This is a genomic window from Streptomyces sp. NPDC059897, from assembly GCF_042730865.1.
Taxonomy (GTDB): Bacteria; Actinomycetota; Actinomycetes; order Streptomycetales; family Streptomycetaceae; genus Streptomyces.
The window spans coordinates 1-55,933 of record NZ_JBHWKQ010000021.1 but is presented as its reverse complement, the minus strand read 5'-3'; the positions used below and the strand labels follow the sequence as shown (position 1 = coordinate 55,933).

The 55,933-nt window shown below is 71.9% G+C and carries 52 protein-coding genes; 29 read left to right on the top strand and 23 right to left on the bottom strand.

Annotation, left to right across the window (positions count from 1 at the left end; all coding sequences use genetic code 11):
- Positions 1-60 precede the first annotated feature (60 nt).
- Positions 61-423, top strand: coding sequence for a DUF6479 family protein (locus ACFV9W_RS23070; RefSeq protein ID WP_385763809.1), 363 nt, complete (start codon positions 61-63; stop codon positions 421-423).
- Positions 424-443: 20 nt separating this feature from the next.
- On the opposite strand, the gene ACFV9W_RS23065 is transcribed toward ACFV9W_RS23070, so the two are convergent.
- Positions 444-695, bottom strand: a complete 252-nt coding sequence (locus ACFV9W_RS23065) for a WhiB family transcriptional regulator (RefSeq protein WP_385763807.1) — start codon at positions 693-695, stop codon at positions 444-446.
- 221 nt (positions 696-916) lie between these two features.
- Here ACFV9W_RS23065 and ACFV9W_RS23060 point away from each other — a divergent pair, with 221 nt between their 5' ends.
- Both ACFV9W_RS23060 and ACFV9W_RS23055 read left to right on the top strand, forming a co-directional pair.
- Positions 917-1,240 carry a plasmid stabilization protein gene (locus ACFV9W_RS23060; RefSeq protein WP_385763805.1) on the top strand — a complete coding sequence of 108 codons (324 nt, stop codon included), beginning with the start codon at positions 917-919 and terminating at the stop codon, positions 1,238-1,240.
- A gap of 7 nt (positions 1,241-1,247) precedes the next feature.
- The gene (locus tag ACFV9W_RS23055) at positions 1,248-1,487 is read left to right on the top strand and encodes a hypothetical protein (protein ID WP_385763803.1); all 240 of its coding nucleotides are present in this window, start codon (positions 1,248-1,250) and stop codon (positions 1,485-1,487) included.
- A 15-nt stretch (positions 1,488-1,502) separates the two neighbouring features.
- Here the strand turns inward: ACFV9W_RS23055 and ACFV9W_RS23050 are convergent, their stop codons facing one another.
- From ACFV9W_RS23050 to zapE, 3 genes are all read right to left on the bottom strand, one after another.
- Complete coding sequence (locus tag ACFV9W_RS23050; RefSeq protein ID WP_385763801.1) at positions 1,503-2,381, bottom strand: ABC transporter substrate-binding protein; 879 nt, start codon at positions 2,379-2,381, stop codon at positions 1,503-1,505.
- A 124-nt stretch (positions 2,382-2,505) separates the two neighbouring features.
- Entirely contained in the window at positions 2,506-3,888 is a 1,383-nt protein-coding gene (locus tag ACFV9W_RS23045) for an alkaline phosphatase PhoX (protein ID WP_385763799.1), read from the bottom strand.
- Positions 3,889-4,017: 129 nt separating this feature from the next.
- Positions 4,018-5,088, bottom strand: coding sequence for a cell division protein ZapE (gene zapE / locus ACFV9W_RS23040; protein ID WP_385763936.1), 1,071 nt, complete (start codon positions 5,086-5,088; stop codon positions 4,018-4,020).
- 82 nt (positions 5,089-5,170) lie between these two features.
- Here zapE and ACFV9W_RS23035 point away from each other — a divergent pair, with 82 nt between their 5' ends.
- From ACFV9W_RS23035 to msrB, 4 genes are all read left to right on the top strand, one after another.
- Positions 5,171-5,983, top strand: a complete 813-nt coding sequence (locus tag ACFV9W_RS23035; protein WP_385763797.1) for a pyrimidine reductase family protein — start codon at positions 5,171-5,173, stop codon at positions 5,981-5,983.
- A gap of 183 nt (positions 5,984-6,166) precedes the next feature.
- Positions 6,167-6,640, top strand: a complete 474-nt coding sequence (locus tag ACFV9W_RS23030) for an indole-3-glycerol phosphate synthase (protein ID WP_385763795.1) — start codon at positions 6,167-6,169, stop codon at positions 6,638-6,640.
- 108 nt (positions 6,641-6,748) lie between these two features.
- Positions 6,749-8,152 carry a UDP-N-acetylmuramate--L-alanine ligase gene (murC, locus tag ACFV9W_RS23025; RefSeq protein WP_385763793.1) on the top strand — a complete coding sequence of 468 codons (1,404 nt, stop codon included), beginning with the start codon at positions 6,749-6,751 and terminating at the stop codon, positions 8,150-8,152.
- Positions 8,153-8,157: 5 nt separating this feature from the next.
- Positions 8,158-8,565 (top strand): peptide-methionine (R)-S-oxide reductase MsrB, encoded by a 408-nt coding sequence (msrB, locus tag ACFV9W_RS23020; protein WP_385763791.1) that lies wholly within the window; start codon positions 8,158-8,160, stop codon positions 8,563-8,565.
- 21 nt (positions 8,566-8,586) lie between these two features.
- Here msrB and ACFV9W_RS23015 read toward each other — a convergent pair whose 3' ends face one another.
- From ACFV9W_RS23015 to ACFV9W_RS23005, 3 genes are read right to left on the bottom strand one after another with little or no spacing between them, the layout of a single operon-like run.
- Positions 8,587-9,252, bottom strand: coding sequence for an ADP-ribosyltransferase (locus tag ACFV9W_RS23015; RefSeq protein WP_385763934.1), 666 nt, complete (start codon positions 9,250-9,252; stop codon positions 8,587-8,589).
- A gap of 43 nt (positions 9,253-9,295) precedes the next feature.
- Positions 9,296-10,591, bottom strand: coding sequence for a cytochrome P450 (locus tag ACFV9W_RS23010; RefSeq protein WP_385763789.1), 1,296 nt, complete (start codon positions 10,589-10,591; stop codon positions 9,296-9,298).
- Positions 10,588-11,364, bottom strand: a complete 777-nt coding sequence (locus tag ACFV9W_RS23005; RefSeq protein WP_385763787.1) for an alpha/beta fold hydrolase — start codon at positions 11,362-11,364, stop codon at positions 10,588-10,590. The genes ACFV9W_RS23010 and ACFV9W_RS23005 overlap by 4 nt, the downstream gene beginning before the upstream one ends.
- Before the next feature lie 131 nt (positions 11,365-11,495).
- Between ACFV9W_RS23005 and ACFV9W_RS23000 the strand changes: the two genes are divergently transcribed.
- Positions 11,496-12,329 carry a pentapeptide repeat-containing protein gene (locus ACFV9W_RS23000; RefSeq protein ID WP_385763785.1) on the top strand — a complete coding sequence of 278 codons (834 nt, stop codon included), beginning with the start codon at positions 11,496-11,498 and terminating at the stop codon, positions 12,327-12,329.
- A 15-nt stretch (positions 12,330-12,344) separates the two neighbouring features.
- Here ACFV9W_RS23000 and ACFV9W_RS22995 read toward each other — a convergent pair whose 3' ends face one another.
- Entirely contained in the window at positions 12,345-12,971 is a 627-nt protein-coding gene (locus ACFV9W_RS22995) for a chorismate mutase (protein WP_385763783.1), read from the bottom strand.
- Between the two features lie 137 nt (positions 12,972-13,108).
- Between ACFV9W_RS22995 and cyc2 the strand changes: the two genes are divergently transcribed.
- The 5 genes from cyc2 to ACFV9W_RS22970 all read left to right on the top strand — a co-directional run bounded on the left by cyc2 (position 13,109) and on the right by ACFV9W_RS22970 (position 20,344).
- On the top strand, positions 13,109-15,349 hold the full coding sequence (cyc2, locus tag ACFV9W_RS22990; protein ID WP_385763781.1) for a germacradienol/geosmin synthase Cyc2: 2,241 nt from the start codon (positions 13,109-13,111) through the stop codon (positions 15,347-15,349).
- Positions 15,350-15,438: 89 nt separating this feature from the next.
- A complete protein-coding gene (gene phsA / locus ACFV9W_RS22985) occupies positions 15,439-17,370 on the top strand; it encodes an O-aminophenol oxidase PhsA (RefSeq protein ID WP_385763779.1) in 1,932 nt (643 codons plus the stop codon).
- Between the two features lie 152 nt (positions 17,371-17,522).
- Complete coding sequence (locus ACFV9W_RS22980) at positions 17,523-18,170, top strand: PDZ domain-containing protein (RefSeq protein WP_385763777.1); 648 nt, start codon at positions 17,523-17,525, stop codon at positions 18,168-18,170.
- 134 nt (positions 18,171-18,304) lie between these two features.
- A complete protein-coding gene (locus tag ACFV9W_RS22975; RefSeq protein ID WP_385763775.1) occupies positions 18,305-19,432 on the top strand; it encodes an aminopeptidase P family protein in 1,128 nt (375 codons plus the stop codon).
- 6 nt (positions 19,433-19,438) lie between these two features.
- Positions 19,439-20,344: an aminoglycoside phosphotransferase family protein gene (locus tag ACFV9W_RS22970; protein ID WP_385763773.1), complete on the top strand. Its 906-nt coding sequence runs from the start codon at positions 19,439-19,441 to the stop codon at positions 20,342-20,344.
- 24 nt (positions 20,345-20,368) lie between these two features.
- Here ACFV9W_RS22970 and treZ read toward each other — a convergent pair whose 3' ends face one another.
- The gene (treZ, locus tag ACFV9W_RS22965; RefSeq protein ID WP_385763771.1) at positions 20,369-22,135 is read right to left on the bottom strand and encodes a malto-oligosyltrehalose trehalohydrolase; all 1,767 of its coding nucleotides are present in this window, start codon (positions 22,133-22,135) and stop codon (positions 20,369-20,371) included.
- 186 nt (positions 22,136-22,321) lie between these two features.
- Between treZ and ACFV9W_RS22960 the strand changes: the two genes are divergently transcribed.
- Positions 22,322-22,873: an FHA domain-containing protein gene (locus tag ACFV9W_RS22960; protein ID WP_385763769.1), complete on the top strand. Its 552-nt coding sequence runs from the start codon at positions 22,322-22,324 to the stop codon at positions 22,871-22,873.
- 63 nt (positions 22,874-22,936) lie between these two features.
- On the opposite strand, the gene ACFV9W_RS22955 is transcribed toward ACFV9W_RS22960, so the two are convergent.
- A complete protein-coding gene (locus ACFV9W_RS22955; RefSeq protein WP_385763767.1) occupies positions 22,937-24,178 on the bottom strand; it encodes a M14 family zinc carboxypeptidase in 1,242 nt (413 codons plus the stop codon).
- 189 nt (positions 24,179-24,367) lie between these two features.
- Between ACFV9W_RS22955 and ACFV9W_RS22950 the strand changes: the two genes are divergently transcribed.
- Positions 24,368-25,618, top strand: a complete 1,251-nt coding sequence (locus tag ACFV9W_RS22950; protein WP_385763765.1) for a cytochrome P450 — start codon at positions 24,368-24,370, stop codon at positions 25,616-25,618.
- On the opposite strand, the gene treY is transcribed toward ACFV9W_RS22950, so the two are convergent.
- The gene (gene treY, locus ACFV9W_RS22945; protein WP_385763763.1) at positions 25,578-28,052 is read right to left on the bottom strand and encodes a malto-oligosyltrehalose synthase; all 2,475 of its coding nucleotides are present in this window, start codon (positions 28,050-28,052) and stop codon (positions 25,578-25,580) included. The two genes, ACFV9W_RS22950 and treY, sit on opposite strands and share 41 nt — an antisense overlap.
- A gap of 81 nt (positions 28,053-28,133) precedes the next feature.
- On the opposite strand from treY, the gene ACFV9W_RS22940 reads away from it, so the two are divergent.
- On the top strand, positions 28,134-29,396 hold the full coding sequence (locus ACFV9W_RS22940; RefSeq protein WP_385763761.1) for an MFS transporter: 1,263 nt from the start codon (positions 28,134-28,136) through the stop codon (positions 29,394-29,396).
- Here the strand turns inward: ACFV9W_RS22940 and glgX are convergent.
- A complete protein-coding gene (gene glgX, locus ACFV9W_RS22935; protein ID WP_385763759.1) occupies positions 29,371-31,488 on the bottom strand; it encodes a glycogen debranching protein GlgX in 2,118 nt (705 codons plus the stop codon). The genes ACFV9W_RS22940 and glgX overlap by 26 nt on opposite strands.
- Positions 31,489-31,648: 160 nt before the next feature.
- Between glgX and ACFV9W_RS22930 the strand changes: the two genes are divergently transcribed.
- From ACFV9W_RS22930 to ACFV9W_RS22915, 4 genes are all read left to right on the top strand, one after another.
- The gene (locus tag ACFV9W_RS22930) at positions 31,649-32,434 is read left to right on the top strand and encodes a Tat pathway signal sequence domain protein (RefSeq protein WP_385763757.1); all 786 of its coding nucleotides are present in this window, start codon (positions 31,649-31,651) and stop codon (positions 32,432-32,434) included.
- A 40-nt stretch (positions 32,435-32,474) separates the two neighbouring features.
- A complete protein-coding gene (locus tag ACFV9W_RS22925) occupies positions 32,475-33,794 on the top strand; it encodes a copper amine oxidase (protein WP_385763755.1) in 1,320 nt (439 codons plus the stop codon).
- A 129-nt stretch (positions 33,795-33,923) separates the two neighbouring features.
- Entirely contained in the window at positions 33,924-35,192 is a 1,269-nt protein-coding gene (locus ACFV9W_RS22920) for an SAV2148 family HEPN domain-containing protein (protein ID WP_385763753.1), read from the top strand.
- A 99-nt stretch (positions 35,193-35,291) separates the two neighbouring features.
- Positions 35,292-36,017, top strand: coding sequence for a 3'-5' exonuclease (locus tag ACFV9W_RS22915; protein WP_385763752.1), 726 nt, complete (start codon positions 35,292-35,294; stop codon positions 36,015-36,017).
- Positions 36,018-36,040: 23 nt separating this feature from the next.
- On the opposite strand, the gene ACFV9W_RS22910 is transcribed toward ACFV9W_RS22915, so the two are convergent.
- Positions 36,041-36,931, bottom strand: coding sequence for a phosphotransferase enzyme family protein (locus ACFV9W_RS22910; protein WP_385763750.1), 891 nt, complete (start codon positions 36,929-36,931; stop codon positions 36,041-36,043).
- A 333-nt stretch (positions 36,932-37,264) separates the two neighbouring features.
- Here ACFV9W_RS22910 and erm point away from each other — a divergent pair, with 333 nt between their 5' ends.
- The 3 genes from erm (at position 37,265) to ACFV9W_RS22895 (ending at position 40,612) form a co-directional block, all read left to right on the top strand.
- Entirely contained in the window at positions 37,265-38,047 is a 783-nt protein-coding gene (gene erm, locus ACFV9W_RS22905) for an ErmE/ErmH/ErmO/ErmR family 23S rRNA (adenine(2058)-N(6))-methyltransferase (RefSeq protein WP_385763748.1), read from the top strand.
- A gap of 101 nt (positions 38,048-38,148) precedes the next feature.
- Positions 38,149-39,363, top strand: a complete 1,215-nt coding sequence (gene mgt / locus ACFV9W_RS22900) for a macrolide-inactivating glycosyltransferase (protein ID WP_385763746.1) — start codon at positions 38,149-38,151, stop codon at positions 39,361-39,363.
- Positions 39,364-39,556: 193 nt separating this feature from the next.
- The gene (locus ACFV9W_RS22895) at positions 39,557-40,612 is read left to right on the top strand and encodes a CDP-alcohol phosphatidyltransferase family protein (RefSeq protein ID WP_385763744.1); all 1,056 of its coding nucleotides are present in this window, start codon (positions 39,557-39,559) and stop codon (positions 40,610-40,612) included.
- A 43-nt stretch (positions 40,613-40,655) separates the two neighbouring features.
- Here the strand turns inward: ACFV9W_RS22895 and ACFV9W_RS22890 are convergent, their stop codons facing one another.
- Entirely contained in the window at positions 40,656-42,923 is a 2,268-nt protein-coding gene (locus tag ACFV9W_RS22890) for an MMPL family transporter (protein WP_385763742.1), read from the bottom strand.
- A 350-nt stretch (positions 42,924-43,273) separates the two neighbouring features.
- Here ACFV9W_RS22890 and ACFV9W_RS22885 point away from each other — a divergent pair, with 350 nt between their 5' ends.
- From ACFV9W_RS22885 to ACFV9W_RS22870, 4 genes are all read left to right on the top strand, one after another.
- Complete coding sequence (locus ACFV9W_RS22885; protein WP_385763740.1) at positions 43,274-44,479, top strand: S8 family serine peptidase; 1,206 nt, start codon at positions 43,274-43,276, stop codon at positions 44,477-44,479.
- Between the two features lie 73 nt (positions 44,480-44,552).
- Positions 44,553-45,122, top strand: coding sequence for a DUF1697 domain-containing protein (locus tag ACFV9W_RS22880; RefSeq protein WP_385763738.1), 570 nt, complete (start codon positions 44,553-44,555; stop codon positions 45,120-45,122).
- Between the two features lie 24 nt (positions 45,123-45,146).
- Positions 45,147-46,160: a ketopantoate reductase family protein gene (locus ACFV9W_RS22875; RefSeq protein WP_385763736.1), complete on the top strand. Its 1,014-nt coding sequence runs from the start codon at positions 45,147-45,149 to the stop codon at positions 46,158-46,160.
- Between the two features lie 64 nt (positions 46,161-46,224).
- Positions 46,225-46,809: a TIGR03086 family metal-binding protein gene (locus ACFV9W_RS22870; protein ID WP_385763734.1), complete on the top strand. Its 585-nt coding sequence runs from the start codon at positions 46,225-46,227 to the stop codon at positions 46,807-46,809.
- Positions 46,810-46,812: 3 nt separating this feature from the next.
- Here the strand turns inward: ACFV9W_RS22870 and ACFV9W_RS22865 are convergent, their stop codons facing one another.
- The 9 genes from ACFV9W_RS22865 to ACFV9W_RS22825 form a co-directional block, all read right to left on the bottom strand.
- Positions 46,813-47,553, bottom strand: a complete 741-nt coding sequence (locus tag ACFV9W_RS22865; protein WP_385763732.1) for a sirohydrochlorin chelatase — start codon at positions 47,551-47,553, stop codon at positions 46,813-46,815.
- A 37-nt stretch (positions 47,554-47,590) separates the two neighbouring features.
- Complete coding sequence (locus tag ACFV9W_RS22860) at positions 47,591-48,112, bottom strand: hypothetical protein (RefSeq protein ID WP_385763730.1); 522 nt, start codon at positions 48,110-48,112, stop codon at positions 47,591-47,593.
- A 25-nt stretch (positions 48,113-48,137) separates the two neighbouring features.
- The gene (locus tag ACFV9W_RS22855) at positions 48,138-49,487 is read right to left on the bottom strand and encodes a sulfate adenylyltransferase subunit 1 (protein WP_385763728.1); all 1,350 of its coding nucleotides are present in this window, start codon (positions 49,485-49,487) and stop codon (positions 48,138-48,140) included.
- Between the two features lie 2 nt (positions 49,488-49,489).
- A complete protein-coding gene (cysD, locus tag ACFV9W_RS22850) occupies positions 49,490-50,425 on the bottom strand; it encodes a sulfate adenylyltransferase subunit CysD (RefSeq protein ID WP_385763726.1) in 936 nt (311 codons plus the stop codon).
- Positions 50,422-50,988 (bottom strand): adenylyl-sulfate kinase, encoded by a 567-nt coding sequence (gene cysC, locus ACFV9W_RS22845; RefSeq protein WP_385763724.1) that lies wholly within the window; start codon positions 50,986-50,988, stop codon positions 50,422-50,424. Before cysC ends, cysD begins: the two co-directional genes overlap by 4 nt.
- Before the next feature lie 14 nt (positions 50,989-51,002).
- The gene (locus ACFV9W_RS22840; protein WP_385763722.1) at positions 51,003-51,713 is read right to left on the bottom strand and encodes a phosphoadenylyl-sulfate reductase; all 711 of its coding nucleotides are present in this window, start codon (positions 51,711-51,713) and stop codon (positions 51,003-51,005) included.
- On the bottom strand, positions 51,710-51,889 hold the full coding sequence (locus ACFV9W_RS22835; RefSeq protein WP_326017139.1) for a hypothetical protein: 180 nt from the start codon (positions 51,887-51,889) through the stop codon (positions 51,710-51,712). Before ACFV9W_RS22835 ends, ACFV9W_RS22840 begins: the two co-directional genes overlap by 4 nt.
- A complete protein-coding gene (locus tag ACFV9W_RS22830; protein ID WP_385763720.1) occupies positions 51,886-53,583 on the bottom strand; it encodes a nitrite/sulfite reductase in 1,698 nt (565 codons plus the stop codon). The genes ACFV9W_RS22835 and ACFV9W_RS22830 overlap by 4 nt, the downstream gene beginning before the upstream one ends.
- Before the next feature lie 290 nt (positions 53,584-53,873).
- Positions 53,874-54,461, bottom strand: coding sequence for a GNAT family N-acetyltransferase (locus ACFV9W_RS22825; RefSeq protein WP_385763718.1), 588 nt, complete (start codon positions 54,459-54,461; stop codon positions 53,874-53,876).
- 124 nt (positions 54,462-54,585) lie between these two features.
- Between ACFV9W_RS22825 and ACFV9W_RS22820 the strand changes: the two genes are divergently transcribed.
- Together ACFV9W_RS22820 and ACFV9W_RS22815 are read left to right on the top strand one after the other, a co-directional pair.
- On the top strand, positions 54,586-55,044 hold the full coding sequence (locus tag ACFV9W_RS22820; RefSeq protein ID WP_385763716.1) for a hypothetical protein: 459 nt from the start codon (positions 54,586-54,588) through the stop codon (positions 55,042-55,044).
- A 103-nt stretch (positions 55,045-55,147) separates the two neighbouring features.
- The gene (locus ACFV9W_RS22815; protein ID WP_385763714.1) at positions 55,148-55,618 is read left to right on the top strand and encodes a M4 family metallopeptidase; all 471 of its coding nucleotides are present in this window, start codon (positions 55,148-55,150) and stop codon (positions 55,616-55,618) included.
- The last annotated feature ends 315 nt before the right edge of the window (positions 55,619-55,933 follow it).

The window sequence follows — 55,933 nt, the reverse complement described above, 5'->3', positions numbered from 1 at the left end:
TAAATCGTGCAAATCGGACCGATGGGGGCGTGATCCCGTTCTGCGGGGTACCCGGCACGCATGACGACACCAATGGCTTTCCCCGACCTCGCGACCTCGGTCGTTCCGTTCGTCGCGGGCCTTGTGATCGCGCTCGCGCTGATCTGGGCGGTCTGGATGGGCATCAGGTTCCGCCGCCGGGAGCCGGGCCCGCCCGACCCGGCCGACCAGCCGAAACTCCCCCGTACGGGCGCGGTCCACGAGGTCCGCGAGATGCGTGAGCCCGACGAGGTTCCGCACACGGAGGACGGCTCCCGGCTGACCCCGCACGAGCTGAACGGCCACGGCAGCGCGACCAGCAGGCGCAGCAAGGACCAGCGGCCGCGCCGCTGGGGCCGGGGCGGCAGCGGCGCGTTCGGCAGCGGCGGCCCGGGCAGCACCTGACCGGGCGGGGCGTCACGTCCTCAGCGCGTGGCCCGGGCGCGTCGGCGCTCGGCCCGGAGCAGGCCGGCCCGCTCGGTCTCCGACGTGCCGCCCCACACCCCCGTCGTCTGCCCGGTGGCGACGGCCCACCGCAGGCAGTCCATGATCACCGGACAGCGCCGGCAGACCTCCTTGGCCGCTTCTACGTCGTCGACCGCGGGCCCGGTGGTGCCGACGGGGAAGAAGAGGTCGGGGTCCTCCTCCACGCACGCCGCCCTGTCCAGCCACTCCATCTCCGTGTTCCTCACTGGCAACGGCATGCGGCGGCGGGTGCCCACAACACCCGTGCGGAAACGCGGAGTTTGGGCGCCGCGGGCCGGGGGACCCGGGGCGCGGCCGAGAGGCCAGGGGAGCGAAGGGAAGCCGGGGCCGGGGGGCGAATCCCCCCGGCCCCGGCGTCGCACTGCGACATGGAGCGGGAGGGGCTACAACGGAAGGGAAGGGAGTGAGCCGCATGCCGAGCGGATCGAACGCCAAGCGTGAGCGCCAGTACGAGAAGATCAAGAAGAGTGCCGAGGACCGGGGCGAGAGCACGTCGCGGGCCAAGGAGATCGCCGCACGCACGGTGAACAAGGAGCGCGCGAGGAGCGGCGAGTCGAAGAAGGCGAGCCGCACGTCGACGCAGGACATCTCCTCCGGCAGGCGCGGCGGCCTGCGTTCCCACAAGGGCTCCGGCGGTCCGACGAAGGATCAGCTCTACGAGGAGGCCAAGGACCGGGGCGTCGAGGGCCGCTCGAAGATGAACAAGTCCCAGCTCGCCAAGGCACTGGGGCGCTGATCACCTCATGGACAGGGAACCGGACGCCGTCCCGAGGGACCTCCCCGACCAGCAGGCGGACACCGACGAAGAGCCCGGAACCGACGGGCCCGGCACGAACCCGGAGCCGGAGGACGGGGCCGAGGAGGCCCCGGAGCCCGACGTCACCGTCCCCGACTCCGACGTGGCGGGCACCGGCCGCGCCGGGGCCCCGCACGCCCCGGGAGTCCGCCCCGACCAGCCCGTCCCCGACGAGCCCGCCGACTGACCCGCCGGCGCCCCGCTAGCGCCCCCGCAGCGCCCCCGCCACCTGGTCGAAGAGTGCCGCGTGGGCGCGGGCGCTGGCGGGGACCTCCGGGTTCCACGGCAGCACCGACGCCCGTTCGGCGACGGCCGCCCAGTGCGGGTCGGCCGCGTACTGCTCGCGCGGCGCCGCGTTGGCGCGCGCGTCCGACAGGATGACGTCAGGGGCGAGTTCCGCGACGTCCCGCCACGTCCCGGTGTACCAGTTGGCGCCGGGCCCCTCGGGCGGCGCCACCATGCGTACCCCGAGACCGCCGAGCGCGCTCAGGTCCGGCCATTTGGTGGGCCGGGCCAGATGCACCGCGTCCGCCCCGGCGGCCGAGAGCGCCAGCACGCCGACGCCCCGCGCCGCACGGGCCGCGACCCCCAACTGCCGCTCGGCGCGCGCGAGGTCCTCCCGCGCCTCCGCGGGCTCGGAACTGCCGAGCGAGCGGCCGAGCTCCGCGAAGCGCTCCCGCACCCCGCCGAGCGTCCGGCCCTGCCCCACGTCGATCACGGCGACGGGGACGTGCTCCTCCAGATGCTTCGCCGTGTCGGGCTCGATGCCGTACACCTGCCCGCCGCCGTACGTGAGCGCCACGACCAGGTCGGGGCGCGCCGCGAGCACGTCGTCGAGGCCGAGCCCCGCCCCGGCGCCCAGATACGCGACGTCCTCCAGGGGCAGCGCGCCGGACTTGGCGCGGTCCGGCTCGGCGCCGTCGTGGAACGAGCCGAAGATCCCCACCGGGCGTATGCCCAGATCCCACAGGCCCGCCCCGGCCTGTATATAGGCGACGACGCGCTGTGGCGTCTCGCGCGCGGACGTGAGGTGTCCGCGGTCGTCGGTGAACTCCCAGGCTGTGGTTGACCGTTCTTCCATGGGGGGACCTTGCCCAGGGGCCCCGCCCGGCACGCGGTGCGCCACCCGCGAAAACCGGCCAGGCGAACAACCGTCCCCTCGAACGAGGGAACGGCCGCCGGTCTCACGCAGTGGTGCTCAGCGCCTAGTGCCAGGGCCCCGTCACGGCGAACGTCGTCCCAGGCGTATAGCAGTTCACGAACATCGTCTCGCCGTCCGGCGAGAACGTGACGCCGGCGAACTCGCCCCATTCGGGCTCGTCGGGCGTCCCGATGTTCTGGCGGCCGCGCGCCATGGCGTACACCTCGCCCTTGCGCGTCACGCCGTACACGTGCTGCGCGCCCTCGCCGTCCTCGCACACCATCAGGCCCCCGCTGGGCGCGAGACAGATGTTGTCGGGCTCCTCGCCGGGCAGTTGGACGTCGGTGTCGGGGCCGAACACGATGACGAGCGTCAGGCGGCGCGACGACGGGTCGTAGCGCCAGATCTGCCCGAAGTGGTCGGCGGCCGAGCCCTCGCGGCTGCGGGCGTACGACGACACGAAGTAGACGCTGGAGCCGCCCCAGTAGCAGCCCTCCAGCTTCTGGGCGTGGGTGATGCCCTTCGGGCCGAAGTCCTGGTTGCGGATGGGTGTCTGCGCGGCCAGCGGGTCCGGCACGTCGACCCATTCGATGCCGCTGAACGTCGCCCCGGTCTCCTGGATCGCCGACAGGTCCGGCACGCCGGGCACCCGCATCGCCTGGAGCCTGCCGCCCGCGCGCAGCGAACCGAGGCCGCCCTTCGTGTTCTTGGGCAGGAAGCGGTAGAAGAGGCCGAAGGGCTTGTCGAAGGCGTCCTCCGTCTCGTACACGATCCCGTTCCTGGGATCGACGGCGATCGCCTCGTGCTGGAAGCGGCCCATCGCGGTCAGCGGGACGGCGCCCGAGCGGTGCGGGTCGACGGGGTCGACCTCGAAGATGAAGCCGTGGTCCTTCGTGTAGCCGTTCGTACCGGCCTTGTCCTCGGTCTCCTCGCAGGTCAGCCAGGTGCCCCACGGGGTGGGCCCGCCCGCGCAGTTGACCGCCGTGCCGGCGATGCCGACCCGCTCGGACACGACGTCGTTCTTCCGGCCGACGGAGAGCACGGTGCAGCCGCCCTTGCCCATCGGGTCGTACGTCAGACCCTCGACGGTCGGCACCCCGATCTTCCCGGTGACCCGGTTCTCGTGGTTGCGCACGAGGTGTACGCGGCCCTGTCTGCCGGCGAAGGCGGCCATCCCGTCGTGGTTCGAGGGCACCTTGCCCTCGCCGGAGCGCAGTGGCTCGCCCTCCCGGGACAGGACCTTGTAGCGGAAGCCCTTCGGGAGATCGAGCAGCCCGGCCGGGTCGGGCACCAACGGGCCGTATCCGGCGCGTCCTTGGGCGGCGGCGGAGCCGGCGAACAGCTCGGAGAGGTTCCCCGCGAAGGCGATGCCCACTCCCAGGGCGCCGGAGCGGGCGAGGACCTGACGGCGGGTCGTGGACTGTCGTGCGTCAGCGGTGCGTGACATGGGTGCGACCTCCTGCTGGCGGACAGGAACTGTGACCCGGCTGTGTTTATCACGTGCCCTTCGCCTCGGGAACCACGCGCGTAGCGCCCGCGTTTCGCGCACCCACCCACGTAGCGCCCGACCTGGGGGTTACTCGTGCACGAGACCCTTCGCGTCGCGCGCGAGCGCGGTCAGCCGGGAGATCGCCCGGAAGTACTTCTTCTTGTACCCGCCGTTCAGCATCTCCTCGCTGAACAGCTTGTCGAACGGCTGACCGGACGTCAGTACCGGGATCTCCCGGTCGTAGAGCCGGTCCGCGAGGACGACGAGCCGCAGCGCGGTCGACTGGTCGGGCACGGCCGCCACATCGGTGAGGCAGACCGCCTTCAGGTCGTCCGTCAGCGCCCCGTACCGGCTGGGGTGCACGCGCGCGAGGTGCTCCAGAAGGTGCGGGAAGTCGTCGAGCGAGGCGCCCTCGGTGGCGTACGCCGCCTTGGTGACCTGCTCGTCGGTGAACGGCGAGGGGGCCTCGGGGAGGCCGCGGTGCCGGTAGTCCTCGCCGTCGATGCGCAGCGGCCTGAAGTGGGCCGACAGGCCCTGGATCTCGCGCAGGAAGTCGGCGGAGGCGAACCGGCCCTCACCGAGCTTGCCCGGCAGCGTGTTCGAGGTCGCGGCGAGCGCGACACCCGCCTCGACCAGCTTTCCGAGGAGGGACGACACGAGCACCGTGTCACCCGGGTCGTCCAGCTCGAACTCGTCGATGCACAGCAGCCGGTGCCCGCTGAGCGTCTTCACGGTCTGCTGGAAGCCGAGCGCGCCCACCAGGTTCGTCAGCTCGACGAACGTGCCGAAGGCCTTGAGCTGGGGCTCGGCCGGCGTCGCGTGCCACAGGGAGGCGAGGAGGTGCGTCTTGCCGACGCCGTACCCGCCGTCGAGGTAGACGCCGCGCGGCCCGGTCGGGGCGGCGGGCTTCCTGGCGAACCAGCGGCGCTTGCCGGTGCCGGACGCGTGCGCCCCGCCGAGGCCCGCCGCGAAGCCGCTCAGGACCTGGACGGCCTCGATCTGGCTGGGCTGCTTCGGGTCCGGAATGTACGTGTCGAAGCGCGCGGAGCTGAACCGGGGCGGCGGCACCATCTCGGCGACCAGGCGCTCCGCGGGGACATGCGGCTCACGGGCGCACAGGGACAGCGGCGCGGCGTCGGGTATGGGGCTGATGCCCATCTGGCTGGACTCCCGGGAGTCGGCGGCTTCGAGGGATGGCGACACGGTCACTCAGCTTAGTCGCCGTGCCACACTGCACGTCATGCGACGCCTGTTCCCTGTGACGTACGAAACAGCAGATGGCAAGGGGTACGAGGGGAGGGAGGCGAGCCCGGAGGGGCGCGAGTGGAGCCTCGACGAACTCGCCGACGCCTATGCCTACCCGCCCGAGGCCGGGCACGCGCCGTGGCTGCGGGCCAACATGGTCTCCACGCTCGACGGGGCCGCCCAGCACGACGGCCGCTCCCAGCCCATCTCCTGCGACACCGACATGCGGATCTTCGGCACGCTGCGCGCGCTCGCCGACGTCGTCGTGGTCGGCGCGGAGACGGTCCGCCTGGAGGGCTACCGGCCCGCCCGCGCGCGCGAGGCGTTCGCGGAGCGCAGGAAGGCCGCCGGGCAGGGGCCCGCCCCGCGGATCGCCGTGATCAGCGCGAGCCTCGACCTCGACTTCGGCCTGCCGCTGTTCTCCGACCCGCTGGTGCCGACGCTGCTGCTGACCGGCGCGGGGGCCTCGGCGGACCGCGTCGCGGCGGCGCGCGCGGCGGGCGTGGAGGTGCTGATCGCGGGCGACGGCGCCGCGGTCGAACCGGACCGCGCGGTGGCGGCGCTCGGCGAGCGGGGCCTGCGGCGGCTGCTCACCGAGGGCGGGCCGAGGATGCTCGGTCAGTTCGTGGCGGGCGGGGTACTCGACGAGCTGTGCCTGACCGTGTCCCCGATGCTGACCGCGGGGGACGCCCAGCGGATCGCGGGCGGCTCGACCCTGGCCGTGCCGGAGCGGTTCGAACTGGCGTCCCTACTGGAGGAGGAAGGGTTCCTCTTCAGCCGTTATGCCCGGCAGCGGGGCGGACGGTAGCCGCTACCGCGGGTAGCGCGGCGACATTCGGCGGAATGAGTCGTTCCGTTTAGCGTTGGCTGGGCACACTACATCTCGTCAGACCCCGTGCGAATGCGGGGCAGGATGGTTTCCGCAGGTCCGCTGGTCCACCCGGAGGGTCGTCGTCAGTCGGCCCACGGTAGGAGAAGAAGGGCGCCCGTCGTGTTCACGAGCGTATTGATGATCGAGAAGGCTCTGACCTCCGCCGACGTGGAGTTCGTCACCACGTTGCACGGAGAGGAGGAAGTCTCCTTCCACGTGCTGCTCCAGCCCCGCGGGGACCAGGCCGACCGCCTGCTGCGGGCCATCGACGACGTCGCGATGGGGGAGTTCGACGAGGCGGGCAAGGAGAGCGAGGTGCCCGAGGGCGACGAGGCCAAGGGCCCCGCGGAGAAGGCCCTCGCCGTCTCCCTCGCCGCGCTCCACCAGGCGGGCAGCGAGGCGGTGGGCCGCCTCATCGAGGACCACCCGCTGGACGCCCTCAAGGCGCTCGTCGACGAGGTGAAGGCGGACGAGGTCATCGTGCTGACCGATCCGCACTACGTCGAGGAGTTCTTCCACCGGGACTGGGCCTCGCGCGCCCGCCACCAGGTCGGCGTACCGGTCCTGAAGCTGTTCTCGCACAGCAAGGCGTAACGGGGAGAGGTGCGGGGCGGCGCGGGTCGAGGCAATAGGCTGGGGCCCGTGCCGTGGTCGGCGTGACCACGGATCAAGGACATCCGAGAACCCCAGGGGAGACCACGCATGGCACCCGGCCTGCCGCATTCCGCCGCCGACATGGACCGACCGCACTTCATCGGCATCGGCGGCGCCGGCATGTCGGGCATCGCCAAGATCCTCGCCCAGCGCGGCGCGCGGGTGGCGGGCAGCGACGCCCGCGAGTCCGCGACGGCGCAGGCGCTGCGCGAGCTCGGCGCCACGGTGCACATCGGCCACGACGCCGCGCACCTCGCCTCCGACGCCACCTGCGTGGTCGTCTCCTCGGCCATCCGCGAGGACAACCCGGAGCTGGCCCGCGCCACGGAGCTGGGCATTCCGGTCGTGCACCGCTCGGACGCCCTCGCCTCCCTGATGGACGGCCTGCGCCCGATCGCGGTGGCGGGCACGCACGGCAAGACGACCACGACGTCGATGCTCGCCGTGTCCCTGAAGTCCCTCGGCCTGAACCCGTCCTACGCCATCGGCGGCGACCTGGACGTCCCCGGCTCCAACGCCGACCACGGCGAGGGCGAGATCTTCGTCGCCGAGGCCGACGAATCGGACCGCAGCTTCCACAAGTACGCGCCGGAAGTCGCGATCATCCTCAACGTCGAGCTCGACCACCACGCGAACTACGCGTCGATGGACGAGATCTACGAGTCCTTCGAGACCTTCACCGGGAAGATCACCCCCGGCGGCACCCTCGTCATCGCCGCCGACCAGGCGGGCGCGGCCGAGCTGACCCGCCGGGTCCGGGACACCACGTCCCTCAAGGTCGTCACGTACGGCGAGTCCGAGGGCGCGGACATCCGCATCCACAAGATCACCCCGCGCGGCCTGACCAGCGAGGTGACCGTCCTCCTGGACGGCAAGCTGCTGACCTTCACGGTCTCGGTCCCCGGCCGCCACTACGCGCAGAACGCGGTGGCGGCGCTCGCCGCGGGCGTCGCCATGGGCATCCCGGCCCGGAACCTCGCCTCGGCGCTCAAGTCGTACACCGGCGTCAAGCGCCGCCTCCAGCTCAAGGGCGAGGAGAGCGGCGTCCAGGTCATCGACTCCTACGCCCATCACCCCACGGAGATGACGGCGGACCTGGAGGCCATGCGCTCGGCGGCCGGCGACGCCCGCATCCTCGTCCTCTTCCAGCCGCACCTCTTCTCCCGCACCCAGGAGCTGGGCAAGGAGATGGGCCAGGCCCTCGCGCTCGCGGACTCCTCGGTCGTCCTCGACATCTACCCGGCCCGTGAGGACCCGATCCCCGGCATTACCAGCGCCCTGATCATCGACGCCGCGCGGGACGCGGGCGCCGACGTGCAGGCGGCCGACGACAAGGACGCGGCGGTCGCCACGATCGCGGGAATGGCCAAGCCCGGAGATCTTGTTCTCACCATGGGCGCGGGCGACGTCACGGACCTCGGCCCGCGGATCCTTGACCAGCTGAAGGGATGAGGCACATGTCGTACGACGTCGAGAAGCCGGACGAGCAGTGGCGCACGGAGCTGACCCCGGCGGAGTACGCGGTGCTGCGCCAGGCCGGCACGGAGCCCGCGTTCCGCGGCGAGTACACCGACACGAAGACGAAGGGCGTCTACGGCTGCCGGGCCTGCGGCGCCGAGCTCTTCACGTCCACGGAGAAGTTCGAGTCGCACTGCGGCTGGCCGTCCTTCTACGACCCGAAGAACACCGACGCCGTGGAGCTCATCGAGGACCGCTCCCACGGGATGGTCCGCACCGAGGTGCGCTGCGCGCGCTGCGGCTCGCACCTCGGCCACGTGTTCGAGGGCGAGGGATACCCGACGCCCACGGATCAGCGGTACTGCATCAACTCGATCTCGCTCACGCTGAGCCCCGAAGGGGAGTGAGGTCCGGCGGCCCGGCGGCGCTCACTGCGCCGCCGGCGCCGCCGTCGCGGGGCGGAAGCCCGGGTTGCTCACGCACTCCGACATGCGTTCGGTGTTGGTCTCCTTGTTGATGGGGCAGGCGCCGATGACGAAGCGCGAGGAGACCCCTCCGGGGAAGGCGACCTCCACCTGATCGGCGTACTTGTGCGTGTCGCCGATGGTCTCGTTCACGTCGATGCCGTTCGGGGCGTCGATGTAGTAGTTGTACGCGCCGCCCTTCATCCACTTGGTCCACTTCTTGAAGAGGTCGTGGTCACGGGTGGTGGAGACGAACGGCGACGGCTGGTTCTTGAGGACGTACTGCTCCAGGTCGTACTGGCCGTTCACGGTGTCCTTCGGCGCGAAGCCCTCCTTGAAGATCACCGCCGGGGCGCGGCCGTCCGCCCGGTACAGCGTCTGGCAGTCGTCGCGGTACTCCGGTTCCGGCGAGATCCGCTCCAGCGGGACGCGGTTCACGGCCGCGTAGAGGCGGTCCGGGACGACGGGGCAGGAGGGCGCCGCCTTCGCCATGGAGGCCGCGGGCTTCGCGGTGGCGGAGTCCGGGGCACTGGCCGTGGCGGACGGCGCGGAGGCGAGGGCCAGCACGGAGACCGCGGCGGCGGGCAGAGCGGCGAGGCGGCGAGCGGTACGGGGAAGCTTGTTGATCATCATGAGCAGAACCTTCGGGTGCCACGACCAAGATCCCCGCCAATCACCGGATCGTGGGCGTGTGCGGGTGCGTCTCCACCCGGAGTTCCTTGATCCCGTTGATGAAGTTCGAGACGAGGCGCTTCGGCGGTGCCGCGAGCGTCAGGGCCGGGAGAGCCCGGCCCACCTCCTCGTACAGCGCCTGGAGTTGGAGGCGCGCGAAGTGGGCGCCCAGGCAGACGTGCGGGCCGTTCCCGAACGAGACGTGCGGGTTGGGGGTGCGGGCCAGGTCCAGGGCGAAGGGGCCGCGGAAGACGCGTGCGTCGTGGTTGGCGGAGGCGTGCAGGACGACCACCTTGTCGCCGCGCCCGATGCGGGTTCCCGCAAGGGTGGTGTCCTCGGTCGCCGTGCGGCGGAAGGTCAGGACCGGCGGGTGGCGGCGCAGCAGCTCGTCGAGCACGAGCGCCAAGTCGGCCTTTCCGGAGCGGAGTTGTTCGTACGCGGCCGGGGCCTCGGCGAGCAGGGCCAGGCCGCCCGGGGCGGCGCTGCGGACCGTGTCGTTGCCCGCGATCGTCAGCAGGAAGAAGAACATCTGGCGTTCGGGCGGCGTGAGATCGGGGTCGGTGGCGAGCGTCGTCATGATGTCGTCGGCGGGGTGGGCGCGCTTGTGGGCCGTCAGTTCGTCGGCGTACGCGAACATGTCGGCGAGTGCGGAGGGGGAGCGCGGGTTCACCGGCGGGCCCGTGGCGGCCTCCGGTGCCTCGTCCGGGTCCTGGTAGCCGATGACGCGGCGCGTCCAGTGCAGGAGGAGCGCGCGGTCGGACTCCGGGACGCCGAGGAGGTCGGCGAGGTTCAGGAGGGCGTAGTCGTCGGTGACCGTGGAGACCAGGTCCACCGTGTCGGTGTCTTTGTCTTGGTCTTTGTCTTTGTCTTTGTCCGCGGTCTCGGTCTCGTCGAGTGCCTTGCGCAGCAGGGTTCTCGCCCGGTCGCGCACCGATTCCCGGAACGCCTCCACGCGGCGCGGCGTGAACGCCCGGCTCACCAGGCGGCGCAGCCTGCCGTGGGCCGGCGGGTCCTGGTTGAGCATCATGCCGCGGATGAACGGGAGGTCCGCCGGGTCCGGATCGCGGATCTGGGTGGCGCCCAGGTGTGAGGAGTACGCCGACGCGTCCTTGAGGACCCGGACCACGTCCGCGTGCCGGCTCACCGCCCAGAAGCCGGGCCCCTCCGGCCAGCCGAGGACCGCGGGCTCCGGCTGCCAGGACACCGGGTGGTGCTCGCGCAGCGTCCGGTAGCGCTCGTGCGGGACGCCTTCGGCGTACAGGCGGGGGTCGAAGACGCCGGGGACGGCAGGCGTCACGAGCGGTCCGCCCGCAGGAAGTCCTCCATGACGCGGATCAGCGAGAGCGGCGCCTCGTCCATCGCGTAGTGGCCGCACACGGGCAGGTCGACGAGCTCGCCGCGGGTGAACCAGGTCAGCCACGTCGAGCGCATCAGGGGCGCGGCCAGGGCCGGGTCGAGCTGCCCGGTGACCGCGAGCGCGGGGACCGTACAGGGCTCCAGGTCCGTGTGGAAGTCGTCGCCGGTCCACGAGTCGAGCCAGGCCCGGAACGCCTTGGCGTCGCTGCACGCGAGCGAGCGCTCCACCATGCGGTCGAGCCACGCGGCGGGGCGTACGCCGCCCGTGGTGACATCGATGATCGCGCGGCGGTTGGCGGGCGAGGAGTCGGCCGTCACGAACAGCTCCCACTGCTCGGGCGGCATCCGAAGACCGGACGCCGGAACCGGGGAGATGCCCACGATGCGGCGCACCCGGTGCCGCGCGTTCGCCACCACGCGCTGCGCCACGCTGCCGCCCATCGAGTGCCCGATCAGCGAGAACCGCTCCCAGCCGAGCCGGTCCGCGAGGTCGAGCACATCCGCCGCGGCCTCGGCCGTCGTGCACGCGCCCGGTGTCTGTTTCGCCTCCCCGTAGCCGCGCAGATCCACGAGCGCGTACTGGAAGGAGGTGCGGTCGAGGTCGGGCACGATCGGCGCGTAGGCGGCGCGGTCGGCGAACCAGCCGTGCACCGCGATCACCTTGTGCGGGCCCTCACCGTGCAGTTCGTACGGCAGGACGAAGGACGAGGCCACGTCGACTCCCCAGGGTGTGGAACTTCAGCGGTGCCGGACGCATCCACGGTGGCGCGGGGCCGGGCCCGGCCACAAGAGGGCGCACGCGCGCGTGGCCGTGTGCGCCCTGCCCCATCGGCGACAATGGACGGGTGACCTCCCCGCAAGCTCCCCCCGACCGTTCCGACCTGCGCGCCGACTGCGCGAACTGCTTCGGCCTGTGCTGTGTCGCCCTTCCCTTCGCCAAGTCGAACGACTTCGCGCACAACAAGAACGCGGGCACGCCCTGCCGCAACCTTCAGGACGACTTCAGCTGCGGCATCCACGCGCGGCTGCGCGACGAGGGCTACCCGGGCTGCACAGTCTTCGACTGCTTCGGCGCGGGCCAGCAGGTCTCCCAGGTCACCTTCGAGGGGGTCAGCTGGCGCGAGCGGCCCGACAGCTCCAGGGCCATGTACGAGGTGTTCCCCGTCATGCGGCAACTGCACGAGCTGCTCTGGTACTTGAGCGATGTCACGGAGCTGGACGCCGCCTCCGCCGTGCACGGCGACGCGCGGCGGGCCCGCGAGGACATCGAGCGGCTGACACGCGCGCGCAGCGACGAACTCGTCGCCGCGGACGTGCCGGCCGTGCGCGGCGAGGTGAACACCCTTCTACTGAAGGCGAGCGAACTGGTGCGCGCCGGTGTGCCCGGCGCCCTGGGCCGCAAGAAGAACCACCGGGGCGCCGACCTGGTGGGCGCCCGCTTCAAGAAGGCCGACCTGCGGGGCGCCAATCTCCGGGGCGCCCTGCTCCTGGCCGCCGACCTCACGGGCGCCGACCTCCGCTCGGCCGACCTGATCGGCGCGGACCTGCGGGACGCCCGGATCGAGGGCGCCGACCTCACAGGGGCGCTGTTCCTCACCCAGGCACAGCTGAACGCGGCGCGCGGCGACGACGCCACCCGCATCCCGGCGGGCCTTGCGCGCCCCGCGCACTGGGCGTAGCGCCCCGCCGACGGATCAGCCGCAGACCGAGGGCAGCGCCCGCGCCAGGCCCTTGAGGTGCAGCGCGTCGAAGCCGCGCGCGTGGGCGTCGCGCAGCGCCGCGGCCGTGAGCAGCGGCGTGCAGGCGGGGGACGTGCGGGTGGCGGCCACCTCCCGCAGCGCGTCCAGGAGCCGCGTCGTGATCCGGTCGAGCTGCGGCCTGACCTCCTTCGCGAGGTCGGGGCGCTCGGTCGGGCGCTGCTCGGGGTGGGCGTCCCAGCGGGCGTAGAGGCCGCGCTGCACCACCTTGTTGGCCTCGATCTGGTCCCGGAAGACGGACCGCGCGAACGCCGGGTCGACGCCGAGGCCCGCCGAACGCTCCGCCACGTCGTCGAGGATCTGCCGCTCGCGCGCCGGGTCGTCGATCGGCGCGTCCGTGCCGTACTTGGCCGCCGCGACCTTGTCCGCGAGCGCCAGCCGCTCCGTGGCGAGCGAGGCGATCGCGGCGAGGGCGTGCGGGTCCGCGTGCCCGGCCTGCGAGGCGGCGGCGGGTGCGACCGGGGCCGCGGCCGCCGGGAGGACCGCCCCACCAAGGGCGAGCGCGGTGGCGGCGCCCAGGGTGACCAGGCGGCGGGCGGCGGTCGACGTGGTCCGGATGCGCAAGGTGGGTCCTTCGTCTCGTACGGGCAACATGCGTGCGTTTCCCCGAACGTACGTCGAACAACCCTCGGTTCACGCGATGGTGCGATCATCTTCCGCCCCGTGGATGCCGGTTGACGGCCACGGGTAGGGCCGCGCCCATGACACACGAGTCCACACAGCCCTTCCGACTGCCGCGCTTCTACATGCCGTACCAGGCCCGGCTCAATCCGCACCTGGACGAGGCACGGGCCCACTCCACGGTGTGGGCCCGCGAGATGGGGATGCTGGAGGGCAGCGGTGTCTGGGACCAGGACGACCTCGACGCGCACGACTACGGCCTGCTGTGCGCGTATACGCACCCCGACTGCGACGGCCCGGCGCTCTCCCTGATCACCGACTGGTACGTGTGGGTCTTCTTCTTCGACGACCACTTCCTGGACATGTACAAGCGCACGAACGACCGCGCGGCCGGCAAGGCGCACCTGGACCGGCTGCCGCTGTTCATGCCGATGGACCTCCACGCCCCCGTGCCCGAGCCCGAGAACCCCGTCGAGGCGGGCCTCATCGACCTGTGGCGGCGCACCGTGCCCGCGATGTCCATGGACTGGCGGCGGCGCTTCGCGGAGTCGACCGAGCACCTGCTGAACGAGTCGATGTGGGAGCTGTCCAACATCAACGAAGGGCGGATCGCCAACCCCGTCGAGTACATCGAGATGCGCCGCAAGGTGGGCGGCGCCCCCTGGTCGGCGGGGCTCGTCGAATACGCGACCGCCGAAGTCCCGTCCTGCGTCGCCGAGTCGAGGCCGCTGCGCGTCCTCATGGAGACGTTCGCCGACGCGGTGCACCTGCGCAACGACCTCTTCTCCTACGAACGGGAGGTCATGGACGAGGGCGAGCTGAGCAACGGCGTCCTGGTCCTCGAGACCTTCTTCGGCTGCACGACGCAGGAGGCCGCGGAGGCCGTCAACGACGTACTGACCTCCCGGCTGCACCAGTTCGAGCACACCGCGCTGACCGAGGTGCCCGCCCTCTCCGTGGAGAAGGGGCTCACCCCGGACGGGATCGCCGCGGTCGCCGCGTACGCGCGCGGGCTGCAGGACTGGCAGTCCGGCGGCCATGAGTGGCACATGCGCTCGAGCCGCTACATGAACAAGGAGGCCGCCGTGCGCTCCGAGTCGCCCCTGGGCGGCCCGAGCGGGCTCGGGACCGGCGCCACGGACGTACGGGCGCTGCTCGCCGACGTCGGCGCCGAGCGCCTGCGCGCGTACACGCACGTGCCGTTCCAGAAGGTCGGACCCTCCCTGGTACCCGACATCCACATGCCGTTCGCCCTGAGCCTCAACCCGGAGCTCGACGGGGCCCGCGCGCGGCTGCTGCCGTGGACGCACCGCATGGGCATCCTCGGCGAGGGCGTCTGGGACGAGGACAAACTCCGCGCCTACGACCTGCCGTTGTGCGCGGCGGGCCTCGACCCGGACGGCTCCGCGGAGGCACTCGACCTCAGCTCCCAGTGGCTCGCCTGGGGCACCTACGGGGACGACTACTACCCGCTGATCTTCGGGCACCGCCGCGACCCGGCCGCCGCCAGGGCGTGCACCGCGCGGCTCTCCGACTGCATGCCCGTGAACGGCGAGGTGATCCCGCCGCCCGCCAACGCCATGGAGCGCGGCCTCGCCGACCTGTGGCGGCGCACCACGGCGCAGATGACCCCGCAGCAGCGGCGCACCTTGAAGGACTCCGTCGAGGTGATGACGGAGAGCTGGGTGTGGGAGGTCGCCAATCAGCTCCAGAACCGCGTCCCCGACCCCGTCGACTACCTGGAGATGCGCCGCGCCACCTTCGGCTCCGACCTCACCCTGAGCCTGTGCCGGATGGGCCACGGGCCCGCCGTGCCGCCCGAGATCTACCGCACGGGCCCGGTGCGCGCCCTGGAGAACTCGGCCATCGACTACGCGTGCCTGCTCAACGACGTGTTCTCGTACCAGAAGGAGATCGAGTACGAGGGCGAGATCCACAACGCGGTCCTGGTCGTGCAGAACTTCTTCGGTGCGGACTACCCGACGGCCGTCGGCATCGTGAACGACCTGATGACGCAGCGCATGCGGCAGTTCGAGCACATCGTCGAACACGAACTCCCCGCACTCTACGAGGACTTCGGCCTCGGCCGGGACGCGCGCGCCGCCCTCGACGGCTATGTGGAGGACCTGCGGAACTGGACGGCGGGCATCCTCAACTGGCACGCGAACGTCGACCGCTATCGCGCCGACTGGCTCGCGAGCCGCGCCCACGGCTTCGTCCCCGGCCGCGTTCCGGCGCCTCCGGTTCCGATTGGTTTCAACAACTGCACGTCCGGATTGGGCGATTCGGGGAACTTCGCTGGGGCGGCAGCCGTCTTGTGAGGTGAGACGGCCGTTCACGGCCGCGACAGGACCGCTGTTGGCGGCCGTGCAACGGGGACTTTGCAAGAACACACGGGGGTGTTCTTTTCATGACCGAAATCTTCGAGCGCATCACGGACAAAATCACCGGAGTCGAGGAGGCCGCGAGCGAGATCGCCGCGGCCGCCGTGGGGGAACTGGCGCCGTACGTGGCGCCGTTGACGGTGCCGCCGGTGCTGCGGCCCGAGACCGGTGACGTCCGGCAGGAAACGGAGATCGCGCTGCGGCCCACGTGGCAGCGGCTGCACCCGCAGCTCCCGCCGACACTGATGTGGGGCTACGAGGGGTCGGTGCCGGGCCCGACGATCGAGGTGCGGCGCGGCGAGCGTGTCCGCATCGCCTGGACGAACCGCATTCCGAAGGGCAGCGAGTACCCGGTGACGTCGGTGGAGGTGCCCACTCCGCAGACCGAGCCGGGGCAGGACCCGCCGCCCCCGCCGACCACGCTGCCCGGCCGCGGCGGCGTCGCGGCGAACCCGGACGTGGCGGCGCTGCCCGCCTGGACCGTGACACATCTGCACGGCGCGCAGACGGGCGGCGGGAACGACGGCTGGGCGGACAACGCGGTGGGCTTCGGCGACGCCCAGCTCTCCGAGTATCCGAACGACCACCAGGCGGTGCAGTGGTGGTACCACGACCACGCCATGAACATCACCAGGTGGAACGTGTACGCGGGCCTCTACGGCACGTACCTGGTCAGGGACGACGAGGAGGACGCCCTCGGGCTCCCCTCCGGGGAGCGGGAGATCCCGCTGCTCCTCGCCGACCGGAACCTGGACACGGACGAGGACGGCAGGCTGAACGGCAGGCTGCTGCACAAGACCGTGATCGTCGACCCGGCGAACGAGGAGACCGGAAAGCCCGTCAGCATCCCGTTCAGCGGCCCGTACACGACGGTGAACGGGCGGATCTGGCCCTTCGCGCAGGTGGACGCGGGCTGGTACCGCTTCCGCCTGGTGAACGCGTCGAACGCGCGGATCTACAACCTGGTGCTGATCGACGAGGACGGCGACCCGGTGCCCGGCGTCGTGCACCAGATCGGCAGCGACGGCGGACTGCTGCCGCGGCCCGTCCCGCTCGACTTCGACGCCGCGCTGCCGACGCTGCCCGTCGCGCCCGCCGAGCGCATGGACCTGCTCATCGACTTCGCCTCCCTCGCGGGCAAGCGGGTGCGCCTGGTCGACAAGGGACGTAATGCGGCGCCGGGTGAGCCCGACGTGGCCGGTGACGTGCGCTACCCGCACGTCATGGAGTTCCGGGTGGGGGAGTGCGGCGACCCGGAGCCGTTCGTGCTGCCCGAGGTGCTGTCGGGGTCCTTCCGCAGGCTCACGCACGACATCGAGCACGGGCACCGGCTGATCGTCCTGACACCGCCCGCGACCAAGGGCGGCGGCGGACACCCGGAGATGTGGGAGATGGTGGAGGTCACGGACGACTCCGAGGACATCCAGGTGCCGAGCGACGGCGTCATCCAGCTCGTCGACGACAAGGGCGCGCTGAAGACGTACCGGCGCACCGCCCGGACCTTCAACGACGGGCTCGGCTTCACCATCGGCGAGGGCACCCACGAGCAGTGGAGCTTCCTCAACCTCGCGGTGAACCCGCCGGTCGTGCACCCGATGCACATTCACCTCGCCGACTTCCAGATCCTCGGCCGGGACGTGTACGACGCGTCCGGGTTCGACGCCGAGGTGGGCGGCACGGTCAAGCCGGTCGCCTTCGACCCGACGCGGGTGGTGCCGCTGCCGCCCAACGAGCAGGGGCACAAGGACGTGTTCCGCGCCCTGCCCGGCCAGATGCTGCGGGTCATCGGCAAGTTCGACGGGGCGTACGGCCGGTTCATGTACCACTGCCACCTCCTGGAGCACGAGGACATGGGCATGATGCGGCCCTTCGTGGTGCTGCCGAAGGAAGCCCTGAAGTTCGACCACGGGGCGGGGCACGGCGGCGGCCATGGCGACCATGGTGGCCACACCGGCTGACCTGCCGACGGCGGGGAGTCGCACGGGGTGCCGGGCGCCGGCGTTCGAGCCGGCCCGGCACTCTCACTCGTTCGTGGATCGTCGTGGGCGTACGCGGAGGGTAGGGCTCTGGCCGTGGCCGAGTGGGCCAGGGACCGGAGGCGGACGACCCCATGGAACAGACTGCGTTGCGGCCCAAGTCGATGCCGGGCTCCGGGGGCCGGGCCGCGACGTCGCGGCCGGAGCCGTCCACCGACCCGCAGGGAGGCCCCGCGCCCGCGCCGGGACCCGGCGGGCCGCCTGCCGCCCGGCGGCGCGGCAGGCGCCTGTGCAGCGTGCTGTGCGGGCTGCTGTGCGCGGTGGTGCTGGTCCTCGCGGGCATCGGCCTCGGCACCGTGGGAGCCACCGTCATCGGCATGAGCAAGCTCGCCGAACTGAAGCGGCAGGCCCCGCCCGAGGCGCGGCCCGCCGCCCCGCCGCCGAGCAGCCCGGCCCCGACGCCGGGCCCCACCAAGGCGCCCGCGCCGCCCCAGGCACCCCTGGCGCGCGGCGGGCTCGGCGTGGAGGTCGTCGACGCTCCCAGGGCGTCCGGGGCGCTCGTCGTCGCCGTGCACATCCCGGGCCCCGGCTACACGGGCGGCCTCGTCCGCGGCGACGTACTGGTGGGCCTTGGCGCGCGGCGCGTCGGCTCCGCGCTCGACCTGGCGGCGCACGTGGCCGACGTGGCGGACGCCCGGCCCGGCCGGCAGGTCGTGGTCACCGTCCGGCACGCGAACGGGGAGCTGCAGAAGCTGGCGGTCACACCGGGCGTGGTCACATGACGTCCGCGTTCGGCGCGCGCCCGGCCCCGGCCGCCTGAAATCATGGGCAGAGGTCGGTCTCGCGCCGCCCCGCGCCGCCGGGCAGGATGGCTGCCCGTACGACGCCCGCGCCCACCCGTACGAAAGGTCAGGACATGACGACCGGTACACCCGCGCCCTTCACCGCCGCCGACTACAAGGCCCGCATGGACCGTGCCGCGCAGTCCGCCGCCGACGCGGGGCTCGCCGGGGTACTGGTCGCGCCGGGCCCCGACCTCGTATGGCTCACCGGCTACCACGTGCCGGCCGACACCGAGCGGCTCACCCTCCTCGTCCTCGCGGCCGGCCAGCAGCCCACGCTCGTCGTGCCGACCCTCGAGGCGCCCGACGCCGCGAAGGCCGCGGGAGCCGACGCGATGACGCTGCGCGACTGGACCGACGGAAAGGACCCGTACGACGTCACGGCCCCGCTGCTCGACGTCGCGGGCCGCTTCGGGGTCAGCGACAACGCGTGGGCGATGCACCTGCTCGGCCTGCAGAAGACGCTCCCGGAGACGTCATACGTATCACTCACCGAGGCCCTGCCGATGCTGCGCGGCGTGAAGGACGCCGCCGAGCTGGAGCGCCTCGCCGCCGCGGGCGCCGCCGCGGACGCCACGTACGAGGAGATCAAGAAGGTCGCCTTCGCGGGCCGCGAGGAGAACGACATCGCCCGCGAACTGTCCGACCTGCTGAAGCGGTTCGGGCACTCGCAGGTCGACTTCACCGTCGTCGGCTCCGGCCCGAACGGCGCCAATCCGCACCACGAGGCGAGCGACCGCGTCATCCAGGACGGCGACATGGTGGTGCTCGACTTCGGAGGCCTCAAGCACGGCTACGGCTCCGACACCACCCGCACCGTGCACGTCGGCGAGCCGACCACCGAGGAGCGCGAGGTGCACGACATCGTCCGGGAGGCGCAGACCGCGGCCTGCGACGCGGTGCGGCCCGGGATCGCCTGCCAGGACGTCGACCGGGTCGCCCGCAAGGTCATCACGGACGCCGGGTACGGCGAGTACTTCATCCACCGCACCGGGCACGGCATCGGCGTCACCACCCACGAACCGCCCTACATGATCGAGGGCGAGGAGCAGGAGCTGGTGCCGGGCATGTGCTTCTCCGTCGAACCCGGCATCTACCTGCCCGGCCGGTTCGGCGTCCGCGTCGAGGACATCGTGACCGTCACCGAGGACGGCGGCCGGCGCCTCAACGCGACGGCGCGCGAGCTGGCGATCGTGGGCTGAGCGGCCATGCCGTCGACGCCGCGGCAGCCCACTGCCGACGCCGTGCGCCGCGTTCTGGAGGCGATGCTTCCGGACGGCGGCGCACCCGAGGCACGCCCCGTCACCGAGGGCGGCGAGCACTCCACGTGGTGGGTGGGCAAGACACATGTGCTGCGCCTGGCCACCGACGGGGCGATGTCCGCGCGGCTGCGGCGCGAGGTGCGCCTGCGCGATCTCGTACGCCCCCACGTCCCGGTCGCGGTGCCCGCCTCCGTCGCGGTGGGGGAGTGGGCGCCCGGCCTCGCCTGCACGCTCGACAAGCGGCTGCCCGGGGAGTCCGCCGAGGTCAGGGACGTCACCGCGGCGGGCGAGGAGGATCTTGCCGGGCTGCTCGCGGGGCTGCGGGCGGTGCCGGTCGCGCGGACCGGGCCGCTGGGTGTGCCGAAGGTGGCGCCGCGCTCCCTGGAGAGCCTGCGCCGCGAGGCGGGCGCCGCAGCGCTGAAGCTCGACGCGGACGGCGAGTTCGAGGCCGAGCGGCTTGAACAGCTCGCCGCGCGGGCCGTCGCGCAGCTCGTTCCGCAGCCCGACACCGTGCTCGTCCATCACGACCTCAAGGGCGAGCATCTGACGGTGTCGGCGGACGGCCGGGTGCGCGGCGTCCTCGACTGGGCCGACGCGGCCATCGGCGACGCGGCCGAGGACATCGCCGGGCTCACGATCGCCGTGGGCGCGCGGGCCGCGGTCCGCTCCGCGACCCTCGCGGGGTACGGGCCGCGCTCGTGCCTGCGGGGGCTGTGGCTGGCCCGCTGCGATGTCCTCGTACGGCTCGGGGACCGGCTGTACGGGTCCGACGACAGCCCCGTGGGCCTGCTGCGGGTGCAGCTGGAGCGGGCGTGGGAGGCGATCCTGCTGGAGCTGGTGTCGGAGAGCTGAACCGCCTCCTGCCCCCGCCTGCCGCTACGGTGCCACGGCGATCACGCAGGACTCCGCCGGGACCGTCAGCACCCCGTCCCTGCCCGGCAGTTCCACCGGCTCCCACGCGGCGAGCAGCCGCGCCACCGGCCGCCCCAGCGGAATCGACACCGGCACGTCCGACAGGTTCACCGCCACCCGGAGGTCACCGCGGCGGTAGGCGATCCAGCGGGCCCGCTCGTCGTAGGCGACCTTGACCGCGGCCAGGTCGGGGTCCTGGAGGTCGGGGCGGGCGCGGCGCAGGGCGATGAGCTCGCGGTACCAGGCGAGCACGCGCGCGTGGTGGCCCGTTTCGCGCTCGACCCAGTTCAGGCAGGAGCGCTCACGGGTGGCGGCGTCCTGCGGGTCAGGGACGTCCTCCTCGGCCCAGCCGTGCGCCGCGAACTCCCGCCGCCTGCCCTTGCGCACGGCGTCGGCGAGCGCGGGGTCCGTGTGGTCGGTGAAGTACTGCCAGGGCGTGCTCGCGGCCCACTCCTCGCCCATGAACAGCATCGGAGTGAACGGGCCGGTGAGCACGAGTGTCGCCGCGCACGCCAGCAGCCCGGGCCCGGCGAGCGCGCTGAGGCGCTCGCCCTGCGCCCGGTTGCCGACCTGGTCGTGGGTCTGCGTGTAGGCGAGCAGCCGGTGCGCGGGGACGGCGGCACGGTCCAGCGGGCGGCCGTGGTGGCGGCCGCGGAACGTCGAGTACGTGCCGTCGTGGAAGAAGCCGTGGGTGAGCGTCTTGGCGAGCGCGGCCATCGGCTGCCGGGCGAAGTCCCCGTAGTAGCCCCGCCGTTCGCCGGTGACGGCCGCGTGCACGGCGTGGTGCACGTCGTCGTTCCACTGCGCGTGCAGCCCGAGCCCGCCCTCCGCGCGCGGGGTGATGACGCGCGGGTCGCCCAGGTCGGACTCGCCGACCAGGAACAGCGGCCTGCCGAGGTCCTCTGCGAGCGCGTCCACGGCCGCCGAGAGCTCCTCCAGGAACGTCAGGGCGCGCCGGTCGTGGAGCTCATGGATCGCGTCGAGCCGCAGCCCGTCGATCCGGTAGTCGCGCAGCCAGGCGAGCGCGCTGCCGATCAGGTACGCGCGGACCTCGTCGGAGCCGGGCGCGTCCAGGTTCATCGCGCTGCCCCACGGCGTGTGGTGGGTGTCGGTGAAGTACGGGCCGAACGCGGGCAGATGATTGCCGGAAGGGCCCAGGTGGTTGTGCACCACGTCGAGCACGACACCGAGGCCGTGCTCGTGCGCGCTGTCGACGAAGCGCTTCAGCGCCTCGGGCCCGCCGTACGGCTCGTGCACGGCCCACGGGCCGACGCCGTCGTAGCCCCAGCCGTGCCGCCCCGGCATCGGGCTCAGCGGCATCAACTCCACGTGCGTGACGCCCAGATCGGCGAGATGCCCGAGCCGCCCCGCGGCGGCGTCCAGCGTGCCCTCCCGCGTGTACGTGCCCACATGGAGCTCGTACAGGACCGCCCCGGTCAGCCCGCGCCCGGACCAGTCGCCGTGCCACGTGTGGCGCCGGTGGTCGACGACGGCGCTCAGGCCGTCAGGACCCCCGGGCTGCCGCCGCGAGCGCGGGTCCGGCAGCACGGGCCCGTCGTCGACCGCGAAGCCGTACCGCGTGCCGTCCACGGCGTCGGCCTCGCCGGACCACCACCCGTCCCCGCGGTACGGGTCGCGCGACAACGCGCGCGTGGTGCCCTGTTCGTCCTCGGCGCCCCGTATGTGGAGCGTTACCCGCTCGGCCTGTGGTGCCCACACCTCGAACTGCACGGACCGTTCCCCCTCGTGACCGGATGCCTGCCGACAGTGACGGCTGGTTCCCATGGTGCGTCAGTTGTGATCCACGCGGGGCGGTTTTGCCTCGCTGGGGCCCGCGTCACACGAAGTTTCGCCCGCGCGGGCCCACGCTCGCGGTTTTCTGGACACTTCGGCCTCCGCTGCCCGACAATTCCCTGTGTGACGTCCTCTTTTGAACACCACACGTTCCCGGCTCGGCTCTCCGACGCCGAGCGGGACCGTGCCCTGAAGGTGCTCAGGGACGGCGTCGCCCTCGGCCGGCTCTCGCACGACACGTTCGTGCGCCGCATGGAGCTGGTGTTCGCCGCCCGCAGGACCGAGGACCTCGACCGGCTCACCGCCGACCTGCATCAGGAGAACCGCTGGTCGCGGGCGGTGTTCGGCACCGTGGGAGCGGTCTCCGGGTTCACGGTGCGGCTGCGCAGGGCGTGGACCGTGGAGCGGCTCCCGAAGCTGCTCCTGCCGCCGGCCGATTCCCCGTACCCGCTGCGCATCGGCCGCGACCCGGTCAACGGGCTGCGGCTGAGCCACGACACGGTCTCGCGGGTGCACGCCGAGCTGAGCCGGCAGGCCGGCATGTGGGTGCTGCGCGACCTCGGCTCCACCAACGGCACGTCGGTGAACGGGCGCAGGGTGATCGGCGCGGCGGTCGTCAGGGACGGCGATCAGGTCGCCTTCGGGCGCATGTCGTTCCGGTTGTCCGACGACTGAGCCGGCCGCCGCCCCGACTGCCGATCCGGCCGCCGACGCGACCGCCGATCCGGCCGTGCGTGCTCACCCGCGCGCGTGCCGCACCGCCGCCACCGTCGTCCGCGCCTGATGCTCGATCTGGTGGGCCACCGGCACCCACCGCGCACCGAACCGCTCGGCGTACGCCTCGCACCACCGCGTGACGAGGGAGTCGAGCCGGGGCGCCGCCAGATCCCCGGCCTCCTCCAGGACCCGCAGCAGCATCGCCGCGGCCCGCAGCGGAAGCCGCCGCGCGAACGCGTCGATGCTGCCGACGTACGCCATCGTGGCGCCGGGCGGCGGCGGTTGGACCCAGTCGTCCGCGAGCCCCGGCACCAGGCCCAGGGCCCAGCAGGCCGCGCCGAGCAGCGGACCTTCGGTGTCCGGGAGCCGGGGCATCGCCTCCGTGAGGATCTCCTCCACGAGCCGGGTGTCTCGGCTGAGCCGGGCCGACAGGCGCCGCAGCGCCCGCTCGGGCGCGGGATGCGGGGCCGGGTCGTCCACCAGGTCGCTGGCCCACATCGGGACCTCCACGATCGCCGTGGAGCCGCCGTAGCGGTGCGCGTGGTGCCACGTCGACAGCCGGGCGTCGTCGGGCAGGCTCGGGAACGCGGCCTGCGCGTCCATGTCCGGCATCACATGGACGCCGCGCCCCGACGTCGGCCAGCCCGCCGCGTCCGAAGCCCCGGTCTCCACCGGTATGTGCAGCTCGGCGGCCGACTTGGCGAACGGCTCGGCGAGCCCCGGTATGTCGCGTGTCAACTGCACCCAGCTGCCGCCCAGTTCGGTGCCGTGCAGGGACACCTGGAGGTAGGGCCGCACCTCGTCGATCACGCCGACCAGCGTCCGCGTCTCCGGAGGGAGCCGGTCCGGGGGCAGTACGGACGGCGACCACTCGGGCTGCTCCGCGCCCGTGGGCCGGAAGAAGCCCCGGTGGTAGTCGAGCAGCGAGTGCGGCTCGGGAGCGTTGTGCAGGGCCGCGCCGTCCGGGTCCGCGCACAGCAGGAAGTGCCACGACCGGTCGGTCCGCAACTCCCGGTCGAAGAGCGCCTTTTCGGCCAGGTGCAGAGCCGTGGGGCCGCCCGTTGGTTCGTTGGCGTGCGCCCCCGCGACGATCAGGACGGCGCGCCGGTCGTGCCCGACGGAGAGCAGATGCAGGGGGCGTCCCCCGCGCGACGTTCCGACCTGGCGCAGGCGACACAGGTCAGGTCGGTGAGACGCCAGCTCCCGCGCTGACTGGACCAACTCGGCCGAGGTGGGGTACCGCTGCTCCGTCAGGTGACTCACCCCCGTTGGTGCTCCCGGCGTCAGCAATCCGCAGTACCCCATGCTCCGCTCCGTGTGTCAAGGAGGCCTGTCCAGCGGCCCCGGGCCGCTCGGCAGGGGAGAGTTCACGCCACCGGGGACCCCGCGCAGGTCAGACCCGCACGTCACCCTGGGTCACCACTGTCACTCGTACGGTGGAACGGAGGCTGCGTGACGAAGGCCTCGGTGGTGCGCTGGGAGGAGTCGCGCGCAGCGACCGGTGCGCGCCCCGGTGCAGAGTGGAGTCCCGCGGTGCTGTGCCCTTCCGGACCGGTCTCGTATCCCGACGCATCGGGCTATTACCCGCGCGCGGGCGCCGCGACGCCGCTGCCGAGCCTCGCGGCGCCGGGGACCGTCCAGGATCCGTTCCCGCTGTACAGGACCCTGCGGTCCGCCCACCCGCTGCACCTCGACGAACCGTTCGGCGCGTGGCTCCTCAGCCGGTACGCGGACGTGCGCGCGGCGCTCGCCGACCCCCGGCTCGTCGCACCGCCGCCCGGCCGCACCTTCGCCCACCTGGAAGCGGACACGCACGCCGCCCAGCGCGCGCTGCTCGCCCCCGCCCTCCAGGGACGCGCGCTGGCCACCTTGAAGGCGAGCGTCGAGCGCACGGCCTACGTGCTCGCGCGCCGCCTCGCCGGGCGCCACGAGGCGGACCTGGTCGAGGAGTTCTGCCACTGGCTGCCCGCCGTGGCCGCCGTCCGCGCGCTGGGCCTGCCCTACCAGGGCACCGCCCACGTCGCCGCGCTGTGCCGGGAGGGGCTCACCCACCTGGGCGGCGCCCCGGCGGCCCTGGACGCCTTCCTGCGGCCGCAGATCGCCCGCCGCCGCGCGCACCCGACGGACGACCTCCTGGGCGCCCTGTGCGCCGCGCGGGACGGCGGGCGGCCGCTGTCCGACGACACGGTCTGCGGGCTCGCGGCGACACTCCTCGGCGCGGGCGGGGACGCCACCGACCGGGCCCTCGCCGCGCTCCTCGCCAACCTCCTCGACCACCCCGAGCAGTTGGCGCTGGTGCGGGCCCGCCCCGAACTCGCCGGCGCCGCCTGGGCCGAGTCGCTGCGCCGCGACCCCGCCGCGCACGTCGTCCTGCGCCGGGCCCTCGTGCCGGTCCCGGTGAGCGGCGGCACGATACCGGCGGGCGCCACCGTCGCGTGCCTGGTGGGAGCGGCGGGCAGGGACGCGTCACGGTTCCCCGACCCCGACCGCTACGACCTGTTCCGAGAGGCCCCCGGACAGCTGGCCCACGGCACCGGGCGGCACCGCTGCCCGGGTGTCCAGCTCGCCCGGCTCACCGCCGAGGCGGGCCTGCGCGCCCTGCTGACGGCGCTGCCGTCGATGACCTGGGCACCGGGCTTCAGGCCCGCCTACGAGGGTCTGCTCACTCGCTCTCCCACGGCTCTGCACGTACGTCTGCGATGAGCGCTCGGAGAGCCTCGCCGTTGTCCGCGCCCTCTTCGCCGTCGGCCTGGTCGGTGCGGACGAGGAGCGCCATGGGCAGCCGTTCGAAGAGTGTCGCCACGCGTGCGTGGCCGCTGTACCGCGCTTCAGGGGCGAGCAGGTCGACCCACTCGCCCTCGGGGAGCGCGAGCCGTGTCGAGCGCCACCCGCCGGCGTCGGCGAGCCGCAAGGAGAGCCGGGTCGCCGCCACCACCACGCGCGCGGAGCGGGCGAAAGCGACACAGTGCGCTTCGGCGGGGCCCTCGGCGGTGAGCGGTTCGTACGTGGCCGTGTCGCCGAACCACTCGGGGCGCGCGCGGCGCAGGCGCAGCGCACACCTGGTGAGTTCGGCCTTGGCGCCGTGCTCCTTCGCGCCGAGCCGGGCGGGCGCCCGGTTGTCCGGGTCCACCAGAGCGCGGTACTCGTGCTCCGTGCCCTGGTAGAGGTCGGGGACGCCCGGCATCGTCAGGTGGACAAGGGCCGCACCCAGGACGTTCGCCCGGACATGGGGTGCGAGGCCGTCCATGAAGCGCAGCACTTCGTTGCCGGGCGGACCGCCCGGTCCTGAGGCCACGAAGTCCTCCACCGCGCGCTCGTAGTCCGGGTCCTGTTCGGTCCAGGTGGTGAACAGGCCCGCCTCGCGCGCGTGCTTGAGCATCGCGGTCCGCAGCCTGGTCGGGTCGGCGGGGCCGAGCCCGGCCGCGGTCTGCCAGGCGGCCCACGCCAGCTGCGGATCGGGCGCGCTCGCACCGCCGCCGCGAGCGGTCCGTCCGGTGACGTCCGAGAGGAGCGCCTCCCAGCGGTCCGGGCACTGCGAGAGGACCGAGATCCCGGCCCGCACGTCGGCGCTGCGTTTGGTGTCGTGCGTCGACAGGGCCGTCGAGGTGTCCGGCCAGTCGCGCTGCACGCGCGCGCAGTACGCGTGGAAGCCCGCCACGGACACCGCGGGGTCGCCGGGCGCGCCGCCGACCTCCAGGGCCGAGAGGAGCGGCGTGAAGCGGTAGAACGCGGTGTCCTCCACCGACTTGGCGCGCAGCGCGGACGAGGTCTGCGCGAACCGGTCGCGAAACGCCGCATGGGCGGGGCTCGCGCCGAGCTGACCCAGCGCCAACTCCCGTACGACATCGACCGCGCGGGCCTCCTCGGGCACCGCGAACACGGCCTTCGCCTCGCGGGCCGCGGAAGCCGTCAGGATCGTCTCCGGGGGCGCGCCGCCGGTCGCGTAGGGCCGGTAGACCGGAACCCGCACGAGAAGCTCGCACAGCGCCGTACGCAGCGCCCACGGGGCGATGTCGCGCAGCTCCACATCCTCGGCGCACAGCGCGGCGGCCTCCCGCGTCAGCCGGTCCACCTCGGCGGCCAGTTCGTGCGTCACCACATGGTGTGCGGCGCGCCGCACCGTCGCACCCCACTGGCCGCCCCGGTCCGCCGCCGCCCCCGTGAACCGCCGGAAGACTCCGAGGAGTTGATCGGCCCCCGCCGGATCGGTGAACAGCCCATCGATGTGCCGCAGCGCGTCGTACCCGGTGGTGCCGGCCACCGGCCACCCGGCGGGCAGCCGCTCCCCGTCCTCAAGGATCTTCTCCACGACGGTCCACCGGCCGCCCGTCGCCGCGCTCAGCCGCTCCAGGTAGCCGCCGGGGTCGGCGAGTCCGTCGGGGTGGTCGATCCGCAGCCCGTCGACGACGCCCTCGCGCAACAACTGCAGGATCTTCGCGTGGGTGGCCTCGAAGACCTCCGGGTCCTCCACCCGCACCGCGATCAGGTCGGAGATCGTGAAGAAGCGCCGGTAGTTGAGTTCCGTGCGGGCCAGGCGCCACCAGGCGAGGCGGTACCACTGGGCGTCGAGCAGCTCGGCCGGCGGCAGGGAGGCGGTGCCCGCGCGCAGCGGGAACGCGTGCTCGTAGTAGCGCAGGACATCGCCGTCCACCGTCATGTGCGGCAGTTCCTCGCCGACGGGGCCGCCCAGGACCGGCAGCAGGACCCGGCCGCCCTGCGCCTGCCAGTCGATGTCGAACCAGCGCGCGTACGTGGACGAGGGGCCCTCGCGCAGCACCTCGCGCAGCGGCCGGTTGTGCGCGACGGCCGCCGCCATGTGGTTGGGCACGAGGTCCACGACCAGGCCCAGACCGTGCCCGCGCGCCGTGCGCGCGAGGTCCCGCAGGCCCCCCTCGCCGCCCAGCTCGGCGCGCACGCGCGTGTGGTCCACCACGTCGTAGCCGTGCGTCGACCCCGCGACCGCCTCCAGGACCGGCGACAGATGCAGATGGGAGACCCCCAGGGAGGCCAGATACGGGACCGCGGCCGCCGCGGCGGCGAAACCGAAGTCCGGCTGCAGCTGGAGCCGGTACGTCGCCGTGGGCGGCACCGGAACCGGCACCGGCGTCGCGGGCGGCATCGGGGCGTGAGGTGTCATGCAAACCTACGTACCCGCGCCGCCGCCTTTCGTGTCATCAGCGCATGCGCGTACGCACGCGTGCCTCGTTAACGTCGGACGATGCCTGGTACATCCAACAAGGCCGGTGGCACGCTCGACGCGTACCGCAGGGTGCTCGCGGCGACGGGGCGCCCGCTGCCCGTCGTGTCGTTCCTCGGGCGGCTGCCGGTCGCGGTGATCCAGTTCGGCAGCGTCCTCCTGGTGACGCGGACCAGTGGCTCGCTCGCCACCGGAGGTGTCGTCGCGTGCGCCCTCGCGCTCGGCCAGGTGGCCATGGGGCCGTTCGTGGGGCGGCTCGCGGACCGGCGCGGCCAGCGGCCCGTCGTCCTCGCCTTCGCGCTGCTCAACGGCCTCGCGATCGCCGCCTACACACTGGCCGCCCTCGCGGGCCTGCCCACGGCGGCGCTGATCGTGCTCGGCGTCCTCGCGGGCGCCACCGTCCCCGGCATCGGCCCGCTCGCGCGCGCCCGCGGTGTCGCCCTCGTGCGCCGGGAGGGCGGCGACGAGCGGGTGGTGAACGCCGTGCTGTCCCTGGAGTCCACCATGGACGAGCTCAGCTTCGTCCTCGGCCCCGCCCTCATCGGCATCGCCTCCGTGGTGGCGCACCCCGCCTACGCGTTCGGGGCGGCCGCCCTCCTGGTTGCGGTCTGCGGCGCCGCGTTCGCGCTGCACCCGACCGTCACGGCGGTGCCGCCCGCCCCGGCCGACACGCGGCCACGCGCGCGTGGCGAGCGGCCCCGGCTGCCGCGCCAGGTCCACGTGGTGCGCGCCGGGCTCGTCCTCCTGGGCATCCTGCTCGGCGGCTGCGGCGCCGGGATCACCGCGCTCACCGAGGAGTTGGGCCACGGCGACCAGGCGGGCCTCGTGTACGCCGCGATGGGCGTCATGAGCGCCGTCGTCGGCCTGTCCATGGCGGCGGTGCCCGCCCGGTTCACGCTGCGGGCCCGCTGGCGCGTCGCCACCGCGGCCGCCGCCGTCCTGTCGCTCCCGCTCCTCGTCACGCACTCCATGGCCGTCCTGTACGTCGCGGTGACCGTCTTCGGCGCCCTGTTCGCCCCGAACCTGATCACCGGGTTCGGGCTCACCGAACAGGCCGTGCCGCGCGAACGGCTCGGCGAGGGCATGACGGCCGCCGTGAGCGCGTTCGTCGGCGGGCAGGCCGTCACGCTCGCCGTGGCGGGCCGTCTCGCGCAGTCCCACGGGGCCGCTGCCGCCTTCGCTGTGGGCAGCCTGGCCGCCGGGGCCGCCTTCCTCGTCGCGCTGCGCGTACGGCCCCTCCAGGCGCGCGCCGACCCGGCTACGCCGGCCGTTGCAGCACCATGAGGCTCCGGTCCTGGACCGTGATGCCGTCGCCCGCCTGCACCTTCGGGCCCTCGCCCGCGGCAAGGCCCTCCGGCAGCGCCGTGTCGACGACGGCCTGCCACTGCCGCCCGTGGTCGACCGGCACCACGAAGTGCGTGGGCTCCGGCGAGGCGTTGAACAGCAGCAGGAACGAGTCGTCCTGGATGCGCTCGCCGCGCGGCCCGGGCTCCGAGATCGCGTTGCCGTTGAGGAACACGGACAGGGCGCGCGCCTGCGCCGCCCCCCAGTCCCGCTGCGTCATCTCCTCGCCCTCCGGGGTGAACCACGAGATGTCCGACAGGTCGTCGTGCGTGCCCTCGACGGGGCGGCCGTGGAAGAAGCGCCGCCTGCGGAACACGGGGTGGCCGCCGCGCAGCCGCACCATCGCGCGCGTGAACTCCAGGAACGGATCGGGCGCGGCGTCGGGGTCCGCCCAGTGCACCCACGCCACCTCGTTGTCCTGGCAGTAGGCGTTGTTGTTGCCGCCCTGGGTGCGCCCGAACTCGTCGCCGTGGCTGAGCATCGGGACGCCCTGCGACAGCATCAACGTAGCGATGAAGTTGCGCATCTGGCGGTCCCGCAGGCCGAGCACCGCCGCGTCGTCGGTCTCGCCCTCGGCGCCGCAGTTCCACGACCGGTTGTGGCTCTCGCCGTCGCGATTGCCCTCCCCGTTGGCGTCGTTGTGCTTGTCGTTGTACGACACCAGGTCGCGCAGGGTGAAGCCGTCGTGGCAGGTCACGAAGTTTATCGAGGCCAGGGGGCGGCGGCCGTCGTCCTGGTAGAGGTCCGACGACCCCGTCAGCCGGCCCGCAAACTCGGCGAGCGTGCGCGGCTCGCCGCGCCACAAGTCCCGTACGGTGTCGCGGTACTTGCCGTTCCACTCGGTCCACAGGGGCGGGAAATTGCCCACCTGGTAGCCGCCCTCGCCGACGTCCCAGGGCTCCGCGATCAGCTTCACGCGGGACACCACCGGGTCCTGCTGGACCAGGTCGAAGAACGACGACAGCCGGTCCACCTCGTGGAACTGCCGGGCCAGGGTGGCGGCCAGGTCGAAGCGGAACCCGTCGACGTGCATCTCCTCGACCCAGTAGCGCAGCGAATCCATGATCATCTGGAGGACGTGCGGGGACCGCATCAACAGCGAGTTCCCGGTCCCCGTGGTGTCCATGTAGTAGCGCGGATCGTCGGTCAGCCGGTAGTAGGACGGATTGTCGAGCCCCTTGAAGGACAGCGTCGGCCCCAGATGGTTGCCTTCGGCCGTGTGGTTGTAGACCACGTCCAGGATGACCTCGATGCCCGCCTGGTGCAGCGCCCGCACCGCGGACTTGAACTCCAGGACCTGCTCGCCCCGGTCGCCCCACGACGCATACGTGTTGTGCGGGGCGAAGAAGCCGATCGTGTTGTAGCCCCAGTAGTTGTTGAGGCCCATCTCGACCAGCCGCTGGTCGTTGACGAACTGGTGCACCGGCATCAACTCGAGTGCCGTCACCCCCAGTTCCGTGAGGTGGTCGATGATCGCCGGATGCGCCAGCGCCGCGTACGTGCCGCGCAGCTCCTGCGGCAGCGACGGATGCAGCATGGTCAGGCCCTTCACATGGGCCTCGTAGAGCACCGTCTCGTGGTACTCCGTGCGCGGCAGCCGGTCGTCGCCCCAGTCGAAGTACGGATTGACCACCACCGACGCCATCGTGTGCGGCGCCGAGTCCAGGTCGTTGCGCTCGTCCGGTGCGTCGAACGGGTAGCCGTACACCGACTCGTTCCAGTCGATCCGGCCGCTGATGGCGCGCGCGTACGGGTCGAGCAGCAGCTTCGCCGAGTTGCAGCGCAGGCCGCGGGCGGGCTCGTACGGGCCGTGCGCCCGGTACCCGTAGCGCTGCCCCGGCATGATCCCCGGCAGATAGGCGTGCCGCACGAAGGCGTCGGCCTCCCGCAGCTCCACCGCGGTCTCCGAGCCGTCGTCGTGCAACAGACACAGCTCGATACGGTCGGCGGCCTCCGAGAAGACCGCGAAGTTCGTTCCGGCGCCGTCGTACGAGGCACCCAGTGGATACGCCTGTCCAGGCCAGACCTGCATGCTGACGACTCTTCCAGTTCTTGCCCGGACGTCCGGGCGACATCGGACAGTCTCTGCCCGAAAGTGAGGCAACCACACGGGAGTTGGAAGGCTCTAACACGACGACCATGTCGGACCGGCACGCCCTCGACCGGGGCTGCCGGGGGAGTTGGGGGAAGATGTGCGCACTACTGCAAGACGCCATCTCGGGAAGCTGATGGCGGTGGTGGCGCTCGCGGTCGCGGGCGGCGCCGTCGCTGTGGGGGTGACCCTGCCGGATTCCGGCGGGAGCGACATGACCAGGGCGGGGACCGCGCAACAGGACGCGGTGGCCCCTGAGGGCACCGTGGAGCCCGCGCCCGCCGAGGACGCGAAGGGGGTGGGGCGCGATCCGCTCACGGACGCCGAGACGGAGCGCGCCGAGAAGCTGGCGACGGCGGGCAACGCGCTGCGGATGGACGCGCGGGACGTGGAGGGCGACCGGGGCCCCCAGCACCTGTCGACGAACCTGACGGAGGTCGACCCCGGACTCGACGACGCCGCCGCCGGCCAGCGCCGCGCCGACGTCGTGTACTACGACTACAAGAGCGAATCCGTCGTCACGAAGACGGTGAACCTCGACACGGGGAAGGTCGAGGACAGCAGGACCGACCAGGGCGTGCAGCCACCGCCCAGTCAGGACGAACTGACCGAGGCGGCCCAGCTGTTGATCGCCGACCCGCTCGGCGCCGACCTCAAGGGCGACTACAAGGACGCGACCGGCAAGCAGCTCACGAAGCCGGACCAACTGCAGCTCAGCGGCATGGTGTTCCGCAAGAAGACCGTCGCGAACGTGCCCGCCGGCCTCAAGGAGTGCGGCGAGCACCGCTGCCTGCGCGTCATCACCAAGGTCGTCAACGGGCCGTGGGTCGACACCCGCGACCTCGTCGTCGACCTGAGCGCCCGCACCGTCTCCCGCCTCGGCTGAGGACCTCGCCGACCTCTCCTCCATGAAGGAGCGCTTCCGTATGCACGTCAACAGAGTTCCGCGCGCCCGCAAGAGGCCCGCACTCGCGGTCACGGGCCTCGCGGTCACCGCGCTGCTCGCCGGCCTCTTCACCACCGCACCCGCCGCCACCGCCGCCGCGCCGCGCGCGCCCCAGGCCGCCGCGCCCGCCTGCTCGGACGCGTACCGCATCGAGCAGACCCTCGACGGCGGCACCACCTGGCGCATGTGCTGGCACTACAACACGCTCGCCGGGCTCGTCCTCGACGACGTCAGCTACCAGCCCAAGGGCGAGGCCGCGCCCATCAAGGTCCTGACCAGCGCACGGCTCGCGCAGGTCCATGTCCCCTACGACGACGGGGAGGCCGAGTACGACGACGTCACCGGCACCGACTTCGGGCAGGCCCTGCAGGACCTGAAGCCGAACGAATGCCCCGGCGGCACCATCAAGACCGTCAAGGTCCCCGACATGGGCAACGTGAAGGGGCTGTGCACCACCACGCGTGCGCGCGGGCACGCGTACCGGCTGAACGACGACGCGTCGACCGGCGGCACCGGCAAGGTCTACAGCGCACAGGGCAAGGACCTGCTCGTCTACACGGTCAACAAGGCGTCCTGGTACGAGTACATCACCGAGTGGCGCTTCGCCTCCGACGGCACCATCACGTCCAACGTGGGCGCCACCGGCAGCCTCTCCCCGTTCGACTACGACGGCACCGACGGCAAGGGCTGGCCCATCGGCAAGGGCGCCACCGGCTACGCCGAGAGCCACAGCCACAACGTCTTCTGGCGGCTCAACTTCGGCCTGGACGGCTCGCCCAAGGCCAAGGTCGAGCAGTACGACTCCAAGGTGACCCCGCCGAACGGCGACGGCTCGCCCACCACGAAGACGACCCGCACCCCCGTCACCAAGGAACTCGCGGGCGACGTGAAGGACATGCGGTGGTGGCGCGTGGTCTCCACCGCGGGCAAGAACAAGGACAACCACCCCAGGTCGTACGAGTTCGTGCCCGGCCGCTCCAACCGCTTCCCCGGACGTGCCTTCACCAAGCACGACGTCTACTTCACCGAGTACAAGAAGTGCGAGCAGTACGCGAGCGACAACCCGGCCGCGAACTGCGGCGGCACGAGCGTCAACAAGTGGGTGAACGGCCAGACGCTCAAGCACCCGATCACCTGGGTCAACATCGGGTTCCACCACATAGCCCGTGATGAGGACCAGCAGCCCATGCCGGTGCACTGGCAGGGCTTCTCACTGGCCCCCAGGGACGTGACCGCTATGAATCCGCTCACTCCGGCCGACCTGGCGGGGCAGAACGGGGTTCCCCGAAACGGCAGTTGAGAAACCAGCGGCCGCATCCGGCTGCATCGCCACCCGCTCCCGGAGTACCCTTCCTTGATCGTTGCTGGGGGCCGTGCTCCACAGTTCGGGCACGACATACGCGGGGGAGCGGAAGGCGGTGCGGAGCGGGTGAGCTCGGGAGGGCTGGAGCTGCCCCCTGGTGACGACGGTCACGAGGGCCAGGACAGCCAGGAGGCAGCCTCCACGGAGATCCCGCCCGGAGCGGTGTCGCTGGCCAGGCCCATGGACGTCGCGTCCCAGATCGGACCGGAACTGGACTGGGGCGCCGACGCCTGGAGCGAGGTCCGTACGCGCGCGCAGCGCGCGGGGCGGGCCTACATCTGGCTGAACCTGGTGGAGCAGCGGCTGCGCGCCGTCGTCGCCGCCGTGCTCCGCCCCGTCTACGCGCCCGTGCACGGCGAGGACTGGGTGGTCGCGGCGGCGGGGCCCGCGGGCCAGGAGTGGGTGCAGCGGGCCGTCGCCGTGCGCGAGGTCAGCCGCCGCAAGGGGTATCTCCTCGACCCGGCCGACGACAACGTGCTGTCGTTCCTGACCCTGCCGCAGCTGCGCGAGCTGATGGTGCAGCACTGGCCGTGCTTCGAGCCGTACTTCGACGACCGCCGCGACGTCGAGCTCGCCCTGGACGAGCTGGAGGTCACGCGCAACGTGGTCTCCCGCAACCGCGCCCTCTCGGAGACGGTCCTCGCCCAGGCCGAGCGTGCCTCCGGGCGCCTCCTGGACATACTCGGCGCCGGCTCGGACGTCCCCTCGGCCCGCCGGCTGCCCGTCGACGCCGTCGAGGACCTGGTCGGCGACCGGTACGCGGACGTGGTGGGCGTGCATCCGGACCGGGTCAGGCTGCTGCGCCAGTTCCCTGCCGAGGACCTCTTCGGCGGGGCGCGGCGCCTGGACGCCGTCGGCATAGGCCTCAATCTGCTCGCGCAGAACTTCTCGGGCCGCCGCCTGGTCCGCCTCGCCGAGTCGGGCTGCCGCATACGGCTCCTCTTCCTCAACCCGGCCTCCAGCGCGGTCAAACGCCGCGAAAGGGAACTGGGGCTCAAAAGGGGCGAGTTGAGCCGCTCCGTCGAGATGAACATCCTGCACATGCGCCGGGTCCGGGCCCGGCTCAAGGACCCCGGCGCGTTCGAGATCCGGGTCTTCGACGAGACCCCGCGCTTCAACGCCTACCTCGTCGACGGCGACGGCTCGGACGGCATCGCCGTCGTCCAGACGTATCTGCGCAGGACGCGCGGGATGGAGGCACCGGTCCTCGTGCTGCGCGGCGGGGGCCGCATCGTCAAGGCGAGCGCGTCGACGGACACGGGGGAGAACGGGCTTTTCGTGACCTACCGCGACGAATTCGAGCAGGCCTGGGCGGACGCGCGGCCGGTGTCGTAGCGGCCCCGGCCGGGCCCTGAAGGGGGCCGGGCCGGATTGTCAGTGGGGCGTGCGAAGGTGTTGGTCATCGGGGGAACGCACCACGAGAAGGGGGCTGCCATGGGCTGGCACCGCGAGCTGATGATCGGCTTCGACCTGGAGACGACCGGGACCGATCCGCGCGAGGCGCGTATCGTCACCGCCGCCGTCATAGAGGTGAAGGACGGCGCGGTCCTCGGTCACCGGCAATGGCTGGCCGACCCCGGGGTGCCGATCCCCGAAGAGGCCATCGCGGTGCACGGCGTCACGAACGAGCGGGCGGCCGCCGAGGGCGAGCCGGCCGACCGGGTCGCCGACGCCATAGCCGAGGTACTGGTCGGGTACTGGCGCACCGGCGTCCCGGTGGTCGCGTACAACGCGACGTTCGACCTCACCCTGCTCTCCGCCGAGCTCGCCCGGCACGGGCTGCCGTCGCTGCGCGAGCGCCTCGGGGGCGTCGAGCCGGCGCCGGTCGTCGACCCGTACACGATCGACCGCACCGTCGACCGCTACCGAAGGGGCAAGCGCAACCTCGAAGCGGTCTGCACCGAGTACGGCGTCCCGCTCGACGCCGCGCACGACGCCTCGGCGGACGCCCTGGCCGCGGCGCTGCTCGCCCGCGCGATAGGCGAGCGGCACGCGAAGGTCGCGCAGCTCGGCGCGGCGGAGCTGCACCGCAGACAGGTGGAGTGGTTCGCGGAGTCGGCGGCCGACTTCCAGAACTTCCTGCGCCGGAAGGGCAATCAGGACGCGGTGGTGGACACGGTGTGGCCGATGCGGGTGCTCGACACACCGGCCGCTCCGTAGCGCCGGGCGCCGGGCGGGCCCGTTCAGAACGGGTACCAGCGCACCTCCGGGTCGCCGTCCTGCAGCGAGGCCACCCGCCGCCGGAACTCCGCCAGCGCCTTCGGGTTGGTGGGCGCGTGCTGCGACACCCACGCGCAGGACGCCGTCTCCCGCGCCCCGCGCAGCACCGCGCACCCGTCCCACTCCCGCACGTCCCAGCCGTACGCCGACACGAACCCGTCGTACGCCTCGGCCGGCAGCCCGTACCGGTCCCGCGACAGGGCCATCACGACCAGATCGTGTTCCCGCAGATCGGAGGAGAACGTCTCGAGGTCGACGAGGACGGGACCCTCGGGCCCGATGTGCACATTGCGCGGCAGCGCGTCGCCGTGGATCGGCCCGGCAGGCAGGTGCGGGGTCAGCGCCGCGGCGGCGGCAGCGAACCCGTCCCGCCGCTCGCGCAGATAGTCCGCGTCGGCCGGGTCGATGGCGTCGCCCGCGAGCCGCAGCCAGCGCTCGACCCCGCCAAGCAGTTCACGGCGCGGCAGCTCGAAACCGGTCGGCGCGGGCAGCGCGTGCACGAGCCTGAGCAGCTCCGCCAGATCGCGCGGCTCGGCCGGGCGGACGGCCGCCGGGATCCGGTGCCACACGGTCACCGGGTGTCCGTCCACCACCAGTGCCTCGTCCTTCGCGGCGCGCACCGCGGGGACGTCGTGCGCGGCGAGGTAGGAGGAGATGGCGACCTCGCGGCGGGCGCGGTCGAGGAGTTCGGTGCCGCCCTGCTCGATGCTCCGGCCGATCTTGACGACGAGGTCACCGATGCCGAACACCGCGTTCTCGCCGAGCGCGAGCAGCTCCGCAGCGCCCGCCGTCCTGGCGGTGCCGTCCACGACATCCGCTCGCGCCAGCACGTCCCGTGCCCGTGCCTCGTCCATGCTGTGCCTCCCGCGTTTCCGCGTCTCACCTGGTAAGAGGCCCAGTCTCGCACCCGGCCCGGGGCGCATCGCGGCCGGTGAGCGGAAAACCGGTGGACGGGGCCGCGGGGCCCGGCCAGCATGTGGGGCATGTGCAGCGCAGCCACGATGGCCGTCTCGGTGACCCGCCAGGTGCAGGGCTGCGCGCATGCCGTTCGGCTGCGCGTCGGCCCGGCGCTCTGACCGGTTCCGACGCAGCGAACCGCGCGCCCGTGAGCGCGCGCGACTGATCACGGTCCCGGTCGGCCCGCCTTCATCCGCCCTTTCCCGCACGGATGACAAGGACCACAGGCCATGGCCGCCCGCTCCACCGGCACGCCGCGTTCGCGTGCCCTTTCGCAGAACTTCCTCGCCGACCGCGCCGCCGCGCGCCGTTTCGCACGGCTGGCGACACCGGAACCCACCCCGCTGCTCCTCGAAGTGGGCGCGGGCGGCGGCGCGTTGACCGCGCCGCTCGCCCGGCGCGCCACCGACCTCGTCGCGTACGAGATCGACGGGCGGCTCGTCGCCCGGCTGCGCGAGCGGTTCGCCGCGCAGGCCCACGTGCGCGTACGGCACGCGGACTTTCTCGCGGTGCGGCCGCCCCGGGACGCGTTCGCCGTCGCCGGGAACGTGCCGTTCTCGCGGACGGCCGACGTCGTGGACTGGTGCCTGCGCGCCGACGCGCTGACCCGCGCCGTGCTGCTCACCCAGCTCGAGTACGCCCGCAAACGCACGGGCGACTACGGGAGTTGGACCCGCCGCACCGTCCTGACCTGGCCGCACTTCGAGTGGCGGCTGCTCGGCCGGGTGCCGCGCGGCGCGTTCCGCCCGGCCCCGCGGGTCGACGCGGGCGTGCTCCGTATCGAGCGCAGGGCGGCGCCGCTGCTGGCCCCGGCCGAGTACCCGTCGTACGAACGGCTCGTCACGCTCGGCTTCACCGGTGTCGGCGGCAGCCTGCGCGCCTCGCTGGGCCGGGCCCACCCGCGCCGCCGGGTCGACGCGGCGCTGCGCGAGGCGGGAATCCGTCCGGCCGCCCTCGTCGGGGAGGCGGCACCGGAGCAGTGGCTGCGGCTGTGGGCCGCACTGAACCGATGACCGGCGGCAGCGACCGGGCAGCAGTGACCGGCGACCCATGAGCACAAGCACCACCCGTTAATTAGTTGCACGAGACGTCTCGTCTCGCTTACGGTGGGTGCATGACGAACCCGAATCACGGCAAACGTGCCCACATCGCCATGTTCTCCATCGCCGCCCACGGGCACGTGAACCCGAGCCTCGAAGTGATCCGGGAGCTCGTCGCCCGTGGGCACCGCGTCACGTACGCGATCCCGCACCTGTTCGAGGAGAAGATCGCCGAGACCGGCGCCGAGCTGGTCCTCTACCGCACCACGCTCCCCGGCCCCGACGACGACCCGGAGGCGTGGGGGACGACCCTGCTCGACAACGTGGAGCCGTTCCTGGACGAGGCGATCCAGGTCCTCCCGCAGCTCATCGAGGCCTATGAAGGTGAGGGCGGGGTCGGCGTCCCCGACCTCGTCATCCACGACATCACCTCGTACCCGGCGGGCGTCCTCGCCCACCGCTGGGGCGTGCCCGCGGTGACGCTCTCGCCGAACCTCGTCGCCTGGGAGGGGTACGAGGAGGAGGTCGCGAAGCCGATGTGGGAGGAGCCCCGCAAGACGCCGCGCGGCAAGGCCTACTACGAGAAGTTCGACGCCTGGCTCAAGGAGTCCGGCGTACCGAAGAGCGCCGACGATTTCTGGGGCAGCTACGAGCGCGTCCTCGTGCTCATTCCGAAGGCGCTCCAGCCGAATGCCGACCGGGTCGACGAGAAGAAGAACACCTTCGTCGGCGCCTGTCAGGGCGACCGGTCCGCGCAGGGCGACTGGGAGCGCCCTGCCGACGCCGAGCGCGTACTCCTGGTCTCGCTCGGCTCGTCGTTCACCAAGCAGCCCGATTTCTACCGGGAGTGCGTGAAGGCGTTCGGCGATCTGCCGGGCTGGCATGTCGTGCTGCAGGTCGGCAGGCATGTCACCGCCGAGGACCTCGGGGAGGTTCCCGGCAACGTAGAGGTGCGGCAGTGGGTGCCGCAGCTGGCGATCCTCAAGAAGGCCGACGCCTTCATCACGCACGCCGGGGCGGGCGGCAGTCAGGAGGGTCTGGCCACCGCGACGCCGATGGTCGCCGTGCCGCAGGCCGTCGACCAGTTCGGCAACGCCGACATGCTCCAGGGGCTCGGTGTCGCCCGGCACGTACCGATGGAGGAGGCGACCGCGCAGACGCTAAGGGAGGCGGTCCTCGCGCTGGTCGACGACCCGGAGGTCGCGCGCCGACTTGCCGGGATCCAGCAGGACATGGCATCCGAGGGCGGGACGCGACAGGCGGCCGACCTCATCGAGGCGGCGCTGTAGACGCGATTTTTCACGGAACGGTTCCGCCGTTCCGTGAAAAGCGTGTGCGTAAGAGATAACGAATTCGACTCGCCTGGGATGTACGACCGATACCCCCCGGTAAAGGTTGCGTTCGTACGTTCTTGAACTTATTGGGAACGGATTCTTACGGTGAGGTGAACCTACTTTTGAACAAGGAAAGCTGGCGCGCCTCATGCCCCGAGACATACCGTCGTTGCCCGAAGTGCGGCGCATCACCCAGAAGAAGCGCGACGCGTGGTGGACCGTGCTGCTCGTCGACCCGATCGCCACACCTCTCGTACGGGTAACGGCGCGCTGGACGCGCATCACGCCGAACCAGATCACCTGGGGAGCGCTGATCCTGGGGCTCGGCGCGGCAGGCTGTTTCGCGATGGGGGACTGGCGCTGGCTGATCGCCGGTGCGCTCATCTACCACCTGAGCTTCGTGCTCGACTGCATGGACGGCAAGGTCGCCCGGCTGACCGGGCAGGGCTCCGTGTTCGGCGCCTGGCTCGACTACATCTTTGACCGCGTTCGCGTCATGGCCTGCGCCGTGGCGCTGATGGGCGGCCAGTTCCAGCGCACCGGCGACCTGATCTACATCTGGCTCGCCGTGGCCGTCGTCTTCCTCGACGGGCTGCGCTACATCAACTCGCTGGAGATCTTCAAGACCCGGCACACGATGCGCAAGCAGATCAAGACCCGCATGCGGGCCGCCCGCCGCGCGCAGAACGCGGAGCGCGTCGCGTTCATGGAGGACCTGCTGCGGGCCAACCCGTCCGCGGACATCGAGCAGGACCTGAACGGGGCGGCGAGCGCCGAGGCCGCCGCGGAAGCCGCCGCCGAGGACGACGAGGCGACCGCGGAGACGGACGGCGAGCAGCAGCCGGCGACGCGTCCCAAGGTCGTCGACCTGCACCAGGAGTTCCGCAGCCGTTTCCCGGTCTACTTGCGTTTCCGGTCCTTCCTGCTGCGCCACCGCATCCGTACGCACCTGGTGAGCGGCATCGAGTTCCAGATGGCCGTCTTCATCGTCGGGCCGCTGCTCGACCAGGTGATCGGGGCGACCGTCGCGGCCGGTGTGCTGCTGCTCGTCTTCGAACTCGCCATCGTCTACAAGCTGCTGCTGTCCACGCGCGACTTCGGCCGCACGCTGGAGGTCTTCGAGAAGGCCGCCGCCGAGCGGGAGGCCGCGGAGCAGGGCACCCTGCGCGAGGAGCACGAGAAGGGCCTGTCCACCGTCGCGTGAAGCGGACGGTGAACAGGCCGTGGGGCGGCCGTGCGCGCGTCGGTCAGACGCGCACCTGATCGCCGTCCGCGCGCGGCACGGGGGCGGGCTCGATGCCCGCCTCGTCGTGCGTCAGGTCCGGCATCCGGCGCAGCCACCTCGGCAGATACCAGTTGCGCTCCCCGAGCAGCGCCATCACCGCCGGGAGCAGCACGCCGCGGATGACGGTCGCGTCGATCAGGATCGCCGCCGCGAGGCCCACGCCCATCTGCTTCATGGACTGCATGGACAGCGTCCCGAAGATGCTGAACACGGCGACCATGATGACGGCGGCGCTGGTCACCACGCCCGCCGTGGTGACCACACCGTGCCGGATCGCGGCCTCGTTCGTACGCCCCTGAAGACGCGCCTCCTTGATCCGGGACACCACGAACACGTGGTAGTCCATCGACAGGCCGAACAGGATCACGAACAGGAACAGCGGCAGCCACGTGATGATGGCGCCCACGCCCTCCGCGCCGACCAGGGACGCGCCCCAGCCGTGCTGGAAGACGGCGACCAGGACCCCGTAGGCGGCTCCCACCGACAGCAGGTTGAGCACGATCGACGTGATCGCGACCGTCAGTGAGCGGAACGAGAGCAGCATCAGCAGGAACGCGAACGCGACGACGAACACGAAGACCGGGACGACGGAACCGACGATCTGGTCGTTGAAGTCCTTCGACCCCGCGACCTGCCCGGTGACCGGCGCCTCGACGCCGTCGACCTTGCCCAGGGTGTCGGGCCGCACCTCGTCGCGCAGCAGCGCCAGGCTCTTCTCGGCCTTGTCCTGATCGGATCCGCCGACGAGCGGTACGTCGACGATCGCCACGTTCTCGTCCCGGTGCACGGTGACCTCGACCGGGCCGCGCGAGGCGCCCGAGCTCACGGCCCGCGCCCGGAAGTCGGCGAGGGCGGCGCGCACCTCGGCGGCGTCGATGTCGTCGGCCTTCACGACCACCTCGGCCGGGTCCGAGCCGCCGGGGAACGCCGCGTTGACCCGGTCGTACGTCGCCACGATCGGCAGCGAGTCGCCGAACTCCTGGTCCAGGGTGAGGTTCTGGGTCTTCATGCCGAGCGCGGGCGCGGCGATCGCGAGCAGCGCGCCGACCGCGACGGCGACGGAGACGGCGGGCCGCGCGAGCACGACGGTCAGCACCCGGCTCCAGAACCGGCTGCCGCTCTCGCCGCCGCCCCGGCGCTTCGTCGGGTGCAGGAACGGCAGGCGGCCCTTCTCCACCCGCTCCCCGAGCAGCGAGAGCAGCGCCGGAAGCACGGTCACGGAGCCGACCATCGCGACCGCCACCACCATCAGCGAGGCGAGGCCCATCGCCTGGAACTCGGCGAGCCCGGTGAACAGCATGCCCGCCATCGCCACGCACACCGTGACCCCGGAGACGATGATCGCCCGGCCACTGGTGGCCGCCGCGACGCGCAGCGCGGTCCCCGGATCGTGCCCCTTCATCCGCTCCTCGCGCTCGCGCCGCAGATAGAACAGGCAGTAGTCGACGCCGACCGCGAGGCCCACGAGCAGCATCACCGAGTTGGCGGTCTCGCTCATCGGCTGCAGATGGCTGACGAGCCCCATCAGGCCCATCGTCGCCATGATCGCCGTGACGGCGAGCGCCACCGGCAGCAGCGCCGCGACGAGCGCGCCGAACGCGATCAGCAGGATGCCGAGCGCCACCGGCACCGCCGAGTACTCGGCGCGCTGGAAGTCGTCGCCGAACGCGTCGTCGAAGGTCTTGTTCATGCTCGCGGCGCCGATCTCCTCGATCCGCAGCGCGTCATGGTCGTCCGCGACACCCGCGACGGCCTTCTGGACCGGTTCGACCCGGTCGGCCGCGGTGTCGGGGTCGCCCCGCATGTCGAACTGGACGAGCGCGGTGCGGCCGTCCTTCGAGATCGTCCGGCTGTCGGCGGCGTACGGCGAGCGCACGGCGGTCACCTCGCCGGTGCCCTCGACGGCCTTCACCACGTCGGCGACCGCGGCCCTGAACTCGGGCGCGGTGGCCCGCAGCGCGCCGTTCCTGCTCTGGACGAGCACGGTCTCGCCCGCCGGCTCGTCCACGCCCGCGTCCTCGATGATGCGGGCGGCCTGGCTCGTCTCGCCCTTGAGCTGGTCGTCCTCCGACACGTCCACGCGCCCCGCGACGGACCCCAGGCCCATCGCCACCACGACGAACAGCACCCAGATCCCCACCGCCGCCCACCTGTGCCGGGCGCTCCAGCCACCGGCCCGCGCGGCGAATCCGCGCACCCGGTGCTCCTGCCGTTCCCCGTTCCTGGCCATCAGGTCACCTCCGAAATCGAAGGTATGGGCGGGATAAGGGCGGTTCGTCGTGCTGTTCGGTGAAGTGAGAGGGGCGGGGGTCCCCGCGGAGGATGACCGAAGTCCCCTACATCTATCGGGGGTTGAGTCGCCGCAGGATGAACCCTGACCGAACCTCCGCAAGAGTCCGTTTTGTTATTACGAAACCTTGTTGAGGACGTCACAGCTGTATGAAGGTCTTGATCTGACCGCGTCAATCGGTCAGGGTTTCGTCTCAACCCCCGGACATCTTCCGGAGTTTGACAACCTTCGCGAAGGTTCGTCCTGGGGCGCTGGCATTTCCCCCCACACCACTGAGGAGATCCCTCTTCATGGCAACAAACCAGCATGCGCGCACGATGAAGCTCACCGCGGCCATAGCCACGGCGGCTACAGCAGTGGGCGTCACCATGTTCGGCGGCTTCTCCGCCACCGCGGCCCCCGCCGAGGGCAAGGTCTACGGGCAGGACGCCAAGGGCGCCGTGTCCGGCAGCTACATCGTGCTGCTCGACCAGAAGGCGGGCGCCTCCGCCAAGAAGGACCTGGCCAAGGAGTACGGCGGCACGATCGAGCGGAACTACAGCTCGGCGGTCAACGGCTTCTCGGCGAGCGGCCTGTCGGACACCGAGGCCAAGCGCCTCGCCGCCGACGGCGCCGTTTCGAAGGTCGTCCAGAACAAGAAGTTCCACATCGACGCCACCCAGGACAACCCGCCGTCGTGGGGCCTGGACCGCATCGACCAGGCGGACACCGCGGGCGACAGCAAGTACACGTACCCGGACAGCGCGGGCGAGGGCGCGACCGCGTACGTCATCGACACCGGCGTGCGGATCAGCCACAAGGACTTCGGCGGCCGGGCCACGCACGGCTTCGACGCCGTCGACAACGACGACAGCGCCGACGACGGCAACGGGCACGGCACGCACGTCGCCGGCACCATCGCCGGTGAGGCGCACGGCGTGGCCAAGAAGGCGAAGATCGTCGCCGTCCGCGTCCTCGACGACCAGGGCTCCGGCACCACCGAGCAGGTCGTCGCGGGCATCGACTGGGTGACCGAGAACCACTCGGGCCCCTCCGTCGCCAACATGTCGCTCGGCGGCGGCGTGGACGAGGCGCTCGACGCGGCGGTCAAGAAGTCCATCGACTCCGGTGTCACCTACGCGGTGGCGGCGGGCAACGAGTCGGCGGACGCCTCCCAGTCCAGCCCCGCCCGGGTCCCGGAGGCCATCACGGTCGCCTCCTCGACCAAGGACGACGAGCAGTCGGACTTCTCCAACTACGGCTCCGTCGTCGACATCTACGCGCCTGGATCGGACATCACGTCCGACTGGAACACCGGGGACGACGCCACCAACACCATCTCCGGTACGTCGATGGCGACGCCGCACGTCGTCGGCGCGGCCGCCGTCTACCTGGCCGGGCACAAGGACGCCGCCCCGGCCGACGTCGCCAAGGCGCTCACCGACGGGGCCACCCCCGACGCCATCAAGAACGCGTCGGACGGCACCGCGAACAAGCTCCTGAAGGTCGTCGAGTAAACGTTTCGGCTCGATGATCGGCGGCCGCCGTGCCCACCCCCACGGGGAACGGCGGCCGCCTTATCGTGTGCGCATGACACAGCGGACCTCGACCGAGGGATACGCGGCGCTACTGCGCGGCATCAACGTGGGCGGCAGTAAGAAGGTGCCGATGGCCGTGCTGCGGCCGCTGATCGAGGGCCTGGGCCTCGCCGACGTACGCACCTACCTCCAGAGCGGCAACGTCGCCTTCACCGCTCCGGCCGGCGGCGACGAGGACGCGCTTGCGACCGCGATCACCAAGGCGATCGCCGAAGAGTTCGGCTTCACCGTCGACGTCCTGGTGCGCGGCCACGCCTACCTGAAGGGGGTCATGGCCGACTGCCCGTTCCCGGCCGCCGAACTGGAGGCCAAGCAACTGCACGTCACGTACTTCTCCGGGCCCGTCACCGCCGAGCGCTTCGCCTCCGTGGACCCGGCCGCGTTCGCCCCCGAGGACTTCCGCCTCGGTGACCGCGCCCTCTACCTCTACGCGCCCCAGGGCCTCGGCGTATCGAAGCTGGGCGCCCAGTTGGCCCGCCCGGGACTCAACAAGGGCCTCATCGCGACGAGTCGCAACTGGAACACCGTGACGAAACTGGTGGAACTCACGGCCCCACAGTGAGCGCGTCCGTGAAAAGGTCGGCGCATGCGCTACATCATCATCGGAGCAGGAGCGGTCGGCGGCGTCATCGGCGGGCGGCTCGCCCAGGCCGGGCACGAGGACGTGGTGCTCGTCGCGCGCGGCAGCCAGTACGAGGCGCTGCGCGCCAAGGGGCTGCGCGTCGAGACGCCGGACGGCCCGCACACCCATCGACTCCCCGTCGTGGACGGCCCGGAGGCGCTCGGCACGCTGCGCGCCGACGATGTGCTGATTCTCGCCGTGAAGACCCAGGACAGCGCGGCGGCGCTCGCCGCGTGGGGGCCGCGCCCCGTCGAGGGCGGCGGCACGGCGGCGCTCCGCCTCCCGCTCGTCTGCGCGCAGAACGGTGTGGAGAGCGAGCGGCTCGCCCTGCGCACCTTCCAGCGCGTGTACGGGATGTGCGTGTGGCTGCCCGCCACGTTCGTCGAGCCGGGCGTCGTGCGCGCCCAGGGCGTCCCGCTCTCCGGCATGCTGCACCTCGGCCGCTACCCGTCGGGCAGCGACGAGACCGCGCGGGCGATCTCCGCCGACCTGGAGAAGGGGCTCCTCGAAGCGCCCGTCGTCGACGACGTCATGCGCTGGAAGTACGCCAAGCTCCTCGCCAACCTGGCCAATTCGATCGAGGCGGTCTCCGGCGTGCTCACCAGCGAGGAGGGCATCGCCCTGTTCCGCCGGGCCCGCGCCGAGGGCGAGGCGGTGCTCGACGCCGCCGGTGTCGCGTACGCGAGCCCGGACGAGGAGAAGGCCACCCGCGCCGACAAGATCACCTTCGAGCCCCTCGACAGCTCCCCGCGCGGCGGCGGCTCCTCCTGGCAGTCCCTCCAGCGCGGCGCGGGCAGCATCGAGGCCGACTACCTCAACGGAGAGATCGCTCTCCTCGGCCGCCTGCACGGCGTGCCCACACCGGTCAACGACGTCCTCCAGGAACTCGCGAACGAGGCGGCGCGCGAGGGACGTTCAGCGGGCGAGACGAGCGTGACGGACCTGGTGGCGACGGTGAACGCACGCAGCGCCCCATAGCCCCCCGCCCATCTGTCGCATTTGTTCAAGAGACGCGGCCACGGGTAGCCGTAGCGTCACCGGCATGAACGAACTCCGCATGGACACCGTGTACCCGTACCTCACCGAAGGCGCCGCCGAGGCGGTCCGCGTCGCGTCCGGCGTCGGCCCCGGCCGGCTCGACGCGGCCTCGGGCTGCGGCGACTGGGACGTGCGGACGCTCGTGAACCACTGGGCCGTCTACACCTCACACGGCATGGAACACCGGGCGCGGCGCACCCAGTTGCCCGAGGAGCTGACCGAGCGCGACCTCACGGCCGACGCCAACTGGGCGACGACGTACGCCACCGACCTCGACCGCGCGGTCGCCGCCTGGGCGGAACCGGCCGTCTGGGAGGGCGAGATCGACCTCGGCTTCGCCCGGCAGCCCGCCCCCGAAGTCGCCGCCCTGCTGTGGGCCGAACTCGTCCTGCACGGCTGGGACGTGGCGCAGGCCACCGGCCAGGAATTCCACGTCTCGGACGGCGCGGCGGCCCTCCTCCTCCAGGTGGTGGCGGCGAACGCCGACCTCTACCGCCAGTACGAGGGCTTCGCCGCGCCGGTCGCCGTGGGGGACGACGCGCCGGTGTACGCGAGGGCGCTGGCCCTCAGCGGCCGGGGTCCGAGCTGACGGTCAGGCCCCGACCGCCACCAACTCCCGTACGGAAGCCGCCGCATAACGATCCATCAGCACCCGCGCCACCTCCGGCGCCGCCCCCAGTACGTCCGCGAGGACATCGGCCTTCGTCGCGCCCGACGCGATGCGGTCGGGGAGGCGGCCCGGGGCGAGGACGTAGGGGGCGACCGCCACGCGGTCGCAGCCGAGGGAGCGCAGTTCTTGGACGGCGTCGGCCGTGCGGGGGAGGGATGCGGAGGCGAACGCAGGCCGCACGGCGCACCAACCGGTGTGCCGCCACTCCCGCGCGATTTCAGCGATCACTGCGATCGCCTCCGGGTCTGAGGAGCCCGCCGAGGCCAGGACGACCCCGGTCGTGGGCTTGTCGGCGGGGGTCAACCCCGCCTCGTACAGGCGGCGTTCGAGGGCCGTGACCAGGAGCGGGTCGGGGCCCAGGACGTCCGCCTGGCGGATCCGCATGCCCCGCGGCGCCTCGCGCAGCACCGCGGGGATGTCCGTCTTCGCGTGGAAGGCGCGGGTGAGCAGGAGGGGGAGCGCGATCACGTCCCGGACCCCGTCCGCCGCGAGAGAATCCAACACCCCGTGCACAGAAGGGACGTTGAAGTCCAGGAAGGCCGTCTCCACCCGCACACCGGGGTTCTGCGCCCGCACCTCGCCCACCAGGGCGTGCACGGTCGCGGCATGGCGCGGGTCGCGGCTGCCGTGGGCTATCACGAGGAGGGCGGGGGAGTGGCTCATCGGTCGCTCGGTTCCTGGGGGCCTTGGGTCCTGGGGCTCAGTTCTTGGTGAGGGGTTCGTGGGCGTGTCGCACGCGGCGCTCCAACGGGGTGAGGATCAACAGGTCGACGGCGATCCCGACGGTCACGAGGAGCAGGGCCGTCAGCACCACCGCCGTACCGGCGGTGGTGGCGTGCGGCAACGCCGAGGCGATCAGCACGGCCGCCAGCAGCGCGCGCCAGGCGAAGGCCCAGCCCTGCTTGACGCCCGCCAGGTAGCCGGGCGGCGCCGAGGCGAGACCCTGTGCGATGGGCGGGGCCGCGCCGAGCAGCAGTACCGCGTAGAGCACAGGAGCGTTCAGGCCCTGCCACAGGATCACGGCCGGTACCCACACCACCGAGGGCAGCGAGCGAAGACCCGACAGGACCGGACCGGCCACCGCGCGTACGGACGGCACGCGAGTCATGGTCAGTCCGAGCAGCGTGCCGAGCGCGAGGGCGAGCAGGAAGCCGGGCAGGCCGTACGAGACGCTCGTCCGGAGCAGGTCCGGGAACGTCTCCTGCCAGGTCGCGGCCACCACGCTCGCCCTCATTCCGGTCCGGGACTCAGAAGTCCCAGCCCTCCTCGTCCACCAGCGCCTTGGGGTCCTCCGCCGACGCGAAGGACTCGCCGGCCATGCCCGCCGCGAGCGTCGTGCCGTCCGACGGGTCGACCAGCAGGAACGAGCCCGTGCGGCGCGAGTCCGCGTAGGAGTCGATGGCGAGGGCCTCGGCGAGCCGCACCTTCACCCGGCCGATGTCGTTGGCGACCAGTTGGCCCGGCTCCGGGTGCTGGGAGAGGTCGTCGAGCGTGAGCCGCGACGGGATCTCCTTGACGATCGCCTTGACCGTGCGGGTGGTGTGCTTGAGCAGTACGCGCTGGCCCACGGCGAGCGGGGTGTCCGCCACGTGGCACACCGTCGCCTCGATGTCCTGCGAGGTGGCCGGCGCGTCGTGGCTCGGCACGATCAGGTCGCCGCGCGAGATGTCGATGTCGTCCTCCAGGCGGAGGGTGATCGACTGCGGCGTCCACGCCACGTCGACCTCCGTGCCCAGCAGGTCGATGCCGACGACCTTCGACGTACGGCCCGAGGGCAGCACCGTGACGGACTCGCCGACGCGGAACGTTCCTGCCGCGATCTGCCCCGCGTAGCCCCGGTAGTCCGGGTGCTCGGCGGTCTGCGGGCGGATCACGTACTGGACGGGGAGGCGGGCGTGGCAGCTGGTCAGGTCGTGGCTGACCGGCACCGTCTCCAGGTGCTCGAGAACCGTCGGGCCGCCGTACCAGTCCATGTTGGCGGACGGCTCCACGACGTTGTCGCCCGCGAGCGCCGAGATCGGGATCGCGGTGATCTCCGGCACGCCCAACTGCCCGGCGTACGCGGTGAATTCCTCGGCGATCTTCGCGAAGACGGTCTCCTCGTAGTCGACGAGGTCCATCTTGTTGACGGCGAGGACGACGTGCGGGACGCGCAGGAGCGCGGCGACGGCGGCGTGCCTGCGGGTCTGCTCGATGACGCCGTTGCGGGCGTCGACGAGGACCACGGCGAGGTCGGCGGTGGACGCGCCGGTCACCATGTTCCGCGTGTACTGCACGTGGCCCGGCGTGTCCGCGAGGATGAAGCGGCGGCGCGGGGTCGCGAAGTAGCGGTACGCGACGTCGATGGTGATGCCCTGCTCGCGCTCGGCGCGCAGGCCGTCCGTGAGGAGGGCCAGGTCCGGCTCGGCGGCGCCGCGCGAACGCGACGCGAGTTCGACGGCCTCCAGCTGGTCCGTGAGGACCGACTTGGAGTCGTGCAGGAGGCGGCCGACCAGCGTGGACTTGCCGTCGTCGACGGAACCGGCCGTGGCGAACCGCAGCAGGGTCGTCGCCGAAAGCCCGGCCAGCTCCTCGGCGGCGGAGGCAGTGGTGCTCATGTCTAGAAGTACCCTTCGCGCTTGCGGTCTTCCATCGCGGCCTCGGACATCTTGTCGTCGGCGCGGGTGGCGCCCCGCTCGGTGAGCCGGGAGACGGCGATCTCGGCGATCACCTTGTCGATCGTGGTGGCGTCCGAGTCGACGGCGCCGGTGCAGGACATGTCGCCGACGGTGCGGTAGCGGACCTGCCGCGTCTCGACCGTCTCCTCGTCCTTCGGGCCGCCCCACTCGCCCGCGGTCAGCCACATGCCGCTGCGCTTGAAGACCGGGCGCTCGTGCGCGTAGTAGATCTCCGGCAGTTCGATGTTCTCGCGGGCGATGTACTGCCACACGTCCAGCTCGGTCCAGTTCGAGAGCGGGAACACGCGGACGTGCTCGCCGGGGGCGTGCCGGCCGTTGTAGAGCTGCCACAGCTCGGGGCGCTGGCGGCGCGGGTCCCACTGGGAGAACTCGTCGCGGAGACTGAACACGCGCTCCTTGGCGCGGGCCTTCTCCTCGTCGCGGCGGCCGCCGCCGAAGACGGCGTCGAACTTCTCCTGCTGGATCTTCTCGGTCAGCGGCACGGTCTGGAGCGGGTTACGGGTCCCGTCCGGACGCTCGCGCAGCTTGCCGGCGTCGATGTACTCCTGCACGGAGGCGACGTGCAGGCGCAGGCCGTGCTTCTCCACCGTGCGGTCGCGGTACTCGAGGACCTCGGGGAAGTTGTGCCCGGTGTCGACGTGCAGCAGCGAGAAGGGGATCGCGGCCGGGGCGAAGGCCTTCAGCGCCAGGTGCAGCATGACGATGGAGTCCTTGCCGCCGGAGAAGAGAATCACCGGCCGCTCGAACTCGCCCGCCACCTCGCGGAAGATGTGCACGGCCTCGGACTCCAGCGCGTCCAGGTGGCTGAGCGCGTAGGGGGAATCGGTGTCCTCGGTCACTGTGGCTACGGTCGTCATGCGGCGAGACCCCTCTCGGTGAGCAGCGCACGGAGCGCTGCCGCGGACTCCTGCACGGTCTGGTTCTGCGACTCGATGCGCAGGTCGGGCGATTCGGGTGCCTCGTACGGGTCGTCGACACCGGTGAGCCCGGTCAGCTCACCGGCGGCCTGCTTGGCGTACAGGCCCTTCACGTCGCGGTCGGAGCACACCTCCACGGGCGTGGCCACGTGCACCTCCAGGTATCCGGTGCCGCCGGTCTGGTGGCGCTTGCGGACTGCCTCGCGGCTGTCCGCGTACGGCGCGATGACCGGGACGAGCGCCAACACGCCGTTACGGGCGAGGAGTTCGGCGAGGTAGCCGATGCGCTGGACGTTCGTGTGCCGGTCCTCGCGGCTGAAGCCGAGGCCCGCCGAGAGGTACTCGCGGATCTCGTCGCCGTCCAGCACCTCGACCTTGCGGCCCTCGGCGCGCAGCGTGTTCGCCAGCTCGTACGCGATGGTGGTCTTGCCGGCGGACGGCAGACCCGTGAGCCAGATCGTGGCTCCGGTCACTTGGTTCTCCAAAGTCCGTGTTTCGTTCATGAGTTCAGGCCCGGTCAGCCGTGCAGTCCGCACTCGGTCTTCGCCTGTCCCGCCCACCGTCCGGCGCGCGCGTCCTCGCCTTCGAGGAGGCGGCGGGTGCACGGGGCGCAGCCCACGGAGCCGTAGCCGTCCATCAGGAGCGGGTTGGTGAGCACGCCGTGCTCGGCGACGTAGGCGTCGACGTCGTCCTGCGTCCAGCGGGCGATCGGCGAGACCTTGACCTTCTGCCGCTTCTCGTCCCAGCCGACGACCGGGGTGTTCGCGCGGGTCGGGGACTCGTCGCGGCGCAGGCCCGTGGCCCAGGCGGCGTACCCGGCGAGGCCCTCTTCCAGGGGCTTCACCTTGCGCATCGCGCAGCACAGGTCGGGGTCGCGGTCGTGCAGCTTCGGGCCGAACTCGGCGTCCTGCTCGGCGACCGTCTGCCGCGGGGTGAGCGTGATGACGTTGACGTCCATCACGGCCTCGACGGCGTCCCGGGTGCCGATCGTCTCCTCGAAGTGGTAGCCGGTGTCGAGGAAGACGACGTCCACACCGGGCATCGCGCGGGAGGCGAGGTGGGCGACGACCGCGTCCTCCATGGACGAGGTCACGCAGAACTTCTTGCCGAAGGTGTCCGTCGCCCACTGGAGGATCTCCAGCGGCGACGCGTCCTCCAGGTCGCGCCCGGCCTGCTCGGCGAGCGCCTTCAACTCATCCGTGTCCGTGGGGGCCTGAGCCGTCGTCATATCTGTTCCCCTCCACCGTCGTTGCGCTGAACCCCGCGGGCGAGCAGCCCGCGGAACTTCAACGTGAAGGCTCGATTGCAGGCCGCGCATTCCCAGGCGCCGTGACCTTCCTCGCCGGGGCGAAGGTCCTCGTCACCGCAGTAGGGGCAGTAGAAGGGCGCGGCACGCTCGCTCATGAGAGGGCCTCCGCGGAGGCACGCGCGGCCCAGGTCGCGAACCGCTCGCCGTCCTCGCGCTCGGCCTCGTAGTTCTTCAGGACGCGCTCGATGTAGTCCGGCAGTTCGGCCGACGTGACCTTCAGGCCGCGCACCTTGCGGCCGAACCCGGCCTCCAGGCCGAGCGCGCCGCCGAGGTGCACCTGGTAGCCCTCGACCTGGTTGCCCTCGTCGTCGAGGACGAGCTGCCCCTTGAGACCGATGTCCGCGACCTGGATACGGGCGCAGGCGTTCGGGCAGCCGTTGAGGTTGATGGTCAGCGGCTCGTCGAACTCCGGGAGCCGCTTCTCCAGCTCGTCGATCAGCTGCGAACCGCGGGCCTTGGTCTCGACGATGGCGAGCTTGCAGAACTCGATGCCGGTGCAGGCCATCGTGCCGCGCCGGAACGGCGAGGGCTTCACCTGGAAGTCCATCGCCTCGAGGCCGGCGACGAGCGAGTCGACCTGGTCCTCGGTGACGTCGAGGATGATCATCTTCTGCTCGACGGTGGTCCGCAGCCGGTCCGAGCCGTGCGCCCCGGCCAGTTCGGCGATCTTGGTGAGCGTGGTGCCGTCCACCCGGCCGACGCGCGGCGCGAACCCGACGTAGAAACGGCCGTCCTGCTGCTGGTGGACGCCGATGTGGTCGCGCCACTTCTGCGCGGGCTCCTCGGGCGCGGGGCCGTCGACGAGCGCCCGCTTCAGGTACTCGGTCTCGAGGACCTCGCGGAACTTCTCCGCGCCCCAGTCGGCCATCAGGAACTTCAGGCGGGCGCGGTTGCGCAGGCGGCGGTAGCCGTAGTCGCGGAAGATGCCGACCACGCCGGCCCAGACGTCGGCGACCTCGTCCAGCGGCACCCAGGCGCCGAGGCGCTGCGCGAGCTTGGGGTTGGTGGACAGGCCGCCGCCGACCCAGAGGTCGAAGCCGGGCCCGTGCTCGGGGTGCTCGACGCCGACGAACGCCACGTCGTTGATCTCGTGGACCACATCCTGGACAGGGGAGCCCGAGATCGCGGTCTTGAACTTGCGCGGCAGGTTGGAGAACTCCTTGCTGCCGATGTACCGCTCGTGGATCTCGTCCACCGCGGGCGTGCCGTCGATGATCTCGTCGGCGGCGATGCCGGCCACCGGGGAGCCGATGATCACGCGGGGGCAGTCGCCGCAGGCCTCGGTCGTGGACAGGCCCACGGCCTCCAGCTTGTCCCAGATCGCGGGAACGTCCTCGATGCGGATCCAGTGCAGCTGGATGTTCTGCCGGTCGGTGATGTCGGCGGTGCCCCGCGCGTACTGCTCGGAGACCTCGCCGATCGCCCGCAGCTGCGGAACGGTCAGCCGGCCGCCGTCCACGCGCACCCGCAGCATGAAGTACTCGTCGTCCAGCTCCTCCGGCTCCAGGACGGCCGTCTTGCCGCCGTCGATGCCGGGCTTGCGCTGGGTGTACAGGCCCCACCAGCGCATGCGTCCGCGCAGGTCCTGGGGGTCGATGGAGTCGAAACCGCGCTTGGAGTAGATCGTCTCAATACGTGTCCGTACATTGAGACCGTCGTCGTCCTTCTTGAACTGCTCGTTGCCGTTGAGCGGAGTGAAGTGGCCCACGGCCCACTGGCCTTCGCCACGGTGACGGCTCACCTTGCGGCGGGGCGTGACGGGGGTAGGCGTATCCGGGGTGGCAGCCATGGATGTGTGTCCTTCAGGCAGGCTTAAGGCGGCTCTGACCTGCACACTTCGCGCAGGAGGCGCGGCGGTGCGCAGGAGATCAGATGTGACGAGAGATCGGCGGTGCTGGAGAGATCAGCGCGCCGGACAGATGGCGCTGGACATGCGGCCGAAGTCGACGTGACGTCGACTCACCAAGGCGGTTCCAGCTGTAGACATGACGAAAGCGTGTCACGGGACTTTGGGCCCGGTCCACCATTATCCGCGATGTGGACGGGATCGTCTCACATTGCGGATAATGGTGGTGTCGGTCACACTGCGGGGAAGGCCCCCGGCCACGGCCCCGCGGTCGGAAGGTCCGGCTCCTCCTCGGTCGCCGTGCGGAACAGCTTGAAGCCGCGCCGCTCGTAGTTGGCCATCGCGTGCTCCCCGTCCTTGCTGCACGTGTGCAGCCACACCCGCTTCGTCGGCTCCCGGTCGGGCCACCGCTCGGCCAGGTCCCAGGCCCGCGCGACCGCGTACGACAGCAGGTGCCCGCCGATCCGCCGACCCCGGAACGCCGGGATCAGGCCGAAGTAGACGACCTCCACGACACCGTCGTCCTGCGCGTCCAGCTCCACGTACCCGGCGGGCGTCCCCTTCTCGTACGCGACCCATGTCTCGCCACCCGGACGCGACAGCTGCTCCTGCCACTGCGTGTAGCTCCAGCCGAGCCGGTCGAGCCAGCGGATGTCGCTGCCCACGGACGCGTACAGGAAGCGGCTGAACTCGGGGGAGGGCACCTCGGCGCGCACGATCCGGACGTCGTCGCCCTCCGGCGGGACCGCGGGACGCAGATCGGCGGGCGAGGTCTGCTCGAGCGACCACGTGGTGACGGTGATGGTGTTGCTGCTGCTCATGCGGGTCATCGGATCACGCCCGCCGCGCTATGGCCAAGGGTGCCCGCGATGCGGGAAGATCCCGCAGCGCGCAACAGCGCCCCCCCCGCGCCATCCGTACCAGCCCAACCCGGAGGTTGTACCGATGTCACGTCGCTTCACTCGTGGTGCGCTCGCCGCGGCCACCCTCACCGTCGCCCTCGCCACGCTCGCGGCACCCGCCCTCGCCGCGCCCGGATCGGCGCAGGCCCACGTCTTCATGGTCAACCCGGTGCAGTCCTCGGGCGACCAGTCGCTCACCGACGCCAAGGACTCCGCGACGGCGGTCCCGAGCTCCCAGTACGCCACCGCCGCGCTGCGCAATCTCGACGGCGGCGGCGGTCTGTCCGGCAAGTGGGCCCAAGTGAGATCCGAGACCGGCGCCCCCGCGCAGGTCGCGGACGCCGGCACCTACACCCGCCACGACGACCAGTTCGAGCAGGTGATGGCCTACTTCTGGGGCAACGAGGCGCAGGAGTACCTCCAGTCCCTCGGCTTCGGCACCGAACTGCCCGGCGCCAACGACCGCGCCCAGCCCGTCCGCATCAACCAGTGGGGCGCCTGACCTCTCCAACTGCACCGACAAGAAGGCGGAGATCCGGTTCGGCAAGGGCGGCGTCGGCGACGCGGAGGACGCCGAGGTCGTCGTCCACGAGTACGGGCACGCCGTGCACCACGCCCAAGTCCCGGGATTCGGCACCTCGTTGGAGGCCGGGTCCATCGGTGAGGCGTTCGGCGACTACCTGGCCGTGACGGTCGGCGCCGCCGCCGACGCCCGGTACGGCTGGCCGCGGAAGGCCGACCTGGCGTGCGTCGCCGACTGGGACGCCGTCTCGTACACCTCGTCGGCCCCGCACTGCCTGCGCCGTGTCGACACCGACAAGACGTACGCGGACCGGGAGGGCGAGGTGCACGCCGACGGTGAGATCTGGTCGCGCGCCCTGTACGACATCCGCGGCGCCCTCGGCTCCCGCACGGCCGACCGGATCATCGTGAACGCCCAGTTCGGCTTCGCCCCCGACACGAGCTTCGAGGCGGCGGCGAAGGCGACGGTCGCGACGGCGCGGGAGATGTACGGGGCGGGCGCGGAGACGGCGGTGCGCAAGGCCTTCGCGGACCGGGGGATCCCGGGCGTCTAGGGCCCTTCTGACGGATCAGGCTGGACGCGGGAGGCCGCGCCGTTCGGCTCCGCGAGTGGGTGCTGGTGCGTGCAGCTGCAAGGCGGAGGAGGGCGTCAACGCGAATGGGGCCTCCCCTGCTCGAGCGGAGCCGAGAGCTTGGGGAAGTTGGCAACCGACGACAACGCCGCAGATGCGCGTGCCAGGGCCCACGACCCCAGCAAGATCCGTCAGAAGGGCCCTAGTAGTGCTTCGTTAGGTCTGTTCGTTGAGGCTGATCAGGAGCATGTTGGATGTGTGGACGCACATGAAGTGAACCGTCTGCGGGCGGAGTTG

Bases quoted from the DNA above. Each gene is read 5' to 3' on its own strand.
- ACFV9W_RS23015 (WP_385763934.1), bottom strand. From the start codon at position 9,252: ATGATCAACAAGCTTCCCCGTACCGCTCGCCGCCTCGCCGCTCTGCCC.
- ACFV9W_RS22820 (WP_385763716.1), top strand. From the start codon at position 54,586: ATGTCACGTCGCTTCACTCGTGGTGCGCTCGCCGCGGCCACCCTCACC.
- zapE (WP_385763936.1), bottom strand. From the start codon at position 5,088: ATGGGCATCAGCCCCATACCCGACGCCGCGCCGCTGTCCCTGTGCGCC.
- ACFV9W_RS22890 (WP_385763742.1), bottom strand. From the start codon at position 42,923: ATGGCCAGGAACGGGGAACGGCAGGAGCACCGGGTGCGCGGATTCGCC.
- ACFV9W_RS22880 (WP_385763738.1), top strand. From the start codon at position 44,553: ATGACACAGCGGACCTCGACCGAGGGATACGCGGCGCTACTGCGCGGC.
- glgX (WP_385763759.1), bottom strand. From the start codon at position 31,488: ATGCAGGTCTGGCCTGGACAGGCGTATCCACTGGGTGCCTCGTACGAC.
- ACFV9W_RS22895 (WP_385763744.1), top strand. From the start codon at position 39,557: ATGCCCCGAGACATACCGTCGTTGCCCGAAGTGCGGCGCATCACCCAG.
- ACFV9W_RS22885 (WP_385763740.1), top strand. From the start codon at position 43,274: ATGGCAACAAACCAGCATGCGCGCACGATGAAGCTCACCGCGGCCATA.
- ACFV9W_RS22855 (WP_385763728.1), bottom strand. From the start codon at position 49,487: ATGAGCACCACTGCCTCCGCCGCCGAGGAGCTGGCCGGGCTTTCGGCG.
- cyc2 (WP_385763781.1), top strand. From the start codon at position 13,109: ATGACACACGAGTCCACACAGCCCTTCCGACTGCCGCGCTTCTACATG.
- ACFV9W_RS22825 (WP_385763718.1), bottom strand. From the start codon at position 54,461: ATGAGCAGCAGCAACACCATCACCGTCACCACGTGGTCGCTCGAGCAG.
- ACFV9W_RS22875 (WP_385763736.1), top strand. From the start codon at position 45,147: ATGCGCTACATCATCATCGGAGCAGGAGCGGTCGGCGGCGTCATCGGC.
- ACFV9W_RS23045 (WP_385763799.1), bottom strand. From the start codon at position 3,888: ATGTCACGCACCGCTGACGCACGACAGTCCACGACCCGCCGTCAGGTC.
- ACFV9W_RS22910 (WP_385763750.1), bottom strand. From the start codon at position 36,931: ATGGACGAGGCACGGGCACGGGACGTGCTGGCGCGAGCGGATGTCGTG.
- ACFV9W_RS22830 (WP_385763720.1), bottom strand. From the start codon at position 53,583: ATGGCTGCCACCCCGGATACGCCTACCCCCGTCACGCCCCGCCGCAAG.
- treY (WP_385763763.1), bottom strand. From the start codon at position 28,052: ATGACACCTCACGCCCCGATGCCGCCCGCGACGCCGGTGCCGGTTCCG.
- ACFV9W_RS23035 (WP_385763797.1), top strand. From the start codon at position 5,171: ATGCGACGCCTGTTCCCTGTGACGTACGAAACAGCAGATGGCAAGGGG.
- cysD (WP_385763726.1), bottom strand. From the start codon at position 50,425: ATGACGACCGTAGCCACAGTGACCGAGGACACCGATTCCCCCTACGCG.
- ACFV9W_RS22925 (WP_385763755.1), top strand. From the start codon at position 32,475: ATGCACGTCAACAGAGTTCCGCGCGCCCGCAAGAGGCCCGCACTCGCG.
- ACFV9W_RS22980 (WP_385763777.1), top strand. From the start codon at position 17,523: ATGGAACAGACTGCGTTGCGGCCCAAGTCGATGCCGGGCTCCGGGGGC.
- ACFV9W_RS23060 (WP_385763805.1), top strand. From the start codon at position 917: ATGCCGAGCGGATCGAACGCCAAGCGTGAGCGCCAGTACGAGAAGATC.
- ACFV9W_RS22915 (WP_385763752.1), top strand. From the start codon at position 35,292: ATGGGCTGGCACCGCGAGCTGATGATCGGCTTCGACCTGGAGACGACC.
- ACFV9W_RS23065 (WP_385763807.1), bottom strand. From the start codon at position 695: ATGGAGTGGCTGGACAGGGCGGCGTGCGTGGAGGAGGACCCCGACCTC.
- ACFV9W_RS22865 (WP_385763732.1), bottom strand. From the start codon at position 47,553: ATGAGCCACTCCCCCGCCCTCCTCGTGATAGCCCACGGCAGCCGCGAC.
- ACFV9W_RS23070 (WP_385763809.1), top strand. From the start codon at position 61: ATGACGACACCAATGGCTTTCCCCGACCTCGCGACCTCGGTCGTTCCG.
- ACFV9W_RS22835 (WP_326017139.1), bottom strand. From the start codon at position 51,889: ATGAGCGAGCGTGCCGCGCCCTTCTACTGCCCCTACTGCGGTGACGAG.
- ACFV9W_RS22870 (WP_385763734.1), top strand. From the start codon at position 46,225: ATGAACGAACTCCGCATGGACACCGTGTACCCGTACCTCACCGAAGGC.
- ACFV9W_RS22840 (WP_385763722.1), bottom strand. From the start codon at position 51,713: ATGACGACGGCTCAGGCCCCCACGGACACGGATGAGTTGAAGGCGCTC.
- msrB (WP_385763791.1), top strand. From the start codon at position 8,158: ATGTCGTACGACGTCGAGAAGCCGGACGAGCAGTGGCGCACGGAGCTG.
- ACFV9W_RS22970 (WP_385763773.1), top strand. From the start codon at position 19,439: ATGCCGTCGACGCCGCGGCAGCCCACTGCCGACGCCGTGCGCCGCGTT.
- phsA (WP_385763779.1), top strand. From the start codon at position 15,439: ATGACCGAAATCTTCGAGCGCATCACGGACAAAATCACCGGAGTCGAG.
- ACFV9W_RS22975 (WP_385763775.1), top strand. From the start codon at position 18,305: ATGACGACCGGTACACCCGCGCCCTTCACCGCCGCCGACTACAAGGCC.
- murC (WP_385763793.1), top strand. From the start codon at position 6,749: ATGGCACCCGGCCTGCCGCATTCCGCCGCCGACATGGACCGACCGCAC.
- ACFV9W_RS23050 (WP_385763801.1), bottom strand. From the start codon at position 2,381: ATGGAAGAACGGTCAACCACAGCCTGGGAGTTCACCGACGACCGCGGA.
- ACFV9W_RS23055 (WP_385763803.1), top strand. From the start codon at position 1,248: ATGGACAGGGAACCGGACGCCGTCCCGAGGGACCTCCCCGACCAGCAG.
- cysC (WP_385763724.1), bottom strand. From the start codon at position 50,988: ATGAACGAAACACGGACTTTGGAGAACCAAGTGACCGGAGCCACGATC.
- ACFV9W_RS22940 (WP_385763761.1), top strand. From the start codon at position 28,134: ATGCCTGGTACATCCAACAAGGCCGGTGGCACGCTCGACGCGTACCGC.
- erm (WP_385763748.1), top strand. From the start codon at position 37,265: ATGGCCGCCCGCTCCACCGGCACGCCGCGTTCGCGTGCCCTTTCGCAG.
- mgt (WP_385763746.1), top strand. From the start codon at position 38,149: ATGACGAACCCGAATCACGGCAAACGTGCCCACATCGCCATGTTCTCC.